The 50,308-nt window shown below is 36.1% G+C and carries 37 protein-coding genes, 2 tRNA genes and 2 pseudogenes (1 of these 41 only partly in view); 26 read left to right on the top strand and 15 right to left on the bottom strand.

Annotated elements, in window-relative coordinates; translation table 11 throughout:
* Position 1: 1 nt before the first annotated feature.
* Both ACMGDK_RS17880 and ACMGDK_RS17875 read left to right on the top strand, forming a co-directional pair.
* Positions 2–72 (top strand) — tRNA-Gln (locus ACMGDK_RS17880).
* 134 nt (positions 73–206) lie between these two features.
* Positions 207–277 (top strand) — tRNA-Gln (locus ACMGDK_RS17875).
* A 160-nt stretch (positions 278–437) separates the two neighbouring features.
* Here ACMGDK_RS17875 and ACMGDK_RS17870 read toward each other — a convergent pair.
* From ACMGDK_RS17870 to ACMGDK_RS17860, 3 genes are all read right to left on the bottom strand, one after another.
* The gene (locus ACMGDK_RS17870; RefSeq protein WP_436809175.1) at positions 438–1,238 is read right to left on the bottom strand and encodes a GLPGLI family protein; all 801 of its coding nucleotides are present in this window, start codon (positions 1,236–1,238) and stop codon (positions 438–440) included.
* Between the two features lie 291 nt (positions 1,239–1,529).
* Positions 1,530–2,957 (bottom strand): amino acid permease, encoded by a 1,428-nt coding sequence (locus tag ACMGDK_RS17865; protein WP_436809174.1) that lies wholly within the window; start codon positions 2,955–2,957, stop codon positions 1,530–1,532.
* Positions 2,958–3,070: 113 nt separating this feature from the next.
* Complete coding sequence (locus ACMGDK_RS17860; RefSeq protein WP_111955217.1) at positions 3,071–3,364, bottom strand: helix-turn-helix domain-containing protein; 294 nt, start codon at positions 3,362–3,364, stop codon at positions 3,071–3,073.
* Positions 3,365–3,547: 183 nt separating this feature from the next.
* Here ACMGDK_RS17860 and ccoN point away from each other — a divergent pair, with 183 nt between their 5' ends.
* The 5 genes from ccoN (at position 3,548) to ACMGDK_RS17835 (ending at position 15,322) form a co-directional block, all read left to right on the top strand.
* The gene (gene ccoN, locus ACMGDK_RS17855; protein WP_436809173.1) at positions 3,548–5,827 is read left to right on the top strand and encodes a cytochrome-c oxidase, cbb3-type subunit I; all 2,280 of its coding nucleotides are present in this window, start codon (positions 3,548–3,550) and stop codon (positions 5,825–5,827) included.
* Between the two features lie 18 nt (positions 5,828–5,845).
* Positions 5,846–6,733 (top strand): cbb3-type cytochrome c oxidase N-terminal domain-containing protein, encoded by an 888-nt coding sequence (locus ACMGDK_RS17850; RefSeq protein WP_436809172.1) that lies wholly within the window; start codon positions 5,846–5,848, stop codon positions 6,731–6,733.
* 279 nt (positions 6,734–7,012) lie between these two features.
* The gene (locus ACMGDK_RS17845) at positions 7,013–12,043 is read left to right on the top strand and encodes a translocation/assembly module TamB domain-containing protein (protein WP_436809171.1); all 5,031 of its coding nucleotides are present in this window, start codon (positions 7,013–7,015) and stop codon (positions 12,041–12,043) included.
* Positions 12,043–14,370 (top strand): translocation and assembly module lipoprotein TamL, encoded by a 2,328-nt coding sequence (gene tamL, locus ACMGDK_RS17840; protein ID WP_436809170.1) that lies wholly within the window; start codon positions 12,043–12,045, stop codon positions 14,368–14,370. The genes ACMGDK_RS17845 and tamL overlap by 1 nt, the downstream gene beginning before the upstream one ends.
* A 1-nt stretch (position 14,371) precedes the next feature.
* Entirely contained in the window at positions 14,372–15,322 is a 951-nt protein-coding gene (locus ACMGDK_RS17835; RefSeq protein WP_436809169.1) for a YihY/virulence factor BrkB family protein, read from the top strand.
* Between the two features lie 116 nt (positions 15,323–15,438).
* On the opposite strand, the gene argS is transcribed toward ACMGDK_RS17835, so the two are convergent.
* From argS to ACMGDK_RS17805, 6 genes and pseudogenes are all read right to left on the bottom strand, one after another.
* Complete coding sequence (argS, locus tag ACMGDK_RS17830) at positions 15,439–17,199, bottom strand: arginine--tRNA ligase (RefSeq protein ID WP_436809168.1); 1,761 nt, start codon at positions 17,197–17,199, stop codon at positions 15,439–15,441.
* Between the two features lie 118 nt (positions 17,200–17,317).
* A pseudogene (locus ACMGDK_RS17825) lies at positions 17,318–18,681 on the bottom strand (SusD/RagB family nutrient-binding outer membrane lipoprotein).
* Between the two features lie 109 nt (positions 18,682–18,790).
* Positions 18,791–19,339, bottom strand: coding sequence for a hypothetical protein (locus tag ACMGDK_RS17820; RefSeq protein ID WP_436809167.1), 549 nt, complete (start codon positions 19,337–19,339; stop codon positions 18,791–18,793).
* A 129-nt stretch (positions 19,340–19,468) separates the two neighbouring features.
* Entirely contained in the window at positions 19,469–21,496 is a 2,028-nt protein-coding gene (locus tag ACMGDK_RS17815) for a SusC/RagA family TonB-linked outer membrane protein (protein ID WP_436809220.1), read from the bottom strand.
* A gap of 446 nt (positions 21,497–21,942) precedes the next feature.
* Positions 21,943–23,511 (bottom strand): SusD/RagB family nutrient-binding outer membrane lipoprotein, encoded by a 1,569-nt coding sequence (locus ACMGDK_RS17810; RefSeq protein WP_436809166.1) that lies wholly within the window; start codon positions 23,509–23,511, stop codon positions 21,943–21,945.
* 6 nt (positions 23,512–23,517) lie between these two features.
* Positions 23,518–26,445, bottom strand: coding sequence for a SusC/RagA family TonB-linked outer membrane protein (locus ACMGDK_RS17805; RefSeq protein WP_436809165.1), 2,928 nt, complete (start codon positions 26,443–26,445; stop codon positions 23,518–23,520).
* Between the two features lie 622 nt (positions 26,446–27,067).
* Here ACMGDK_RS17805 and rnhB point away from each other — a divergent pair.
* Both rnhB and ACMGDK_RS17795 read left to right on the top strand, forming a co-directional pair.
* Entirely contained in the window at positions 27,068–27,652 is a 585-nt protein-coding gene (gene rnhB, locus ACMGDK_RS17800; protein ID WP_436809164.1) for a ribonuclease HII, read from the top strand.
* Positions 27,653–27,950: 298 nt separating this feature from the next.
* The gene (locus ACMGDK_RS17795) at positions 27,951–28,088 is read left to right on the top strand and encodes a bacteriocin (protein WP_436809163.1); all 138 of its coding nucleotides are present in this window, start codon (positions 27,951–27,953) and stop codon (positions 28,086–28,088) included.
* 59 nt (positions 28,089–28,147) lie between these two features.
* Here the strand turns inward: ACMGDK_RS17795 and yidC are convergent, their stop codons facing one another.
* The 4 genes from yidC to ACMGDK_RS17775 all read right to left on the bottom strand — a co-directional run bounded on the left by yidC (position 28,148) and on the right by ACMGDK_RS17775 (position 32,900).
* Complete coding sequence (gene yidC / locus ACMGDK_RS17790; RefSeq protein ID WP_436809162.1) at positions 28,148–29,944, bottom strand: membrane protein insertase YidC; 1,797 nt, start codon at positions 29,942–29,944, stop codon at positions 28,148–28,150.
* 178 nt (positions 29,945–30,122) lie between these two features.
* The gene (pyrG, locus tag ACMGDK_RS17785) at positions 30,123–31,730 is read right to left on the bottom strand and encodes a CTP synthase (protein WP_436809161.1); all 1,608 of its coding nucleotides are present in this window, start codon (positions 31,728–31,730) and stop codon (positions 30,123–30,125) included.
* 128 nt (positions 31,731–31,858) lie between these two features.
* Entirely contained in the window at positions 31,859–32,428 is a 570-nt protein-coding gene (locus ACMGDK_RS17780; RefSeq protein WP_436809160.1) for a YceI family protein, read from the bottom strand.
* A gap of 61 nt (positions 32,429–32,489) precedes the next feature.
* Positions 32,490–32,900, bottom strand: a complete 411-nt coding sequence (locus ACMGDK_RS17775; RefSeq protein ID WP_436809159.1) for a hypothetical protein — start codon at positions 32,898–32,900, stop codon at positions 32,490–32,492.
* Between the two features lie 54 nt (positions 32,901–32,954).
* On the opposite strand from ACMGDK_RS17775, the gene radA reads away from it, so the two are divergent.
* Together radA and ACMGDK_RS17765 are read left to right on the top strand one after the other, a co-directional pair.
* Positions 32,955–34,304 (top strand): DNA repair protein RadA, encoded by a 1,350-nt coding sequence (gene radA / locus ACMGDK_RS17770; RefSeq protein ID WP_436809158.1) that lies wholly within the window; start codon positions 32,955–32,957, stop codon positions 34,302–34,304.
* Positions 34,305–34,400: 96 nt separating this feature from the next.
* The gene (locus ACMGDK_RS17765) at positions 34,401–34,997 is read left to right on the top strand and encodes an acyl carrier protein phosphodiesterase (protein WP_436809157.1); all 597 of its coding nucleotides are present in this window, start codon (positions 34,401–34,403) and stop codon (positions 34,995–34,997) included.
* A gap of 476 nt (positions 34,998–35,473) precedes the next feature.
* On the opposite strand, the gene ACMGDK_RS17760 is transcribed toward ACMGDK_RS17765, so the two are convergent.
* Positions 35,474–35,974, bottom strand: coding sequence for a DUF6702 family protein (locus ACMGDK_RS17760; protein WP_436809156.1), 501 nt, complete (start codon positions 35,972–35,974; stop codon positions 35,474–35,476).
* A gap of 68 nt (positions 35,975–36,042) precedes the next feature.
* Between ACMGDK_RS17760 and ACMGDK_RS17755 the strand changes: the two genes are divergently transcribed.
* The 7 genes from ACMGDK_RS17755 to ACMGDK_RS17725 all read left to right on the top strand — a co-directional run bounded on the left by ACMGDK_RS17755 (position 36,043) and on the right by ACMGDK_RS17725 (position 43,976).
* Positions 36,043–36,621 carry a HupE/UreJ family protein gene (locus tag ACMGDK_RS17755; RefSeq protein WP_436809219.1) on the top strand — a complete coding sequence of 193 codons (579 nt, stop codon included), beginning with the start codon at positions 36,043–36,045 and terminating at the stop codon, positions 36,619–36,621.
* A gap of 67 nt (positions 36,622–36,688) precedes the next feature.
* Positions 36,689–39,079, top strand: a complete 2,391-nt coding sequence (locus ACMGDK_RS17750) for a M1 family metallopeptidase (protein WP_436809155.1) — start codon at positions 36,689–36,691, stop codon at positions 39,077–39,079.
* A gap of 544 nt (positions 39,080–39,623) precedes the next feature.
* Positions 39,624–39,758 carry a hypothetical protein gene (locus tag ACMGDK_RS17745; RefSeq protein ID WP_262510879.1) on the top strand — a complete coding sequence of 45 codons (135 nt, stop codon included), beginning with the start codon at positions 39,624–39,626 and terminating at the stop codon, positions 39,756–39,758.
* A gap of 175 nt (positions 39,759–39,933) precedes the next feature.
* The gene (locus tag ACMGDK_RS17740; protein ID WP_034723531.1) at positions 39,934–40,212 is read left to right on the top strand and encodes a co-chaperone GroES; all 279 of its coding nucleotides are present in this window, start codon (positions 39,934–39,936) and stop codon (positions 40,210–40,212) included.
* A 110-nt stretch (positions 40,213–40,322) separates the two neighbouring features.
* The gene (gene groL, locus ACMGDK_RS17735) at positions 40,323–41,948 is read left to right on the top strand and encodes a chaperonin GroEL (protein ID WP_111955271.1); all 1,626 of its coding nucleotides are present in this window, start codon (positions 40,323–40,325) and stop codon (positions 41,946–41,948) included.
* A 343-nt stretch (positions 41,949–42,291) separates the two neighbouring features.
* Entirely contained in the window at positions 42,292–43,350 is a 1,059-nt protein-coding gene (locus ACMGDK_RS17730) for a GmrSD restriction endonuclease domain-containing protein (protein ID WP_436809154.1), read from the top strand.
* Entirely contained in the window at positions 43,350–43,976 is a 627-nt protein-coding gene (locus ACMGDK_RS17725; RefSeq protein WP_436809153.1) for a hypothetical protein, read from the top strand. The genes ACMGDK_RS17730 and ACMGDK_RS17725 overlap by 1 nt, the downstream gene beginning before the upstream one ends.
* Before the next feature lie 118 nt (positions 43,977–44,094).
* Here the strand turns inward: ACMGDK_RS17725 and ACMGDK_RS17720 are convergent, their stop codons facing one another.
* Positions 44,095–44,337 (bottom strand): helix-turn-helix domain-containing protein, encoded by a 243-nt coding sequence (locus tag ACMGDK_RS17720; RefSeq protein WP_436809152.1) that lies wholly within the window; start codon positions 44,335–44,337, stop codon positions 44,095–44,097.
* A gap of 512 nt (positions 44,338–44,849) precedes the next feature.
* On the opposite strand from ACMGDK_RS17720, the gene ACMGDK_RS17715 reads away from it, so the two are divergent.
* The 8 genes and pseudogenes from ACMGDK_RS17715 to arr all read left to right on the top strand — a co-directional run.
* Positions 44,850–45,389 carry a hypothetical protein gene (locus ACMGDK_RS17715; protein WP_436809151.1) on the top strand — a complete coding sequence of 180 codons (540 nt, stop codon included), beginning with the start codon at positions 44,850–44,852 and terminating at the stop codon, positions 45,387–45,389.
* Positions 45,390–45,723: 334 nt separating this feature from the next.
* Positions 45,724–46,251, top strand: a complete 528-nt coding sequence (locus tag ACMGDK_RS17710) for a hypothetical protein (RefSeq protein WP_223560279.1) — start codon at positions 45,724–45,726, stop codon at positions 46,249–46,251.
* Between the two features lie 2 nt (positions 46,252–46,253).
* Positions 46,254–47,303, top strand: a complete 1,050-nt coding sequence (locus tag ACMGDK_RS17705) for a serine hydrolase domain-containing protein (protein ID WP_436809150.1) — start codon at positions 46,254–46,256, stop codon at positions 47,301–47,303.
* Between the two features lie 63 nt (positions 47,304–47,366).
* On the top strand, positions 47,367–47,888 hold the full coding sequence (locus tag ACMGDK_RS17700; RefSeq protein WP_167409406.1) for a hypothetical protein: 522 nt from the start codon (positions 47,367–47,369) through the stop codon (positions 47,886–47,888).
* Positions 47,860–48,532 (top strand): annotated as a pseudogene (locus ACMGDK_RS17695) (DUF2461 domain-containing protein). The gene ACMGDK_RS17700 and the pseudogene ACMGDK_RS17695 overlap by 29 nt, the downstream one beginning before the upstream one ends.
* Before the next feature lie 291 nt (positions 48,533–48,823).
* Positions 48,824–49,393, top strand: coding sequence for a serine O-acetyltransferase (locus tag ACMGDK_RS17690; RefSeq protein WP_436809149.1), 570 nt, complete (start codon positions 48,824–48,826; stop codon positions 49,391–49,393).
* A 112-nt stretch (positions 49,394–49,505) separates the two neighbouring features.
* Positions 49,506–50,024, top strand: a complete 519-nt coding sequence (locus ACMGDK_RS17685) for a DinB family protein (protein WP_436809148.1) — start codon at positions 49,506–49,508, stop codon at positions 50,022–50,024.
* Positions 50,025–50,069: 45 nt separating this feature from the next.
* Positions 50,070–50,308 carry the 5' portion of an NAD(+)--rifampin ADP-ribosyltransferase gene (arr, locus tag ACMGDK_RS17680; RefSeq protein ID WP_436809147.1) on the top strand. It continues 178 nt past the right edge of the window, so only the first 239 of its 417 coding nucleotides appear in the window; it begins with the start codon at positions 50,070–50,072; the stop codon falls past the right edge of the window.

Genomic DNA, 50,308 nt, shown 5'->3' with positions numbered 1-50,308 from the left:
CAGACCTATAGTGTAACGGTAGCACTCCGGTTTTTGGTACCGTCAGTCGGGGTTCGAATCCCTGTGGGTCTACAAACCATCCTTTTAAGGGTGGTTTTTGTTTTTATAACATCAGGTCTTTTTTTATTATTTTAAATTATCTTTTTTCGCAACAGTTTTTGTGTGTAAAGAAAAAAATTGTAGATTTGCACCACCAAAAATAAAGCAGACCTATAGTGTAACGGTAGCACTCCGGTTTTTGGTACCGTCAGTCGGGGTTCGAATCCCTGTGGGTCTACAAACCATCCTTTTTAAGGATGGTTTTTTTATTTAAAATAGCGATCAAAAGTATCTTTATATATTTTGGCGTTTTAAGAAAATTAATAAAGTTTGCTTTCATTGCAGATTAAATTAAACAATAACGGTTCGAAAGTGATGGTCCGTTCCGGCAGAAGTTATTATTTATAGTTGATTTTGTGATTCAACTCTAAAGGATTATTTTCTTCAAGAATATTTTTTTGCGCTTCTCTGATCATTTCATTTATATCTTTTTCATTTCCCTGAGGATCGGTAAAGGTTACTTTTTTGGCGGTTTTAGAATTCCAGGGGTCATTATAATAGGATTTTCCCAGACGATCATATTTTGCCCAATCGATGGTAATGGTTTTCTTCCTCGCATCAAACCAGTCGCCTCCTTTTTTTATTTGCACTAAATTGAATGAGTAATCATGTTCTGTATCTTCAATGGAAATGATTAAACCGGGCAATCCATTAAAAACATAAGGACCATCATTAAACGGTAGTTCAGATGTAAACCAGGCAATCCAGTTTCTGCCGCCATAATTAACTTCTGCTTTTTGTGATTTATATTTTCCTATTGTTTTTTGTTCTGATAAAATTTTCCAGTTTAAGGGTTCATCAATAGGAAGAAGATAATTCGCACGTAAATAAGTAATAACTTTCTCTACTTTATTATGATTCAAATCTTTTTTAACGTAAAATTGATTTTCAACTCCCATTTTATAGCCTCCATTTTTATTAATGAACGACAGAGAATCCGCTTTTTTAGCCATTGATTCCCGGAAAATAGAAATATTATTCTCAAAATCCAGCACCATATGATCCTTATAAATATCATCAGGTTTTTCTTTAGCTGATAAGAATTTAGTTTCATAAATAAAACTGAACCTCTGTGCAAAACAAAAGGTTGACACTAATGAAAAAAAGAAAATAAATTTCAATGGGTGTATTATTTTCATAAGTTCTAAGTTAAGTTTTGGATTTGCTGTTTGGATGTGAAACTCTAGTTTGATAAAGTCAAGCTCAAAAACTCAAGTAATTTATACAATTTTGGAGAGAAAGGCAACTGTTACATTTTGCACTTCAGTGGTGTAATGCAAAACGCATGTTTGCAAAGTTCTTAGTGCAACATAAATATATTATGGCTTTTTAATTGGACACAAAAAAGGACAAATAAAAATCCATCCTTTATGTTATTAAAACAAATCTATTTTACAGTTATCAATAAAACATCCGTAAACGCCTAGCTCCTACTTAGTTTTAGGTTTATACAGTTTAAACATCAGAAACAGAAAAATCAGCCATACCGGAATTAAAATAACTTGAATTTCCATTCCTGTAATGCTCATCAATACCAAAATAGCGACTAGAAACAGAATACAGATATAGTTCGAAACCGGATAAAATATGGAAGGAAATGAGGTCTTCACCCCCGTTATGTCTTTCTCTTTCCTGAATTTCAAATGGGTATAGCAGATCATCAGCCAGTTGATAATTAGAGTAGAAACCACCAAAGCCATTAAATACTCAAATGCTTTTTCGGGAACCAGTTTATTGATGATAATACAGATTCCGGCAAAACAGGACGAGATCAGGATCGCGTTGGTAGGAACACTGTTTTTATTCAGTTTCTTTAAAAATTTTGGAGCATTCCCCTGCTGCGCCAATCCGAAAAGCATTCTGCTGTTGCTGTAAACACTGCTATTGTACACTGATAAAGCCGCTGTCAGAACAATCAGATTAAGGATATTGGCAATTAAAACATTGAACTGGATCACCTTTCCGAAGATATTAAATTCAAATCCATTTAAATTCTGGAAAACCATGACAAAAGGGCTCGTCCCCTCGGTAATCTCTCTCCACGGGCTCAATGCAAATAAAATAACCAAAGCACCCACATAGAAAATTAAAATCCTGTAAATAACCTGATTGGTCGCTTTTGGAATCGTCTTTTCAGGATTTTTAGCTTCAGCAGCCGTGATCCCTATTAATTCCAGCCCACCAAAAGAGAACATGATCATTGCCATAGCTGCAAACAGTCCTGAAAAGCCGCCTTCCCCTTTATTAAAAAAACCTTTGGGAAAAAATCCACCGTCATTCCACAGATTTGAAATACTCGCTTTATCACCTCCGGTACCACTTAATAATAAATAAATACCAAAAACGATCATCCCAATAATGGCTACCACTTTAATGATGGAAAACCAGAATTCAGTTTCCCCATACACTTTTACAGAAGCCAGATTTAAGGCTGTAATCATGATAAAAAAGAATAAACTGGAAACCCAGAGTGGGATTTCGGGCCACCAAAAGTGAATATAATGGCCTATAGCCGTCAATTCAGCCATACTTACCAGAATATAGAGGATCCAGTAATTCCAGCCGGAAGCAAATCCGGGAAAATTCCCCCAGTATTTATAGGCAAAATGACTGAAACTTCCGGAAACAGGTTCCTGAACAACCATTTCGCCCAGCTGGCGCATAATAAAAAATGCAATAATCCCTGCTAAAGCATATCCCAGAATAACGGAAGGACCCGCTAAAACTGCTGCCGGACCGATCCCTAGAAACAGTCCCGTTCCTATGGCGCCTCCAAGGGCAATTAATTGAATATGTCTGTTGGTTAATCCTCTGACAAGAGTCCCATCATTGGACTCCGTTTTCTGTTCGCTGCTCATAAAATCAATTATGCCCTAAATATATAAAACTTTAGAGAAATTTGACTTCTATGAAGCCTACAGAATTCAATAGATTCAGTTTTAAAGAATTAAAAAATAAAATGGAGTGTTCTTTACAGATATTCCTCCGGAATTGAAATATTATTCTTTTTCATGTATTCCAAAAGCGACTGATAGCGGTCATCATTCCCGTCTGTTCCACATTTGTGAGAAATACTGCAGATGTCTGAAGGCTTAATTTCTAGGATATCGGAGATCTTCGTCAGGATTTCCAGATTGATCTTCACTTTAGAATTTTCAATGTCAGAATAGGCCTTCTGGGAAATGCCCATCTCAAAAGCCATATACTCCTGCGTAAAGTCTTTGCTTCTACGGATTTTCCTGATATTTTGACCACATACTTTCATCGTTCTTGTTTTAGTAGTTTTCGGTATAGTTTAGAAGGATACCTACTAGACTTACACAAAGTTAATAAATACCTTTGTCAAAACATTATACACGTTACATGATATTTATTTTTTCATATAAATCAAGGTCAATACCATCTGATTTCAGAGGATAAATATTTTCGGTACAATACAATTGGAATTATGGAGACGCAAAAATTCAATTATGACAATAATATTGTCAGAGCATTCTTGTATGCTACTATCGTATTCGGGCTGGTCGGCTTTCTGCTGGGACTTACAGCCGCGCTGATGCTTTTCTACCCTGAATTACCAGAGTTTTTATTCGGAACGGATGATACCACAATCCAGAGTTTGAGAAGTGGAAATATCCAGGGCCTGATCAACACGCAGGGTGCTATGGGATTCGGAAGGATAAGAATGCTCCATACCAGTGCCGTTATTTTTGCTTTTGTGTGTAATTCCTTCTTCTGCGGTGCTTACTACAGTATGCAGAGGCTTTTAAAAACAAGAATGTACAGCGACACGCTTTCATGGATCCATTTCTGGAGCTGGCAGCTGATGATCGCCGCTGTAGTGATCACTTTCTTAATGGGAATCAATACTTCTAAGGAATATGCAGAACACGAATGGCCGATTGACATCCTTATCACTTTCTCATGGGTTGTTTTTGGAATCAATATGTTCGGAACCATTGCGAAAAGAAGGGTAAGACACCTTTATGTAGCCATCTGGTTTTACATCGCAACCTGGATTGCCGTGGCCATGCTGCACATCTTTAATAATCTTGAAGTTCCCCTGTCATTCACAAGCTGGAAATCCTATTCCGTATATGCCGGTGTAAAAGATGCTCTTGTACAGTGGTGGTACGGTCACAATGCCGTAGCATTCGTACTGACAACTCCGGTGCTGGGTCTGATGTACTATTTCATGCCGAAAGCGGCACAGCGACCTGTCTTCTCCTATAAATTATCCATTATTCACTTTTGGTCGCTGATTTTCGTATACCTTTGGGCTGGCCCTCACCACCTTCAGTATACAGCGCTTCCGGCATGGGCTCAGGCCGTAGGTACGGGATTCTCTATTATGCTTATCGCTCCATCATGGGGAGGAATGCTGAACGGCCTTCTTACCTTAAGAGGTGCCTGGGATAAAGTAAGAGAAAACCCGATCCTTAAATTCTTTGTGGTAGCCATTACGTGTTATGGGATGGCCACTTTCGAAGGACCTTTATTAGCTACAAAATCTTTAAATAAAATCGGGCACTACACAGACTGGGTAATCGGGCACGTACATTTGGGTGCGCTTGGATGGAACGGATTCATGGCTTTCGGGGTAGTCTATTACCTGATCCCTATCATGTGGAGAACACCGCTATGGTCTAAAAAATTAGCCAACTGGCATTTCTGGCTGGGAACATTAGGAATTATCTTTTACGCAGTTCCGATGTATATCTCAGGATTCACACAGGGGTTGATGTGGAAACAGTTCAATCCGGATGGTACTTTAATGTATAAAAACTGGCTGGATACGGTAACAGCAATCATTCCTTACTTTAAAATGAGATTCTTAGGAGGTATCCTTTATCTTTCAGGAGCTATTTTAATGGTGATAAATGTTATTAAAACCGTAAGATCAGGATCATTTCAGAAAGAAGTTCCTGCAGAAGCTCCTGCACTGGCGGATATCGGCACTGCAAGAAAACAAGGCGAGGGCGTACACCTTTGGCTGGAAAGAACTCCAAAGCTGCTTTCTATTCTGGCTTTCATCACTGTAGCTATCGGCGGATTAATAGAAATCGTTCCAACATTATCATTAAAACAAAGCGTTCCGACGATTACCGCTGTAAAACCATACACACCACTTGAGCTGGAAGGAAGAGACTTATATGTTCGTGAAGGATGTAACTCCTGCCACTCCCAGATGATCCGCCCTTTCCGTGATGAAATCGTAAGGTTTGAAGGTAAAAACGGACAGTATTCCAAAGCCGGAGAATTTATTTACGACAGACCTTTCTTATGGGGATCCAAGAGAACAGGACCGGATCTTCACAGAGAAGGTGGCAGAAACCCGGATTCATGGCACTTTAAACATATGTACAACCCAAGAATTACATCTGCAGGTTCCATTATGCCGCGTTTTCCGTGGTTGATTACAAATAAACTGGACCGTACTCAAATGGTTGCCAAGATGAGATTAATGAAAAATGCTTTCGATGTACCTTATTCAAAGGCTGAAATAGATTCTGCAAACCAATGGGCAGACAACCAGTCTAAAGCCATTGTACAGAGAATTTATTCCGAGGCCACAGATGTGAAAGACCAGATGGAAAAAGAAAAAACAGCAAAAGGTGCATCTCATGTACCGCTTGAGCAGAGAGAAATTATAGCGATGATCGCCTATCTGCAAAGATTGGGAACCGATATTAAAACGACACAGATCCAGACCGCAAATGCTGAATAACCTTTAAAATTGACTGTAATGAAAAAGAGAACCCCAATTTCAATATATATCGCAACAACGATAGGCTTAACGATCATGGCGTTTGAAATGTTCGCCGGAGACTCAGGTTATTTTTCCTCGCCGTTTTTCTGGGCGCTTATTGTGATCGCTGTCATTCTTCTCCTGATCATGAACTCTATCGGAGATCTGGTGGAAAATGAAAGTTTCAGCAGGCTGTCCGAAGAGGAAAAGAAAGAATATTTGGCTGAAAAAAGCATTCCGTATTACCAGAAACTTTGGAATTCAGCGTTCAAAAAACAATCTGCTACCGAAGAAAAAGATATTTTGATCGACCACGGTTTTGACGGAATCACGGAGCTTGACAACTCACTGCCTAAATGGTGGATAGGTCTTTTCTGGTTCGGATGTATTTTTTGCGTGGTCTATATGACAGCCTTTGCCTTTACAGAATATGCCCATCCTGAAGCAGAATATGATAAAGAAGTAAAAACAATGCTGGCATCCATAGCAGAATATGAAAAAACAGCACCCCAGATCGATCTGGAAACCGCAAAATACAGTGCAGACCATATCGCAGAAGGTCAGGAGCTTTTCAAAACCAACTGTGTAACCTGCCACGGTGACGGAGGAAAAGGAGGTATCGGCCCGAACCTTACGGATACGCACTGGATCAATATCAAAGAAAAAAGCCTGTTTAAAAATGTTTTCTGGATGCTTGAAAACGGCTCTCCCAATAATCCTACGATGCGACCATTTATAAAAGAAGGAACTATCAGCGGAAGAGATGCTGAAAAAATTGCGGCCTATATCTATCACATCAACCAGGAAACGGCTCCTATCACTCCGGCTCAGGGCGGTGCAGCTCCTCAGGGTGAGGAAGTAAAATGGGAAAACGCAAACAATTAACAAAATTTATTATCTCCATATATCTCTGCCCCCTTTGAAACCTCTCTAACATTTGAATTTCATTTTTGCTAACCTTTTCAACATTAAAAATGATTAAAAGGGGGCTTTTAAAGAAAAAATCCAAACCTTGGTTGTCTTTATCAACTGATTCACTTGACAACTACTAAACTAAATTCCATAATAAGGCAGCCAAGGCAGGATTTTTGTATTGCTAGTAGGATACCACAACAAGGAACTTATAAAATAGTATTCTTATCTTTGTTTGAAACCTAATCGCATTTGAAACTGAAAATTAACAAAAGAAAGCTCTTAAAGCGTATTGCAATAACCTTTATTTCAATATTGGTTTTTCTTACCCTTCTGATATTTAGCTTAAGGCTTCCTGTCGTTCAGAACTTCATCAAAGACAAACTGGTTGTATATCTTGAGAAAAAAATCAAGACCAAAGTAAGCTTGGAAAGGGTGAATATAGGCTTCCCGAACAGCCTTATTATGGAAAACCTTTATCTTAAAGGACAGGATGTAGATACACTTCTTGCCGTAAAAAAACTGGATGTTGGCTTAAATATGCTGAAGCTTATCAGTTCCACTGCTGATATTACGTCGGTAGATCTTGAAGGAGCCCGCGCCAATGTAGTACGAAAACCCAACGGGACTTTCAATTTCGATTATATTATTAATGCTTTTGCGACCAGCGATAAGGAAGAAAGTCCTTCCAAACCGTTTATTATTTCCCTGGATAAGATCAATTTAAAAGATATCGGAGTGACGTTCAACGACCAGCAGTCGAGGAATGATATTCAGCTCTATTTCAAATCATTTGACACAAGGGTTAAAACTTTTGACCTCAACAAAAACACCTATGCCGTTAATGATATCAATCTGGACGGACTGAGATTAAAATTAAAGCAGGATCTTGTTGAAGAAGTCTCTAAAAAAGTAGAGAAAAAGGTAGATTCACTTAATGACAAAAAGCCGATGAGTATTGGTCTCAGAGGAATAAAGCTTACCAATTTCAATATTGATTACGGTGACGATAACACCAAAACTTTTGCTAAAGTTCTGTTCAAAGAATTAAGTACGAAGGTCAATAAGCTTGATCTTGAGAATAATTCCTATAATATTTCCAATGTTTTTCTTTCCGGGGCAGATATTAATGCCAACCTGTATCTTCCTGCACAGGACGCCAATCCTAAAGATCAGAAAAAACCTCAAGTTTCAAAAGTTTCAGACAAAGATAAAGCCATGAAGCTGCTTCTTGGAAAACTTGTCCTTAATGATGTGAAAGCCGTTTACAATAACACAGCGATTGCTCCCACCAAACAGGGAATGGATTTCAACCATATGAATTTTTCTAAAATGAACGTGGAGGTAAGACGCTTCAAAATGGAGAATAATACTTTTGCAGGAACAGTAAATTCAGCAGAAATTCAGGAAGGAAGAGGGCTGAATATCCAGAAATTCAATACAGATTTTGTATATGCAGAAAAACAGGCTTACCTGAAGGATCTTTATCTGCAAACCCCGAAGACACTGATCCGTGATGAGGTGATTTTAAATTATGATTCTATTGATCAGCTGACTTCAAACCCGGGCACTGTAAAAATTTCAGCCAATATTAAAGATTCCAAAATAGGTTTCGCTGATATTTTAAACATTGTTCCTACTTTACGAAATACGGTTCCTTTCAACAAATATCCAAACGCTATCCTCCATGTCAATGCCAATGTTCAGGGAATGGTGAACGACCTTCTGATCAAAGATCTTAAAGTCTCAGGACTGGATCAGTTGAGAATTGCTGCATCAGGAAGAATCACAAATGCGATGAAGCCTGAAAACCTTAATTATGATCTTAGGATCGGAGAATTTTCAGCAGAAGCTAAAACAGTGTACAATCTGGTTCCGAAAAATACAATTCCTTCCAATATATCCCTTCCTTCTCATTTCAGTATCAAAGGAAATGCAAAAGGAACGACTAAGGTGATCAAGACAGACCTTAACCTCTACTCTACCCTTGGAAATGCTGCCATCGTGGCAAATGTGGATATGAGCAGAAAAAACCGAGAGCTGTATGATGTAAAAGCCAATCTCCAGGCTGTCCAGGTTGGAAAGATCATTCAAAATAAGGATATTGGTCCTGTTACCGCACAAATTTCAGCAAAAGGCGAAAGCTTTGATTTTAAGAATGCCAAAGCTAACCTTAAAGGACATGTTGCATCTGCCGTCTACAAAGGATACCGTTACCAGAATATGGATTTAACGGGTAAAATAAACCGTGGAGTCTACAATATTGTTTTAAACTCGAAAGACCCGAATGCGAATCTGAATTTAATAGCTTCCGGAGTCTACAGCGAAAAAAATCCTACGGTTAAGATCAATGGTGAAGTGATTAAGCTTGATGTGAATAAGCTTGGATTCTATGAAAAGCCAATGATTATTGCCGGAAAAATTGACGGTGATTTTTCGAGCCTCAATCCGGATGCTTTAAACGGTTACCTAAACCTGAAAGATTTTGCATTCTCAGATACAAAAGAGGTTTACCCTGTACAGGAAGTGAATCTGAAAGCTTCTTCCACCCAGGATTCCACGCAGATTCTTTTCAATTCTCAGGTTGCTGATGTTTCTTTAAAAGGGAAATATAAGCTGACACAGGTTTTTGGTGCTTTAACGCAGACGGTTAATCAATATTACCAGTTCCAAAAGCCGGAAAAAGGTCAGAAAATTGATCCGGGGCAGTTTTTTACATTCAATGCAAAGATCAAAAATGATGATCTGATCAGAAAGTTTGTTCCGGATCTGAAAAGCTTTGAAACCATCAATTTAGCTGGAAATTATGATGCAGATTCCCAAAAAATAGAAATATATGGACAAATCCCGCAATTGTTATATGGTGAAAATTCTTTGGAAAACGTTGCTTTAAAAGTGACTAATGAGAACCAGGCGCTGCAGTACAGCCTCAATGCAGGTTCTTTAAAAAGCTCCAGTTTCACCCTGAAAAAAATCGCAGTAAACGGAGATGTTGCCAATAATATTATCAATTACAATATTACCACGAAAGATGACAAAGACGCCACTCAGTTCCTCATTGCAGGAAATGCAAAATCGTTGAATGATATTACAGAAATTTCTCTGAACCCAAATGGTTTAAAGCTAAATTACTCGGATTGGAATGTTGCTGAAAACAATAAAATCCAGATCAGCAGCCAGGGCATTTTAGCAGATCATTTTATCCTGTCCAATGGCGGAAGTGAGATATCGCTTCAGTCTGAAACCGACCGCCCAACCAGCCCTTTAAATGTTTCACTAAAAGATTTTAAAATTGAAACGATTACTGAACTGATTAAAAAAGATACGGTTCTGGCAAAAGGAACTATCAACGGAACAGCTCAGCTTAAGGATGTCACGAAAAACATGACCTTCACTTCCGATCTGAATATTACAGACCTGATTGTGTACGGAAGCCCTGTTGGAAATCTGGCGGTAAAAGTGAACAACACTTCACCGAATATTTTAAATGCTGATGTTGCTCTTTCCGGCAATAATAACGATGTAAAAATCCTTGGGGATTATAATACTTCTTCCAGTACATTTGATCTGAATATGGCCATCAACCAGCTCCAGCTGAAGAGTGTTCAGGGCTTTTCCATGAATGCGATAACGAATACAGAAGGCTATCTTTCAGGGAATTTAAAAATCACTGGAAATACAGATAAACCAAATATTTTAGGTAAAGTAAAATTCAATGATGCTGGTCTTGAAATTACAAAAACAGGCAGCGATTTCAGAAAATTGAATGACGAAATTGATTTTACAAACCGAGGAATCGAGCTTAATAAGTTTAGGATAAATGATAAGGATGGAAATTCTCTTGTAATCAACGGGCAGATTCTTACCCAGACTTACAGGGATTTTGCATTCAATCTTGATGTGAATGCGAAAGACTTCAAGGTGGTCAATTCAGAAAAATCCAATGATGCGATGATGTATGGAATTCTTGCGATTGATGCGGGACTTCATATCAGAGGAAATTTAGATCTTCCAAAAGTTGACGGCAGGCTGTCGGTGTCTGATGATACAGATTTCACTTTTGTCCTTCCGCAGTCCAGCCCTTCCCTGCAGGAAAGAGACGGAATTGTAGAGTTTATTGACCAGGACCAGGTAGTTTTAAATAAAACCATCAAAGCCGATTCGCTGAAAGCACAAAGTCGTTTCAAAGGAATGGATGTAAGTGTAAATATTGAAGTAAGCAAAGAAGCTAAACTGTCTATTGTTATTGATAAAGCCAACGGAGATTTTGTAAAACTTCAGGGTGAAGCGGAACTGACCGGAGGAATAGACCCGTCGGGGAAGACAACTCTTGTGGGAGTGTATGAAGTGGAAAAAGGATCTTATGAACTTTCTGTAAGTCTTCTGAAACGTAAGTTTGATATCCAGAAAGGAAGTACGATCACATGGACCGGAGAGCCTACCGCAGCAACAATGGATATTACCGCAGTCTATAAAACGGAAGCTCCGCCTATAGATCTCGTTGAGCAGCAAGTGAGCGGTGAAGATGCGTCCGTAATGAATCAGTTTAAGCAGAGAATACCTTTCAATACTTTGTTAAAAATGAAAGGTGAGCTTCTGAAACCGCAAATCACGTTTGATATTACTACGGATGAGAAAAACAATTCTGTATCCTCAACGGTAACTGATATTGTAGACCAAAAGCTTACTCAGCTCAGAACACAGGAATCGGAAATGAACAAGCAGGTTTTTGCTCTTCTGCTGCTGAACCGTTTTATTGGAGAAAATCCGTTTGAATCCGGCGCAGGAATGTCAGCTGAGATGATGGCCAGACAGAGTGTGAGTAAAATTCTGTCGCAGCAGCTGAACAATCTGGCTTCTGGCCTGATCAAAGGAGTTGATATTGACTTGGGTCTTGATTCTTCTGAAGATTATTCAAGCGGAACAAAAAATACAAGAACGGATCTGAATGTAGGAGTGAGCAAAAAATTGCTGAATGACAGGCTGAAAGTTTCAGTGGGAAGTAATTTTGCCCTGGAAGGTGAAGCGCGTCAAAACGAAAATACAACAAATATTGCAGGAAATGTCACGATAGACTACAGCCTTTCAAAAGACGGAAGGTATATGCTTCGGGCGTATCGTAAGGATGAATATCAGGTAGCTCTTCAGGGACAGATTATAGAAACGGGATTAGGATTCATCATCACTTTAGACTATGATAAATTCCGGGAGATTTTTCAAAAATCCAAGAAGGACAGACGTAAAAAAGAAAACAAAAATAACCAGGTAGTAGAATTTAAATAATGAAAATCAGATTTAATATATATTGGAAATACCTATTTGTTTCAGGATTTGCGGCTGTTACTTTCTCATGCAGCAATACAAAATTCCTGAAGGAAGGTCAGATGCTTTATGTAGGAGGGGAAGTGAAGATAGAGAATGATACTATTTCCAAAAAGGAGAAAAATGAGCTTCAGTCTGCATTAGAGGAAAATCTGGTTCCTAAACCCAATTCCACCATATTGGGACTGCGTCCGAGGCTGTATTTTTATAATATCGCCAAAGAGCCTAAAAAAGATAAAGGATTCAATTACTGGCTGAAATATAAGGCGGGTGAAAAACCTGTTCTGTTAGGAGATGTAGATCGCGAATTCAACAGAAAGATCATTGAAAACTATTCTGAAAACAAAGGCTATTTCAATGCCAGAGCTACCTATGATACGGTTTCCAAGAACAAAAAGGCAAAGGTAATTTATACTGTAAGGCCGGGCTCAAGATACTTCATCAGTAATGTTAAGTTTCAGCAGGATTCTTCGCTTGTCAATAGAGAAATTCAAAGTTTAACGGATAAAACTTTACTTAAACCCGGAAAACCTTTTGATCTTGATGTGATTAAAAATGAAAGAGAGCGTATTGATGATGGCTTAAAAGAAAGAGGGTTTTATTATTTCAATCCTGATAATATTATTGTTCAGGCAGACAGTACGGTAAGTAAAAACCACAAGGTTGAACTTAACGTAAAATTAAAAGAAAATACTCCCGATTTGGCAACGGAGCAGTTCAGTATTGACAAGGTCATTGTATTTCCGAATTATAATATCCAGGATGTAAAAAGAGGCAAATACAGTGTTCCGATGAATACGGATTCACTTTCTAAATATGCATACAATGACATTTATATAATTGATCCCCAGAACAAATTCAAACCTAAGATTTTCGACAGAGCTCTGTATTTTAAGAAAGGGGATCTTTATAACCGTTCCAATCACAATCTTACGCTTAACCGCCTGATCAGTCTGGGCGTTTTTAAATTTGTGAAAAATGAATTCATTGTTTCGGATTCCTTAAAACATCAGTTTGATGCTTATTATTTACTGACCCCGAGACAAATTCAGTCGCTGAGGCTGGAAGCTTTAGGAAGAACCAATTCCGCCAATTATGCGGGGAGTGAATTAAATCTGAACTGGACGCACAGAAATTTTTTCAGAGGAGCCGAACAGTTTAAGGCGTCCGTTTACGGAGCTTTTGATTTCCAGATGGGAGGCCAGGAAAATGCAAAGAATCTTTTCCGTGCAGGAACGAATGTTCAGCTTTCAATTCCAAGAATTGTAGCACCTTTCCGTTTTAATTCTTCAAGTGCTTTTGTTCCGAGAACGAATATCAATTTAGGATTTGAATTCCAGAACCGTACCGAATATTATACGCTTAATACGTTCAGTGCATCATTTGGTTATTTATGGAAGGAAAATGTGAGAAAGGAACATGATCTGAAACTATTGGATGTAACATTGGTTTCTCCTGCCAAGGTTACCGCTTTGTATGATTCTATATCGGCTAACAGTGATGCCATGCAAAGAGTTGTTCAAAAACAGCTTATTTTTGGACCTACCTATTCTTATACATATACCAATACAATGCTGTCTAAACCCACTACCATTTATTATAAAGGGACATTGGATTTAGCAGGAAATATTACAGGTTTGGTAACCGGTGCTAATGTTGAAAAAGGAAAAGAAAAAAAGATCTTCGGAATTCCTTTCAGTCAATATGCTAAAATGGAGAATGACTTCAGGCTTTATCATAAGTTCACAGAGAAAACATCTTTAGCTACAAGATTTATAGGCGGAGTAGCTTATCCTTACGGGAATTCAGAAAACATTCCTTTCTCCAAACAGTTCTTTTCAGGAGGGAGCAACAGCGTAAGAGCATTCCGTGCCAGAACATTAGGCCCCGGAAGTTTTGATCCGAGAACAATAAAGTCAGGTTATTATTTTGATCAGTCCGGAGATATCAAGTTAGAACTTAATGCGGAATACCGTGCTAACCTTTATAAGTTTTTAAATGTTGCTGTATTCGCAGATGCTGGAAATGTATGGTTAATTAACGAAGACGCTCAAAGACCTGGTGCTAAATTTTCGAAAGAATTTTTAAGTGAAATTGCAGTGGGGGCCGGAGTTGGCCTAAGACTTGATTTTTCTATCTTAATTTTAAGACTGGATCTTGCTATGCCATTGCGTGTTCCTTATTATGAAAAAGGAGACCGATGGGCATTTAACCGAATCAACTTCGGAGATTCACAATGGAGAAAAGATAATTTAATTTTAAATATAGCCATCGGATATCCTTTCTAATATGATCAATACCATCAAGTTTTTCTGGGAGGTACTGAAAGATACCTTTACTGAGTGGAATGATTCTTCCGCATCAAAAGATTCGGCAAGCCTTGCCTATTATGCGATATTTTCTATCCCCGGACTATTGATTATCATTATATGGATTGCAGGAAATTTTTTCGGTGAAGAAGCTATCCGTGGCGAGATCAGTAACCAAATCGGCGGATTGATGGGAAAAGACGTTGCTAAAAGTATTGAAGGGATGATTGCGGGAGCACTTATTGACAAGCAGAATATTTTTATGAAAATTGTAGGAATCGGATCGTTAGTTTTTGGTTCCACTACTTTATTTTTCCAGCTGCAGCATACTTTAAATGCGCTTTGGGACGTTGAAGCAGCTCCTAAAAAGGCATTGGTGAAATTTCTTTTGGACAGAGCCAACTCATTAGGAATGATTCTTATTCTAGGTTTTTTACTGATGATCACCATGATTTTATCTTCACTGATCAGTTTGTTTAACAACTGGATCACCAGCTATTTTGGTCTTGAAACCTATATGCTTGTAGAGTTTGTGAATTTTGCCATTGGTTTTGGATTGGTAATGCTCTTATTTGCGTTAATGTTCAAAGTACTTCCTGATATAAAAATCAGCTGGAAACCTGTATGGAAAGGTGCTTTACTGACCACCATTTTATTTACACTGGGTAAATTTTTGTTGAGTCTGTATTTTGGTAACTTTAAACCTACTTCTACCTTTGGAGCGGCAGGAACCGTTATTTTAATTATGATGTGGATTAATTATTCCTGTATGCTTATATTTTTCGGAGCGGTGTTTACAAAAGTGTATAACTACAAAAAAGGTTATAAAGTTGTTCTTTCCAAGCATGCAAAATGGAGCGCCGCGAAGCTTTATAAAGACAGTAAAAGGGAAAGTGAGTTGAGAGCGCGTGGAGAGGTTCGGGATGCGTGATGCGCGTTGATACAATTCCCGAATACAAGTTCCAATTGTACTAATAGTTTTTGATTATTAATACATTTTTACATCAAAAAAACAGCCTCCCAAAATTTTAGGAGGCTTTATTTTTTTTACATTCTGTCTACGGTTCCGATACCGAGCAATGCTAATGATTTTTTGATCGTTTTAGCTGTCAGGTCAGATAAATTTAAACGGAATTGTTTTAATTTTTCATCTTCCAGTTTCAGAATGATATTACTCTGATAGAATGAATTATAAGATTTAACCAGATCATAAACATAGTTCGCTACTAAAGCAGGACTTAATGCTTCTGCTGATTTTGCAACCACAGTTTTGTAGTTTGTCAATAACATGATCAGTTCTTTCTCGTATTGATTTAAGGTTACATCAGAAACTTCATTGTAATCTACATCAGCCTTTGACAGCAACGATTGAATACGTGCATAGGTATAAAGAATAAACGGACCTGTATTTCCTGAAAATTCCACACTTTCAGCAGGATTAAACATCATTTTTTTCTTTGGATCTACTTTTAGCATAAAATACTTCAAAGCAGCTAATCCTATTACCTCGTAAGAAAATTCTTTTTCTTTTTCAGAAAGCCCTTCCAGTTTTCCTAGTTCTGTAGTGATGGATTTTGCTGTTCCATACATTTCCTGCATGAGATCATCTGCATCTACCACGGTTCCTTCTCGGGATTTCATCTTACCTTCAGGAAGCTCTACCATTCCGTAAGAAAGATGGAACAATTGATCTGCCCATGGATATCCTAACTTTTTCATGATTTTAAATAAAACCTGGAAGTGATAATCCTGCTCGTTTCCTACCGTATAGATCAGCTTTTGGATATTATTCTCCTTAAAACGCTCTACAGCTGTTCCTAAATCCTGAGTCATATAAACCGAAGTTCCGTCTGAACGAAGCAAAAGCTTCTGATCAAGCCCCTCATCGGTAAGATCACACCATACGGAACCATCTTCTTTTTGATAAAGAATACCTTTGTCCAATCCTTCCTGGATGAGATCTTTTCCTAAAATATAGGTGTTGCTTTCGTATTGAACCTGGTCAAAATCTACTCCTAGTCTTTGATATGTCTCATTGAATCCTTTATAAACCCATGAATTCATTTCGTTCCAAAGGTCTCTTACCTGCTGATCTCCGTTTTCCCAGTCTACAAGCATTTTCTGAGCTTCTTTGATCAGCGGAGCATCTTTTTTAGCCTGTTCTTCTTCTATTCCCTGGTCTACAAGTTCTGCAATTTCTTTTTTGTAATTCTTATCAAATTCCACGTAGTAGTTTCCGACAAATTTATCTCCTTTTGTATTCGTTGTTTCTGGAGTCTCTCCATGTCCGAACTTCTCCCAGGCCAGCATAGATTTGCAGATATGAATCCCTCTGTCGTTGATGATCTGAGCTTTAATCACATCATAGCCAGCTTCTTTCAAGATCTGAGCTACAGAAAACCCTAAGAGGTTATTTCTGACATGTCCTAAGTGAAGCGGTTTATTGGTATTTGGAGAAGAATATTCCACCATTACAGTAGAATTTTTCTTTTCAATTGTATCAAAATCATTACTCACAGATCTGAAGTTATCCACAAACAGCTGGTTCTGTACCTTAACATTAAGAAATCCTTTCACCACATTAAAGCTTTCGAACAGATCAGACTGCTCAGTTAAAGCTTCTCCCAGTTCAACACCGATTCTTTCCGGATTTTTCTTAAGCTGTTTTACCAATGGAAATGTAACAATGGTAAAGTCGCCTTCAAATTCAGTTTTATTTTCCTGAACTTCCAGATTGATTTCTTTTAACTGATATACATTTAAAATAACCTCTGCAAGTTTCTTTTCTATACTATCTTTAATATTCATGTGTATATATTACTTTTTTAAGGGGCCACATGGAATAGCCTGCTTGTATCAAAATTTTGAAATACAAATATACGGAAATAAAAAAACCGCCCGAAGGCGGTTAAAAATTTAAATGGTCTTAGTTATCCCACCAAACTGGTATATTCACATCACTTACAACTACAGCATTGCTATTTAATGTTCTTTCAGCTTTAGGAGTTATTAATCTCAAAGGTATTTTTTTAGATTGACTATTCTGATTAGGTGTTAATACAGGAAAGCCTGTACGTCTCCAATCATTATAGGGTTCCATTGTAGTAAACAGGGCAGAATATTTTTGAGTGATGATATTCTGTAATGATACTGTTGCCGAAGCCGTAGTAGCAAAATCAGGGTGATCTGCACCTGTAACATCTACTAAAGATGAACTTACAGCAGCTTTAAGAGCGGTTTGAGCATCTGCAGTATTTCCTAATCTGAATTGTGCTTCAGCTTCTATGAATTTTATTTCACTATAACTAAATATTATATTCGATGTACTTGCACTTCCTGCAAAATAATTTCCAAATGGTGAAGCATCTACATCACTATCTTCTGGAGCTGACCCAGAATAACCACCGGATGTATTTAATTCAGCATAGTAAGGTAGTCTTGGGTCATTATAATTCTGTAAAAGATCTACAAAATATTTCCCCATAGACATATAACCTGATCTTTGATTATTAAACCCGAACCAAAGATTTTGATTATTTCCCCCATCAAACTTAGCTATTAAATTATCATTCTTAGAACTAAAAGAATTTTTTAAATAATTTAAGGCTTTCTCTGCAGCAACAGTACTACCTTCTCTCTGAGTAAGTCTTAGGGCATATCTTGCTTTAATTGCATAGCTAATTTTTTCCATTTATCTGTATCTCCTCCGTAAAAGATATCATCACCTCCGGGTAAACCTAAATTAGCACTTTCCGGCTTTGCTAAATCCACAATTGCACTATCCAAATAGCTTTGAATTTGCGCAATAACATTTTGCTGAGAATCATATTTAGGAGAGAAATTCTTCACTCCCTGAAACGCTTCTGAAAAAGGCACATCACCCCATGCATCAGTTGCATATCCGATATTTAAAGCTAATAAAATCTTAGCCATACCTGAATAGTAAGGATATTTAGCTCCAAACTGATTGATTATCTGATGAAGGTTTATCCCAGTCTGATAGATATTAGACCAATCTGTTTCATTATCCATTTCTGTTAAAAAATAATTGGTATAATCTAATGACTGAAACTGATTACCATTGGTATGCTGAGTAAACAAACTTATTTGTCTTGTAAGATTACCTGCTGAATTACTAATTGTTCCTATTGCAGCACCTGTAAATAGAGTTTTAGGAGAAGTAACTTCTGTAGGATTATTGGGATCATTATTAAACGTATCTAGCTCATGCTGGCAAGAATTGAGAAATAATCCAGCAATAATTATAGGTATGTATATTATTTTTTTCATAATTAAAAAGTGAATTTAAATGACATTGTATAACTCTTTGTCCCTGGATTATTGAAGTAATCAAATCCATTGGTATTAGAACCTGCACCGGCAATAGATGTTTCGGGATCTACACCTTATAGTTAGTAATTAAAAATAAGTTTCTAGCGGAAAAAGAAACCTGAGCATCTCTTATAAAAGATAGAGTTTTAGTATTGGACAAAATTTTACCAAAATTATATGATAAACTTACATCTCTTAGCCTAAGCCAATTTATATCTCTTTCCATCTGTTGTTCATTCACGCTACCTGACCCATCTCCTAAAAAGCTTGAATAGTACTGTTTGTTATTAATTGCTATCGTATTAGGAGCTCCAGTTTCAGTAACACCTGGTATTGTATACATAGCTGATCTGTCATCAGCAGAAGCTTGTGTCATTCCTAATCTATGTAATCTCGCTAATGTTCCGTTCCAAATATCTCCACCTTTACGTACATCTAATAAGAAGCTTAAAGACCAGTTTTTATAACTGAAATTATTTCTGATTCCTCCTAACCAGTCTGGATTAGGATTTCCAATAATTTGAGATTGTGCAGAAACTAATGGTAAACCATCAGATCCTATAATTAAATTACCAGCCGGATCTCTTTCCCAAGCTGTTCCATAAAATACTCCCAAAGGTTCACCTTTAATAACGGCAGGAACAACATTTCCTGAAAAGACATCAACTCCCTCGGTAGAGTAATTTAAATTGTCTTGTATTTCAACTACCTTATTTACGTTTTTAGCCCAGTTAAGGTTTACACTCTAGCTAAAGTTTTGATTTTTAAGAATATCATATCCTAATTCTACTTCTATACCTTTATTTTCGACTGTAGGACCATTGGTGAAATAATTCTGGTAACCGGAAGATGGCGCAACCGGAGCCTGGATGAGTAGATCGTAGTTGGTTGATTTATAAGCACTCGCATTTAGGCGCAATCTCTTAAATAATTCCAATTCTAAACCAACTTCAAATTCGTCGTTTCGCTCAGGCTTTAAATTTGGATTTTTCGCAATGGTAGTTAGTCCATAAGCTCCAACCCCCATATATGGAGAAGTTAATTGCGGACCAAATGTATCAAAATAGGTGGGAGTTCCATAAGTGTTAACAATATTGTATGGATTAGCAGATGCAAAAGTTTTCGCATAAGCTACTCTTACTTTTCCTAAATTAACCCACATTGGTAAATTTAATGTCTTGTTAAACAACCAAGATCCTGAAACAGAAGGATAAAAATAGGAACTATTTTGTTTTGGCAATGTACTGCTCCAATCATTTCTACCTGTTAATGTTAAATAAAACTGGTCATAAAATCCTAATTCTGCTGAAGCAAATATTCCTCTTTTAATTTGTTTGGAATCTGCATTATTAGAAAGAAAGGTAGTAAAGTTAGAAAGATTGAATTGGTTAGGTTCCAACATTGTAGATCCCTGAGTGTATTGATCATTTCCAAATTTAGAAAGTATCTGACCTCCCAGATTATAATTCAAATTAATATGATCAGTAAAGTTGATTAACCCGCTAAAGATTAAATCTAAATTGTACTGACTTTGTGTGTAAGTATCTACAACTATCTGACCCGTACCGTCTGCCGTTGAATTACCATTACTTGAATATGAATAATTCTGCTGAGCATGAGTTGTATAGGTATCAACTCCCGCTCTTAACAAGATATTCAGAGCTTTATTATAATTGTAAGTTAAATGACCACTAATGATAGATCTGTTTGTCTCGTCCTTATATGGATTATTATATACTGTATAATATGGATTATCATAGGCTGCAAAATAATTTTTATTATATCCTTGTACAGTCTGATAATCTCTAAGATCGTATGTTGCAGGTGTTCTGAGCAAAGATAGCATTACTCCAGCAGCATTGCTTCCTTTCTGAGCTCTTAAACCAGTTGTGTTTGAATACTTTACATCAGCTCCAGCTTTTAATTTATCGCTTAACTTAAATTCAGCATTAACACCAAAATTTGTCTTTTTAAGTGAGGTATTTGGAATAATCCCCGTTTGATCAATATGTCCAAATGATGCTCTGAAATTACCATAATCACCACTGCCTGAAAATGCCAGGTTATAATTTTGTGTAGTCCCTGTTTCAAAGAAGTTTTTAGCATTATCATAAGCTTTTAAGCCGGATACACTTGAAATTAATGGTCCCCAACTTTGGTTAGTTCCTCCTGTGATAGCATGGCCATCAGACCCATACTGAGCTGGTTCAATATAAGTGACTCCATTAGTTCCGGCAGCATAGGTTTTTTGAAGTTTTGGCAAGCGGGTAATCATATCAAAAGATACAGCTGTAGAGAAATCAATTCCAATCCCTTTTCTCATTCTCCCTTTCTTACTTGTATAAATAATCACACCATTTCTAGCATTCTCGCCATATAAGGCTGCGGCCGCACCACCTTTTAAAATTGATACACTTTCAATATCATCCGGATTGATATCAATAGCTCTGTTGGAATCATCTACTCCAGCCAAATTACTACCTTGCCCTGCATTATTGTTAACAGAGTTATCAATAACCTGACCATCTAAAACTATAATAGGCTGGCTTGACAGATTAATTGACTTTTGACCTCTAATCAAAATCTTACTTGATGCTCCTGGAGTACCAGAAGACCCTGTAACTTGAATCCCAGCAGCTTTTCCCGCCAGTCCCTGGATGATATTTGTCTCTCCTGATTTTTTTAAATCATCTCCATTTACCTGTGAGGTTGCATATCCAATTGTTTTTTTCTCTCTTTTAATACCTAGTGCAGTTACCACTACACCTTCAATCTCCTTTGTCTAGCTAGCGGAATCTTTTTTCTTCTGCTGGGCATTTACAATAGCAACAGAGGAAGACAATACCAAAACAAGCAGACTCGTTGTTAGTTTTTTCATTCAAATTAATTTTTACCCAGCAAAATTGTATTTTTATTAACAATTTAACAAGTAAAACTAAATAAAATAATAAATAAACCAATAACTAACACAAAAACACCAAAAACAATTAATAAAATAAACTAAAAACAGAAAATTTAATAAAAAAAAATAGCATCAATTAAAATATTAATGCTTTTTATATTCCTATATCAACCATTCACACATAACACATTGAATAATTGCTATATGAATTAAAAAAACAAATTTTGTTTATAATTTTCTAAACAAACACGTTTGAAAATAAAAAAAACCGCCCGAAGACGGTTTTTGATATGAATGTTAAATATATTAAAACTACATTAGTTAGTATCCCAGATTAGTTTTGTATTCATTTTATCACCTCCAATAGCAGCAGAAGCAGCTTCATAATTCGCTGTATTTAATGTCTGAACAGTTGTTGGATAGAAAACTCTGGTTGGCAAATCGGTTAGCCCTGCAATAAGTGAAGTAAATGTATAAGTTGTTTGTCCACTTGCTGACGGTACATTTAAATTTGCAGTTTGTCCGGGCAATAGTAAATGATTTGGATAGCCCGTTCTTCTGTATTCTGCCCAAGCCTCATTAGGCTGCATAAACAACGATACATACTTTTGAGTCAATACATTAGCTTTATTAGCAGCTGGAAGAGCTGCAACAAATGCAGTAATTTTATCAGCCGGAATCTGCCATCTCTCCATAGATGCTTTTACTCCTGCTTCATAGTGACTTTGTGACCAACCATTTGCTTCAGCTAATAAAAATTCAACTTCAGCATATTCCATAAATACCTCTGTATAAGCAGGTTTCAATACACTTGCTCCGAAGAAACTTGCTGACGCTGCCTGACTAGCTGCTAATGTGCTAGGTACACCATATGGCATACCGGCAATTTGACTTGCACTGGTAGCTTCAACCATATTCTGGTTTCTGATATTTCCAATTTTTACAGATGTAGGAGATGCATACTTGAAAATTCTCGGGTCTTCACCAAAATTCCCAGCCTGACCTTTCAACAATTGTACAAAAGTTTTAGAAATTGCAAAGTCTGATCTTGTCTGATAGGTTAAGAAGAAAGGAGAAGGATTAATCAGGTTATTTTCATAGGTTAATCCAACTGTATCATCATTAGAGGTCATTACTCCAGCAGCTATGGCATCTGTGATATGAGCCTCAGCTCCAGCAACCACACCTTTTACTCTCGTTGCAGTTCTTAATCTCAATGAATTAGCAAACTTTTTAAGTTTCTCAGGATCATTACCAAACAGTTGATCTCCACTTGTTAAAATATCCTTAGTTACATCAATCATTTGAGCCGCTTCTTTAAGCTCTTTCATAATATCAGCGTAAACCTTTTGTTGACTGGCAAATTTAGGCTGCAGATATAGTTTTACGTTTAATGCCTGAAAATCAGCATCTTTATTCCCATAAGAATAATAAGGAATATCACCAAAAGCATCAGCTAAATTCAAAAATACATAAGATAACATGATTCTTGCAGCTGCAATCTGGTTTACATTGGCTCCATAGTTTGACATTTGTGCTGCTGTAGCAGGATCTGTATTAAGATCTATAATCTTTTTGTAATCCTGAGCCACATAATAAGATCTAGTCCATAGCTGAGTACCGGTAGTTAGTCTATATTGATACCTGTCTTCTTCTGTATATTGTCTTTGGGCAGAATACTGTACCCAAGGCAACATCATTCTTCCAGATACCCATCCATCTCTGGTAAAATCCATATACTCTTTGTTGGCACTATTAAATAAACCTGTCGGTAGTGGATTCTCAGTAGAGTTTGGATTTGTGTCGATTTCGTCAAATTTATCTGCGCAACTATTAAGTGCAAGAGACAAACCTGCCAATGTTAATATTGAAAATATCTTTTTCATTATGATTTAAAATTTAAAGTTTACATTAATTCCGTACATTCTCGTAGAAGGCAATGAACCTCCTTCTAACCCTTGAATGTTACCAGATCCATACGCTGTATTTTCAGGATCAACACCTTTGAAAGCAAGATTCCAAGCAAACAGGTTTCTACCAAATGCAGATATTCTTATTCCTTGAAGTGAATTACCAATGATTGATTTTGGTAAATCATAAGATATTGTAAGGTCTCTTAATTTAATATAGCTTGCATCAAAAACATTTTGTGCATCTACTGTACTATAATAAGTTCCCCCCCATGTTGGAGCATCCAATAATATATCATTTGCTGTACCATCTTCCTTAACTCCCGGAAGAATAACTCCCGCCTCTCTGTTTCCTCCAAGTGCTGTTTCCTCTAGCATTCCAGAATACATTCCCCACATATGGGTAGTTGAGAAGTATTTACCTCCTTTCTGAACATCAATAAGGAATGATAATCCAAAGCTTTTATATTTAAATGAGTTTCTGAATCCCATATTGTAATCAGGAAGTACAGACCCTAAAGGTTTAATTTCAGACGCTTTATAAAAACCATTCTCATCAACAACTTTATTACCACCGGCATCATATACAAAATCAGTTCCTAAGATTACACCATATGAATATCCTACCTGTGCGGCAAGCTGTACTCTAAATGGCGCATTTGTCAAGATATAATTTTCTAGATTACCTTGTAATTCTACAAGCTTGTTTTTATTTTTTGTAAAGTTCCAGGTAATATCCCATGAGAAGTCACTGCTTTTGATCGGAGTAACATTTACTGTTGCTTCAATCCCTTTATTCGTCATCTCACCGGCATTGATCCTCTTGAACCCATATCCTGTGGAAGGGTCAATAGGCAATGGAATAATAAGATCTGTTGTTTTTACATCATAATATGTAATATCAAATCCAAATCTATTTTTAAAGAAGCTTGCCTCTAAACCAATTTCCTTAGTTGTTTTCATTTCTGGAAGAATAGCAGGCTCTCCATTGATTGTAGGCATCGAATATACTGGGCTTCCACCAAATGGTGTTCCAATAGTTGCAAAAGTTCCTCTTACGTAAGGGTCTGCTCCCCCAGCAATTTTTGACCAACCTGCTCTCAATTTACCGAAAGATAACCAATCTGCTTTCAAAACTTTCGAGAAAACAAAACTTCCCGTAACTGACGGATAGAACTGGTCATCGTTTATCATAGAGAACCAGTCGTTTCTACCGGTTGCTTCTAAAAATAAAAAGTCTTTATACCCCAGTGAAGCTGAAGCAAATATACTTCGTACACTAAAATGGTAAGATGCATTTGAAGATTGTGCAGGTTCAACACTGTTAGATAGATTATATAATCCCGGTATAATTAAACCTCCAACAGAATTTCCATTCAAGATATCCCATTTACGATCCATAATGTTAAATCCAGCAAATGTATTTAAGCTAAGATCTCCAAAATTATCATTATAATGAATTCTACCTTCATAATTGAATTCGGAATTACTTCTTTTTTGAACATTGTATTCAGGCAAAGCTGCAGAGCCAATGGCAACTCTGGAGGTAATGGATTGAGAATATGTATCTCCATATACTTTTCCTGAAACAAATACTTTTTTAGATAAATCATAGGTTAATCCTGCATTTCCAAAGAATCTATGTCTGTTATCATCAGAAGTATTCTCATAAATAGTCCAGTACGGGTTATCTGAGAAGTTTGGAGTTCCGTTATCCCATGCTGTTCTGTTCCATGATCTCTGCATACCATTAGGTAACTTATAATTTTTCAATTCTGCAAAATCAAGCTGTCTTTGTCCCCACTGGTAGAATTTTTGTGCAACAGAGTTATCTCCATATCCTTGTTCCGGTCTGTTAAAACCAGCAGTATGCACATAGTTTAAAACTGTTTCTGCTTTTAATCTATCTGATAATTTGGAATTAACATTCAAACTAAAATTATCTTTCTTGATCTCCGAATTTGGAACAATACCGGTGATTTTAGTATTGGTATAAGATAATCTTACGTTAGTGTTTTCAAAGGATTTGGAAACGGAGAAATTGTTTGTATAAGTAGTCCCTATTCTGAAGAAATCATCAACATCCTTTGTAGGAGCCACCCATTTCTTTAGTTTCATATACTCATCTGGAAACTCAGGATCGAAGGAATTCCAACCTAAATAGTATAAGTTGGGATCATACTTTGGTCCCCAGCTTTCGTCAGTTCCGAAGTCAGTAATATTATAAACTTGTCCATTGATTGTTGCAGTAGGTAAAGTAGACTCTAGACCTCCACCATATTGGTTCTGTAATTTTGGTCTAATATAGATAGATTCAAAAGAGACACCTGTGTTAAATTGTATTTCAGTTCTGCCTTTTTTTGCTGATTTTGTCGTATAGATAATAGCACCGTTACTTGCTCTATATCCATATAAAGCTGCTGCAGGTCCTCCCTTCAAAACAGTTACACTTTCAATATCATCTGGGTTGATATCAAAAGTTGCATCTCCATAATCTCTACCTCCAGCTCCTCTCTGCGTGTCTATACTATTCACATTCGAGTTATCCAAAGGAATACCATCTACGACTATTAAAGGACGGTTTTCACCAGTAACAGAGCTAATCCCCCTCATAGTAATTCTTGTAGACCCTCCCATTGAGGAAGGAGCCGTCACCTGAACCCCTGCTACATTTCCAGATAATGCACTTACCGCATTAGTTTGCCCGGCATCAGAGATCATTTCTCCTTTGATTTCCTGGGAAGCGTAACCAAGAGCTTTCTTCTCTCTCTTGATTCCAAGTGCAGTTACTACTACTCCTTCGATTTCTTGTGTCTGTTGTACTGTATCATTCTTCTTTTGCTGAGCACTCACCACAGCTATAGAGGAAGATAATACTAGTGCAAGTACACCAGCTGTTAATTTCTTCATATCAAATTATTTTTTGCATGCTACAAATTTGTAAAACTTTCTTAAAAATACAAAACAAAATCTTAAAAAAATATCAAATATTCACTTATTTCTAAAATAAATACTATAAAAATTATTAAATTAAGTTAAAAGTAAAATAATTAACAAAGACAACTCATATAAGCAATATGTTTTTTCAGAAAAGTACAAATCATTTTAATTGATAATTTCTATATAAAATATTAACAGTTTAACCTAATAACAGACTGATTATCAAAGGAGTTAATTATAATTGAATGATTAGTAAAGATTTAATAAAAACAAAATACAATGTAATGCATATTATATTTTTCTTCTTTCAAAGATAGCTATAAGCCTATTACAGTAAAAAAAATTACACAGAAAAATAAAATTTATTAAAAAAAAATCTTCAAGGATTTAACTAAAAAGGGAAATATTCACTATTATATATACAACACAATGCTGAATTTGGGACAATATCTTTGTTATATTATATAGATTAATTTTTTTCTAATAGCAGATCATTATATTTATGATCAACTAAGTACTAGATATTATAAAAATACATTCATTTAAAATGCATTTACTAATTTTGCATAACGTATGATAGGGTATAAAACTTATGGACTTATTACAAAAATGGACGGATCTTTACATCGAGGCTGGATGTGATGAAGTAGGAAGAGGATGCCTCAGCGGGCCTGTGGTGGCGGCAGCTGTTATTTTAGATGAGAGTTTTAAGCCAAATTTGGTTAATGATTCCAAAAAGTTAACCTTCAAGACAAGAATGGAGCTGGATAGTTATATAAAAGATAATGTGAAAAATTATGCTATTGCAGAACTGCCTCCTTCTTTTATTGACAAGCATAATATTCTTAACGCAAGTATCCATGCTATGCATTGTGCATTAGACCAATTAACAATAATTCCGGAGCTGATTTTAGTAGACGGAAATAAATTCCATCCTTATAATTATATTCCTCACCAGTGTATCATACAAGGAGATGCAAAGGTTTTGTCTATTGCAGCTGCTTCTATTCTAGCTAAAAACTACAGGGATCGATTGATGATTGAGCTCCACGAAGAATATCCGGAATATAACTGGAACACCAATTTTGGATATGCCACAAAAGCCCATCAACAGGCTTTAATAAAATATGGACCAACAAAACATCATCGAAGATCATTCAGGTTGAAATATGATTAAAATAAATCCTTATTTGGGATTAATGATAAATTAGAGAAGCAACTTTGCTTCTCTTTTGTTATATGAAATATTGCTTGACTTCTTTAGTTGCTCTGTTTCTTACCAATGATAAATGTATATTCACACTTTTACACCTGACATTTCTTCCTTCTGAAGATTATACATTTCATTCATGTAATTTTGATAAGATTCAAATAAAAATAGTTGGAATAGATATTTTATTTATATTTGAATTACAAATCTTACACAGCCCTTTTGAATTTTCAAGAGATCTGAAAACAGTGCTAAATATTAAACTATGAAAAACATTACAAAAATCACCAATGCTAAGTTAATTAGCAAAAATCAGTTAAAACAAATTATGGGTGGACAGATCTGTCCTTGTGGTACACCATGTCCAGATATGAATCAACCCGTTCCAAAACCTTGCGATTAAAAACACAAAAAAGAGAAGCAAAACTTGCTTCTCTTTTAATTTATATAGATTTTTAAACCTTATTTCTTTTTTTTCTGCTGCTCCTGCACTTTTTGCTGTTCCTGAGCTTTCTCCATCATCTCTCTCATTCTCTTCTGGAATTTGCCTTCAGCTTTTGGTTTTTCTTTATTCGCCTGAATCTGAGCGTGGATTTTCTTTTCATCCAGTATCAGGTATTTGATAACAAGAATAATCAGAATGTTAATCGCATTGGATACAAAATAGTACCATGAAAGACCAGATGCAGATGTATTTAGGAAGAACAGGAATGTGATCGGGAAAATATACATTAATACTTTCATGTTTGGCATTCCTTCCTGTTGAGGCTGTTGCATATTTCCTGAAGTCATTACTGTATAGATCAGGATCACAATCGTACAGGCTAAAGCAAAAACACTCAAATGATCTCCCAGGAAAGGAATTTTAAATGGAAGCTTGATCAGATCGTCATAAGCCGTTAAATCTTTTGCAAACCAGAATCCCTGACCTCTCAAATCAATAAAGTTCGGGAAGAAACGGAATAAGGCATAGAAAATAGGAATCTGTACCAATGCCGGAAGGCATCCCGCCATCTGATTCACACCCGCCTTTCGGTAGATTTCCATGGTAGCCTGCTGCTTCTTCATTGGGTCTGCATCTTTCAGCTTGGCATTTACCTCATCAATTTCAGGACGAATCACCTTCATCATTGCACTTAACTTATGCTGTTTATACATAATTGGTGATAAGATCAGCTTTACAATAATCGTCATTAAGAAAATTACCCAGCCTGCTGTAAGTCCCCAATCTGCGATGATATTATACATCGGCATAAAGAACCCACGGTTCATCCATCCAATGAAAGACCATCCTAATGGTAAAATTTCGTCAAAGTTCTTGTCGTAAGATTTTAACAGAGGTAAATCAAGCGGCATAAAATACCAGGTAAAGTCCTGGTTAAGCTCGCTTCCTGTCATCTGTACAAACCCTTCAAAATTAAGTTTTTTCAGATATTCACCTTCTTCAATAGTTTCCTGATTTCCTTTGCTTTGTGTGAAACCGCTTTTAGCTTCAATCACAGAAGAGAAGAACTGCTGTTTTACACCAATCCAGTTAAGGGTTTCTTTTTCCTCTTCCATTGTTGTTCTCCCGTCATAATCATAATCTTTATAATTATTGAAAGCATAAGAGAATTCCGAATGTGACTGCTCCTGTGCTCTACCCTTTTCTAAGTTTCTTACACTGTAGTCCCAGATAAAATCCGCTTTGTTATCAGCAGTAATAGCAGCAAGTCCCTTTGTTCTTACTTTAAAATCAAGTGTATATTTTGGAAGCAACGTATAAATAAACTGAATAACAGCACTGTTATAGTTAGCTGTCATCGTTACAGCATTTCCATTAACAGCTGGTGTAAAAACCAAGTCTTTAGTATTGATTACTTTTCCTGTTTTATCTTTAAACTGAAAACCATAGTTTGAGTTCTTTTTGTCGATCAGGTAAAGGGGAAGATCTGCCTTATCTGTTTTATGATCATACGCCTTATATTGTGAAAGCTGTACTTTAGAAACCTGCCCTCCTAAGCTTGAGAATTCTACATTCAGTTCTTTGTTGCTTAAACTGGCTGTCTGAATAGCACCAGGAGTTACATTTGGATTGATATTGCTTGCCTGAGTCTGTTTTACAGCATTTTTCACCTGCTCAACTTTCTGTTCCTGAGCTTTTAACTGCTCTTCTTTCGACTGCTTGTTCTGAAAATAGAACATGAATCCGAAAAGAACCAAACATAAAACCGCAAAACTGATCATTTGACTTTTATCGATTCCCTTGTTTTGTTGCATTTTATTTTATATTAAAATTTTAAATTTAACCAAGCATCACAGTATGCTGCTTTTTGAGCTGACAAAAATACTGTTTTTTTATCAAAACTCTATGCATTACCATGTTACTATATAATAAACTCAAGCTGAGAATAATCAGCCTGAGTTTATTTTAAGACGTTTATAGTAAATAATTACCTTATTTCTTTTCGCAAGCCTTGATAAAAGCTCTGAACAGAGGATGCGGTGTTGCTACTGTACTCTTATATTCAGGGTGGTACTGCACTCCTACGTAGAACGGATGATCAGGAAGCTCAAGAGCCTCTACCAGACCTGTTTCCGGATTGGTACCTGTTGCCAGCAACCCGTTCTTTTCAAATTCCTGAAGATAGTCGCTGTTAAATTCATAACGGTGACGGTGTCTTTCTGTAATATTTTTAGTGCCATAGACATCATATAGTTTGGACCCATTCTTCAATGCACATTTCCAAGCTCCAAGACGCATTGTACCTCCTTTGTCTACAATATTTTTCTGTTCTTCCATGATAGAAATTACAGGATCCGGCGTTGATGTATCAAATTCCATTGAATTTGATTTGGTATGGCCAAGAACATTTCTTGCAAATTCAATCGTCATGATCTGCATTCCTAGACAAATTCCCAGCATCGGAACTTTATTTTCTCTTGCATATTGAGCTGTAAGCACTTTTCCTTCGATTCCTCTATCGCCAAAACCTGGAGCAATAAGGATTCCATCCACACCATTTAAAGTCTCTTTAATATTTTCAGCGGTGATATCTCCACTGTACACCCATCTTACTTTCACTTCAGTTTCAAGACTTGCACCTGCATGTTTGAAAGCTTCAGCAATAGAAATATAAGAATCCTGCAGAGAAATATATTTTCCTACCAAGGCAATTTCTACAGTTCTTTTAGGGTTTTTGAATTTTTTAAGGAAAGTTTTCCAATCTTTCAGATCAGCTTCTTTATCATTTTTCAGATCCAGTTCTTTTAAAACTACATCATCAAAATTTTGTTTCTGAAGATACATTGGAACTTCATAGATCGTTTCAAGATCTTTACATTCAATAACGTTATCCAGAGACACATTACAGAATTGAGCCAGTTTCGCTCTTTGATCTTTTGGAATATTGTGTTCTGTTCTGCAAACCAAAACGTCTGCCATGATTCCGCTTTCCATCAACTGGCGAACGGAATGCTGAGAAGGTTTTGTCTTCAATTCACCGCTTGAAGCCAGATAAGGCAGCAGGGTAAGGTGGATCACCATAGAATTTTTCTCACCAAGCTCCCATTTCAGCTGACGTACTGTTTCAATGTATGGAAGAGATTCAATATCTCCTACAGTTCCTCCGATCTCAGTAATGATGATGTCGTAGTTCTGCTTGGAAAGCATTTTGATTCTGCGCTTAATCTCGTTAGTGATATGAGGAATTACCTGAACCGTTTTTCCCAAGAAGTCTCCTTTTCTTTCTTTTTCAATAACTGTTTGGTAGATTTTCCCTGTAGTAACGTTGTTGTTTTGGGAAGTAGGAGCATCCAAATAACGCTCGTAGTGACCTAAATCCAGATCTGTTTCTGCACCATCTTCGGTTACATAGCATTCTCCGTGTTCATATGGATTCAGAGTTCCCGGGTCGATGTTGATATAAGGATCCAGTTTTTGGATCGTTACGCTAAAACCGCGTGATTTTAACAAAAGCCCCAGAGAAGCAGACACGATTCCTTTTCCCAAAGATGAAGTTACACCTCCTGTCACAAAGATGTACTTTGTATTCTTTTTACTCATTAGATTAGGTTTGTGCAAAGTTATGGGAAAAAGAGATACAAAGCAATTTTTTAAATTTTGAAAACCGAAAAATCAAAAAAGGCTTCCCAATCACTTGAAAAACCTTTTGAATTTAATTATTTATAAAATTATTGTTTTATCAACTCAAAATATAGACTTACTTCTACATCTTTAGCTACGCCTGCACCGGTTGGATCATACTTAATCCCATAGTCTAAACGGTTAACTGTGAATTTTGTCTGGAAGCCCATTACTTCTTTTCCCTGCTGATTTTTAGTGACTCCTCCAAATGTTACCGGAACACTTATTTCTTTTACAGTCTCCTTAATTTTCAAATTTCCTTTCAGGATGTATGAATTATTTTTGTCCTTGGTAATAGAAGTGCTGTGAAAGCTTATCGCCGGATATTTATCTGCGTCAAAAAAATCAGCACTTTTAAGGTGCTTGTCTCTCATCTCTACTCCCGTATTAATAGAGTTTACTTCTACCCCAAAATCGAAAACGGCGTTATCTAAATTGGCGCCTTCAGTTGTTACTCCTCCTTTAAATGTATCAAAACGCCCCTGTACAAAGCTAATCCCCATATGCTTGATATTAAAGTTCACTGAAGAGTGCATAGGATCTGCGGACCATTCTGTTTGTGCGAAGCCCAGAACGCTTAACAGCGTGAAAACGAAAGATAAAAATACTTTTTTCATAATAACTTAATTTTAGTTGAGTAAAGATAATACATATTGATTATCCTGTTCTTGATGTAAGTTAGTTTTTAATTTTAGATGAAATTATTTTAGAATACAGCAAGTCGAAGACAAATATGATCAGAAATACAAAGAGTGAATTAACATACAGTAATAAAGCAAGAAGTCCGGCATCTGTTTTATTTGAAAAATAGGCAAAGGGATTCGTTCCAGAAATAATTAATGCTATTAAATAAATGATTTCAAATAAAACCGCAATTTTTAAAACTGAACCATAATTCTTTCTGAAGATTAATATCGTAATGAAACTGACAATTGTTACAATAACACATTCCACTAAAACCCCAATTGGCACCAGAGCTATTCCGTCTGATTTTTCTTTTAAAAAACGTAATGTCCATTCACTGAATTGGGCATTAAGAAGACTCATCACAATAAATATGACCAAGCTTCTCATTAAAATATTTTTCATGTTTGGAATTAATTAAAATTCTGAAAGGATATTCATTTTTTTTAACTTCGCAGTATGGCAAAACTGAAAACAGCATATTTCTGTCAAAATTGCGGAACTCAATATTCCCAATGGATGGGACAGTGTAAAAACTGTGGTGAATGGAATACCCTTGTGGAGGAAGTTGTAGAGAAAACCTCATCCAAAACTCTACCATTTTCAAAATCTAAACAGCACGTCATCAACATTATTGAAGTTGAGACCAGCGAAGAACCGAGAATAAAAACACCTTCCGAGGAGCTGAACCGTGTTCTGGGCGGAGGCATTGTGCTGGGTTCTGTCACGCTAATCGGAGGTGAGCCCGGAATTGGGAAATCTACTCTTCTGCTTCAGCTGGCCTTAAAGATGAAGAAGAAGATCTTCTATGTTTCAGGGGAAGAAAGTGCTTCGCAGATTAAGATGAGAGCAGACAGACTTACAGATGTCCAGAATCCGAACTGTTTTCTTTTTACGGAAACTTCACTGGAAAAGATTCTCCACGAAGCCAAAAAGCTGGAACCGGATTTCATAATTATCGATTCTATCCAGACTTTACAGTCTCAGTTAATTGAAAGTTCACCCGGAACTGTTTCCCAGATCAGGGAGTGTTCAAATGAAATTATAAAATTTGCAAAAGAGAACAATACCCCTGTATTCCTGGTAGGCCATATCACAAAAGACGGCCAGATTGCCGGACCAAAAGTATTGGAACATATGGTAGATGTGGTTTTAAATTTCGATGGCGACAGAAATCATCTTTTCAGATTGCTCCGAGCCAATAAAAACCGTTTCGGATCTACTTCTGAAATCGGCATCTATGAAATGGTTTCCCAAGGTTTAAAAGAAATCAGGAATCCGTCTGAGATCCTTATAACTAAGAAATTTGAGGAGCTTTCCGGCAATTCCGTGGCAGTAACTCTGGAAGGAAACCGCCCGATGCTTCTGGAGATTCAGGCATTGGTAAGCACAGCTGTTTACGGTACTCCACAGAGAAGCTCTACCGGATTTGATGCGAAAAGACTGAATATGCTCCTGGCTGTTCTGGAAAAGCGTGCAGGATTTCAGCTTGGTGCTAAAGATGTCTTTTTAAATATTACCGGAGGTATAAAAACGGATGATCCGGCATTGGATCTTGCCGTGGTAGCTTCCATCCTGTCGTCCAACGAAGATATTGCTATTTCCGAGCATTTCTGTTTTGCAGGCGAGATCGGATTAAGTGGTGAGATCCGGCCAATAGCACAGGTTGAACAAAGAATTACAGAAGCCGAAAAATTAGGCTACGAAAAAATATTTGTATCGAATCTTAATAAAATACCGAAAAGAAAGTTTGGAATCAAAATTGAGGAAGTAAGCAAAATTGAGGACTTCCACGAAAGGATCTTTTAAAATAACGTTCTCACGATTAATAAATCTATTAAGAAAATTGATAAGGCGAAGCGGATTGATTATTCATCATTCACATTTAATCTCTATCTTTAATCTATGAATTATCTCGCTCATTCCTTTCTTACTTTTTCGGACGGACAGATCGTAGGACAATTTCTTGAAGATTTTATCCGGAACAAAGACCGCCATTCTTTTCCGAAAGATATTCAGGATGGCATTACGCTACACAGAGCCGTAGATACATTTACAGATTCCCATCCCGCCATTCATGAAGCTAAAAAGGCTTTTTCTCCTTTAGTCAGGCTCTATGCAGGTGCTTTTGTGGATGTTGCTATGGATTATTTCGTGGCCACTGATCTTTCCTTGCATTCCTTAGCTGAATGGAAAGCTCATTCTTTACGTGTATACAGAGTTCTTAACGAACATGAAGAATGGCTACCCGAAAACTTCAAAGTAATGTTAGCTAAAATGGAAAAAGATGACTGGCTGTATAATTACCGTGAAGACTGGGGCATTAAATTCAGCATGCGCAATGTTCTGAATAAAGCAAAATATCTGACCCCTGACATTCCCGTTTTCGAAGCTTTCCTGAAAAACAAGCCTTTCCTTCAGGAGTGTTATAACAATTTTTTTCCTGATCTTCTTGATCATGCCAAAGGGATCAATGCAATGATTCAAATGGATCATAAATAAAAAACACTTACAGGGAACGTAAGTGCTTTTTTAACAATTTGTGTTGTTAGAATCTGCTGCCTTAAGGTGATAATGGGATTTCACGTTACATAAGATAATATAAACTGCTTTAATCCGTCTTCACCCTCAATTTCATTAATCCCTAGCTGATCAATAAATTTTATAGAGAACTCTTTTATTTCCTTTGCAAATTATAATTTTGATAAAAATTTTCCTTTAACAAATCATTAATTAAAAATTAACAATAACAAAATAGCTCTACACAAATATAATTCTTTTTAATTAAAAAACAAATACAATAAGCATTAATTAATAAATAACACTTACATATAAATTATCAATAACAAATTTTAAAATTTATTGAAAAATAATTATTGATAATAATTAAAAAAAAAGATACAATTTAAAAATATTAATCAACAATTAGTGATTTACTATTTATTTAAACTTATAATGGATTGCGTGAAAATATCAATCTAAAACTGTCGAAATAAATACCGGTTAGGATAGGTAAGCTTTTCACTTTTTCTTTCACCATTCACAATTATATGAACAATATTGATCTGATCATCGAAAAGATTGTACAGAAAGCTGACCGCCGCTTCTACTTTTTTAGGAGAACTAACCGTTTCCGATTCAAGAAAAACATTAACCGATTCGCTGTCTTCCTCATATCCTACATAATTTATTTTTAAAAATTTCCCGTCGGCCTTCAATTTAAAATATTCCACACAGTATTTTTCCAGGGCTTCATTGAGTTTGGTTTTGTATTTTTCGTCATTAAAATGGAAAGAACTGCCATACTTTTTACTTAAACCATTTTCCAGATCATCAAGAAAAAATCTGCCTGTGATCTCAAAAGATTTGGACTTGGAATTATAATTAATTTCTACAGAGCCCACATGATAAGGATGCTTCGCCTTTGAAAAAGAGAATAAAAAAAATACCGGTAATAAAAACAGCCATAAATTCTTCATATGTCCTGACCTTTAAAATTTGTTCGAAATTAATCATTATTTTCGTACGCATTATATTTTACGTTATGATGCAGGACTTTCTCTTCTATTTAAACCTTGGCTGGGAACATATTATTTCCCTGGATGCACTGGACCATCAATTATTTGTCCTGGCTCTGATCGCCGTATATTCTTACAGTGACTGGAAAAAAATACTGATCCTTGTCACCGCATTCACAATCGGACATTCTATTACACTGGCGCTGAGTATTCTCGATATTTTCAGAGTTCCTTCTGCCTGGGTAGAGTTTTTAATTCCATTAACGATTGTATTTACATCTCTGGATAATATCCTCATGAGAAATAAAAAGCAGACCCTGATGCGGGCCAATTATTATCTGGCAGCAATCTTTGGACTTATCCACGGAATGGGTTTCGCGAATACAGCAAGAGTGATGATCGCCAAAAGCCAGAGTATTGCCATTCCATTATTAGGCTTTAATATCGGGCTGGAATTGGGACAGATCGTTATTGTGTGCATTATTCTTATCCTTTTATTCATTTTGCTGAGCATTTTTAAGGTTAACAAAAAAGATTGGGTACTGTTCGTTTCTTCCGGTGTTTTTGCATTGGCTTTAAAAATGACTTTGGAGAGAATTCCTTTTTAATTTTGTAACATTTTTAATAATTTGTCTACTTATTATTATCTTTGATAACTATTAAATCAATTCTGTAATGAAATTAAAAGCAGCCCTACTTTCATTTTCTGTATTTGCATATACAGGCTTCACCGCACAAAACATTCAGAATAACCCGGGAAGCAACCACGGAAACAGATTCGAGCAGCTTGGGACCATTCTTCCGACTCCCAATATTTACAGAACGGCTTCGGGGGCTCCAGGCCAGGGATATTGGCAGAACAGGGCTGATTATGATATTACAGCTTATCTGGATGAAGATAAAAGAAACCTGAGAGGTTCAGAAACCATTACTTATTATAACAACTCTCCGGATGACCTGGATTATATCTGGCTTCAGCTGGATGAAAATGAACAATCCAATGTAAAGAATGCCGATTTTGCGTTTCCTTCTACTCTTCCGTCTTCTTCTAACGATCAGCAGCTGAAAGTCACCGAACTGCCTGAAAAAGACAATGGCTACGGGGTGAATCTGGAGAAGGTGACGGATGCTTCAGGAAATCCACTGAAATATACGGTGAACAAAACGATGATGCGTATTGATCTGCCAAAAGTATTAAAGAAAGGAGAAAAGCTGGTCTTTAAAGTAGACTGGAACTACAATATCCCGAACAGAATCCAAATGGGCGGCCGCGGAGGCTATGAAAATTTTGCCGAAGACGGAAATGATTTGTACACCATGACACAATGGTACCCGAGAATGTGTGTATACAGTGATTTTCACGGATGGCAGAACCACCAGTTTACTGGACGTGGTGAGTTTGCATTGGTATTCGGAAATTTTAAAGTTTCAATGAATGTACCTGCAGATCATATTGTAGGCGGAACCGGCGAATGTAAAAATTATGAGCAGGTTTTAACCTCAGATCAGATGGCAAGATACCGAAAGGCTGAAAGTGCTGCTGAACCCATAGAGATTGTAACGCTGGACGAGGCAAAAAAAGCTGAAAAAAATCATTCAAAACAGAGAAAGACATGGAGTTTTGAAGCCAATGATGTAAGAGATTTCGCCTGGACCTCATCCAGAAAATTTGTCTGGGACGGGATGCGTGTTACCATTCCCGAAAACAACAATAAAGTAATGGCTATGAGTTTCTATCCAAAAGAAGCCTACGGTCTTTACAGAAAATATTCTACAAAAGCGGTTGCCCACACCATAAAAACCTATTCTGAATTCACAATTCCTTATCCGTATCCTGTAGCGCAGTCCGTAGAGGCAGCCAACGGAATGGAATATCCGATGATCTGTTTCAATTTCGGAAGAACAGAAAAGGATGGAACTTATTCAGAAGGAACCAAGAACGGAATGATCGGGGTAGTGATTCACGAGGTTGGCCACAATTTCTTCCCGATGATCATCAATTCCGATGAGAGACAATGGAGCTGGATGGATGAGGGATTGAATACCTTTACCGAATATCTTACAGAGGAAAAATGGGATAATAAATTCCCTTCAAAAAGAGGCCCGGCTTGGACAATCACAGATTATATGAAGCTTCCTAAAGATCAGCTGGAACCGATTATGAGTAATTCTGAAAATATTATTCATTTCGGCCCTAATGCGTACTCAAAACCGGCTACGGGATTAAATATTCTTCGTGAAACGATCATGGGAAGGGAGCTTTTCGACAAAGCGTTTAAAACTTATGCTAAAAGATGGGCTTTCAAACATCCTGAACCTGCAGACTTCTTCCGTACTATGGAAGATGCCAGCGGTGAAGATCTCGACTGGTTCTGGAGAGGATGGTTTTACGGAACGGATCCTGTAGATATTGCTATTGATAAAGTAACTGTAGCAGTTCCGGATCTCAATACTCCCCCAAAGACAGCCAGAGAAATAAAATATAAAGTGGAAGAACCGCTTCAGAATTCATTTGAAGATATTTCAAAGATCAGAAACAAACAGGATAAGAACATCACATTCTATGTAGATAAGGATAAGGGTCTGCAGGATTTTTATTACAGATATGACAGAGGTCAGGAGAAAGTGGATGCAAACAAAGAATATACTATAAAAACGGAAGCCGGTGTTGCCCTGGAAGCCAAGGATAAAGAGAAATTCAAAAATCTTACAGGCTACCAGATCGATTTTGTCAATAAAGGAGGGCTGGTGATGCCTATCATTCTTGAATTCACTTTTGAAGACGGAACAAAGCTGCATGACAAGTCATCTGCACAGATCTGGAGACAGAATGAAAAGAAGGTTTCCAAGACGTATTATTTTGATAAAAAAATCAAGTCAATACAGCTTGACCCGATGAGGGAAACTGCGGATATCGACACTTCCAATAATTTATGGAGCAGTAACGGTGCAGATACTCAGACTTCAAAATTTCAATTATTTAAGCAGAAACAGGGAGGAGGCCCGGTAAGAGGAGGAGCCAACGGAAAAGTAAACCCGATGCAGGCTGCCGGAAAGAAATCATAAAAACTGAAAGGTTGTTTCACATTTGAAGCAACCTTTTTTATTTTGATGATTTGGCTAAAGCCAATTTTTGATGTTCCTTAAACATTAGGCGGGCAAAGCTCACCCCTATTGAATTTTTAAAATGCTATATAAAAAATCTGCGTAATCCGTTTGATCTGATTTTCCCCGAATCCCTGTACCCATGCCCATTACCCAGAAATATTTATCAGCATTGTGATTTTCTGGGCTATGATCTCAAAATAGAACAGAATCAGAAAAATAAATTTGTTCTGCCTGACCTGGCAAGTAAACGGATGATGACTCTGAAAATTCGGAAAAAAAATAACTGATGGCAGCAAAAGAAAAAATGACAATTCCTACTTCTGATATTTAAACCATTTATAAAATACTGATTTTCAAAATACAAAAGCCATAAATAAATCTACCAACAGTGTATAATCTGATTATAAAATTTTTTATCTTTGATGTACACATATCACATCAACGTCAAAAATCCTGATTGACATTAAATGTTCAGGAATGTAAAACTAATACAATATTATTTATGAAAAATGCTAAATCATTAAGCAGAGACGCCCAAAAATCTATTATCGGAGGTGCAGCGAGAGCTGTTTGCTGCGAATGGGACGAACAGGGAAGATGTACTTTATGGATCGGACCGGGACAGCACTGTCCTTAATCCACCTAATTATTAGAGTTAAATACAAAAGCCGGAAGTTTCCGGCTTTATTTTTTTCTATTTTTCTGCCAAATTTTCACACTTGGAAATAAAATTCTGCCATTTCATCCACAGGACTCTCATGGCATACATTTAGAGAATTATAATGGAGAATTAATTAAAAAATAAATATATTATGTCAGTAAACTTTAAACCATTAGCAGACAGAGTTTTGATCGAGCCGATCGCTGCAGAAACTAAAACAGCTTCAGGTATTATTATTCCGGACACCGCAAAAGAAAAACCACAGGAGGGTACAGTAGTAGCAGTAGGTCCAGGGAAAAAAGATGAGCCTACAACTGTTCAGGTAGGTGACAAAGTTCTTTATGGAAAATACTCAGGTTCTGAATTGAAATTAGACGGGAAAGATTTCTTAATCGTTAAGGAAGGAGATTTACTTGGAGTAATTGGATAAGACTCCAGATACAAGACATCAGATTTCAGACTTAAAAACTGAATAAAAATAATTTTTAAATAATGATTGACGTCTAACATCTGACGTCTAACATCTAATATCTAAATAAAATGGCAAAAGAAATAAAATTCGATATTGAATCAAGAGACGCTTTAAAAAGAGGAGTTGATGCATTGGCTAATGCAGTAAAAGTAACTTTAGGACCAAAAGGTAGAAACGTAGTGATTGAAAAATCTTTCGGTGCACCTCACGTAACTAAGGACGGTGTTTCTGTAGCGAAAGAAATCGAACTTGAAGACAGAGTAGAAAATATGGGAGCGCAGATGGTAAAAGAAGTAGCTTCCAAAACTAATGATATCGCAGGAGACGGTACTACTACCGCTACTGTATTGGCACAGGCTATCGTAAGAGAAGGTCTTAAGAACGTAGCTGCAGGGGCTAACCCAATGGATCTGAAAAGAGGGATCGACAAGGCAGTAACTGCAGTTGTTGAAAACCTTAAATCTCAGTCTAAAACAGTTGGAGATTCTACAGAAATGGTGAAGCAGGTAGCTTCAGTTTCTGCAAACAACGACGAAACTATCGGATCTCTGATCGCTGAGGCTTTCGGAAAAGTAGGTAAAGAAGGTGTAATCACTGTAGAAGAAGCTAAAGGTATCGATACAACAGTAGACGTTGTAGAAGGTATGCAGTTCGACAGAGGATACCAGTCTCCTTACTTCGTAACTAACCCTGAAAAAATGGTAGCTGAAGTAGAAAATCCATATATCCTTTTGGTAGAGAAGAAAATCTCTTCCATGAAAGAATTGCTTCCGGTTCTTGAGCCGATTGCACAAGGCGGAAAATCTCTATTGATTATTTCTGAAGAAGTGGAAGGTGAAGCTTTAGCTACTTTGGTGGTAAACAAATTAAGAGGTTCTCTTAAAATTGCTGCTGTAAAAGCTCCTGGATTCGGAGACAGAAGAAAAGCAATGTTAGAAGATATCGCGATCTTAACTGGCGGACAGGTGATTTCTGAAGAGCAAGGTTTCACTATGGAAAATATCTCTCTGGATATGCTTGGAACTGCTGAGAAAGTAACGATCGATAAAGATAATACGACTATCGTAAACGGTGGTGGTGACGAAGCTAAAATCAAAGGAAGAGTAGCTCAGATCAAAGCTCAGATGGAAACGACTACTTCTGACTACGACAGAGAAAAACTACAGGAAAGACTGGCTAAATTAGCTGGTGGTGTTGCCGTACTTTATGTAGGTGCAGCTTCTGAAGTGGAAATGAAGGAGAAAAAAGACAGAGTAGATGATGCGCTTCACGCTACAAGAGCAGCCGTTGAAGAAGGTATCGTTGCAGGAGGTGGTGTTGCTTTAGTAAGAGCAATCTCTGCTTTGGAAAACCTTACAGGGATCAATGCTGACGAAACTACAGGGATCAGAATCGTGAAAAGAGCTATCGAGGAGCCATTAAGACAAATCGTTGCCAACGCAGGTGGTGAAGGTTCTGTAATCGTTGCTAAAGTAGCAGAAGGTACAGGAGACTTCGGATACAATGCTAAAACTGACGAGTATGTGAACATGCTTGAAGCAGGAATCATTGACCCTACGAAAGTAACAAGAGTTGCCCTTGAAAATGCAGCTTCTGTTTCCGGAATGCTTCTTACAACAGAATGTGTGATCACTGAAGTGAAAAAAGACGAACCAGCTATGCCAATGGGTGGCGGAATGCCGGGAATGATGTAGTCATCACCGATGCTTTAAATATATAAACCGTTCTGCTTTTGCAGGGCGGTTTTTTGTTTTAATTATGGTTTTCCGTAAGGGACCAATTTTGAAATAGTATAATTTTATCTAATAATATAGTTTAATAAATGATATTAATTGCTATTTTTATTGATATTTTACTGAACTAACACTTAAAAAATTCATAACCAAGGAAAACAAACATGGATATTACAAAGTACAAGATTTTTTTTTGAAAAGCAACAACAATATTTTAATCTGACTTGCGAATTTTTCCAATTCTTTTTCAATTTACAAATACCTTTTCTTTAACAAAAACTACAATAAACGAAAATTACAATAAATGAAAAACTTTGACAGTAGGACTTATAGTATTAACGATTTTTTAGAATGGAATGACAAAAAGCAACTCCAATTATCACCAAAATTCCAAAGAAAATCAGTATGGACAGATGATGCTAGGTCATATCTATTGGACACAATAATCAGAGGCAAACCAATTCCAAAAGTTTTTATTAGACAAACTTTAAATGTTGAGACAAGACAATCAATTAGAGAGGTTGTAGATGGACAACAAAGACTTAGAACAATATTATCATATATTAATGATGGATTTGTAATAAACAAAAAGCATAACGAAAAATATGGTGGTTATTATTTTAGTCAATTAGGTAATATAGATCCTGACATACAAGCCCAAATTTTAAATTACGAATTAGCAGTAGATTTATTGGTAAATTTACCTGATAAAGAAATTCTTGATATCTTTAGTCGATTAAATTCTTATTCTGTAACATTAAATGAGCAAGAAAAAATTCATGCAAACCATTTTAGTGAATTCAAAATACTTGTGGATAAATTAGCACATAAATATAATGACTTCTGGACTGATAGTAAACTTCTAACAAATCAAAAAATTCTGAGAATGGAAGATGCAACTTTAGTTGCAGATTTAGTAGTTGCCATGTTAGAAGGCATCCAATCGAAGAAACAAATCAAAAATTTTTATAGTAAATATGAAAAATCTTTTGAATTTAATGTTTTTGAAATTGAACAAAAATTTGATACAACTATAGAGTTAATTAAAAGTGTTTTTGATGAAGGATTAAAGTCCACTGAATTTAGGCGTATTCATTTATTTTACTCTCTTTTTACTACTTTTTATTATTCTTTGTTTGGATTAAAAGATATCGCAATTGCTATGAATTCTATAAATCCAAATAAATATGAAAGAATAAAAATTTCATTAACAAATCTTAATGATTTGTTCAGTAAAAAAACTCTTACAGGTTTACCTGAAAATGAAATACAATTTTTAAATGATAGTAGAAGAGCTACTACAGATACAGTTGTTAGAATGAGAAGAACTGAATTTCTAATCAATAAAATAAATGGGGTATAATGGCTTTAAATCAAAATTTGACAGAATTTAGGGCTACTATAACAGAATTGAATCAACATATTCAATTTGCACATCAAAAATATGCTAGTGGCTCTTATAAAGTAGCAGTTAGTCTGAGAGAATTTATTTCAGAATCTGCTTTCCTAAAAATTTTTGTTGCCTGGGAAACATTTGTTGAAAAATGTTTTATTGATTATTTAATCAATGAGGAATCTATACTAAATCGTAGACCGGCAAAATGGGCTACTCCCATTGATTTTAATCATGCAAATCAAATAATAATTGGTAATCAAAAGCATATGGATTGGTCGAATCCAGAAACAATTAGAAAAATAAGTAAAATATTTTTTCATCAAGGCTATGTATTTGATACTGCACTCTCTGCCATAAATGCAGATTTAATGGATATGAAAGCAATAAGAAATTCTGCTGCTCATTTGTCTTCAACCACTACAACTAAATTAGATGGTGTAGCCACGAGAATATTAGGAACTCCATCCGTAAATTTTACCGCTTATAAATTACTCTTTCATAATGATCCCAGAAGTACAACTACCTTAGAGACTGTTCTAGAAAGATATTTAAACCTTTTAGATATAGCTGCAGAAGAAATAGCAAATGGATAATCAATATATAAATCATAAAAAATTACCCCGCAAAATCCACTAACTTTGCATACTAAATAAAATAAGCTCCGAAGTCTTCATACTCCGGAGCTTATTTATACTTTAGTTAAGGACAAATCTAGGACTTCTCATCAATTTTAAAGTCCAATAAATCTTTAGGTAATACATTTAGACCTCTAGCCAAATCAATTAATGTAGTAAATGCAAAATTTCTTTTTCCATTTTCTATATCGCTTATTGTACCTTTAGTAATTTTGGAACTATTTAGGACAACATCATCTTGGGTAAGTCCAGATTTAAGCCTTAAATCTTTGACGTGTTCTCCAAATTTTTTTAGTATTTCATCTTGTAAAACATCCATTTATTAGCACTTTATACAAAGTGCGTAATTTTTGTTACAAGTTTTGTTACAAGAACTTGTAACAAACTAAAAATTTCTTATATTTGGAAAAGATTACTCATTAGAGTAATTTTGCGATACTTCAAGAAATATAGAAGCTATTGCTTAGAATCTTGTAATAGAAAACTGGTACTTTTTAAAGCAACAAGATGATAAGTATGAAGCTCACGACCTAGGCGTGGGCTCTCTTATCTGTTGCAAGGTATACCAGTACCCCTATTACAGATATTGTAGAGTCCCATGCCGTTTTTATTTTCATGCAGTTCTGTTTTCTACAATCATCCTTTTCTAAGCCTGCTTTACAACATAAAGTATCATGATACGGTACAATGGGTTGTACAATCCATTGCGGCTTTAGGGCTTTTAGAAAAACACAAATTCTATCATATGCATTGGGCCTGTATGAGCAGGAAGTTCAGGCGCACTTCCTCCTTTACGGCCAGTAAAATCGTACAGTAAAAAAATACACAATCATGAAAAAAACCAGAACAGACCTTCAACCCCGGCTTGGTAAAGACCGGAAGAAATATTGCGGCATACAGCTAATGGAAACCTATTTTAAGCTCAATGACTTGACGGCATCCAAAGAGCTGCTAAACGACATTATAAGTTATGCGGTAAAAAGAAATAGCTGGATAAAAGAACATCCGTCCGTCATCTTTCATTTTCAGCAGGCGATGCGGTCATTCATCCGTGCAGGCTACCTCATAGCGCTACAGGAAAAGAAAAGAACCGCAACTATCCAGCTGGAAGGTGCTTCTCCGTTGGTTCTTGGCTTGCTTTCCGAGAAGGAATACCAAAATCCGCTGTTGGTGTTTAAAAAAGCATTCAAAGAATACAGCATCAAGGAATTTGATTATTTTATTTCCGGGATGGTCTATTTCTCACTGGGAATCTATCACAATCTACCAGAAAGGAACATAATAAGCCCATACATTCACCTCACCAAAATGCTGGATGCAGCGTACCTTATTATTGAAAGAAAAAATAAAGATAACCCCACCTTAAGTTAACTGTTTCGCCATCAGTAGGGGCCTAATGGATAGCATTTCATTACAAACACTATTGCGGGAAACAAAACACAGTTGTATTTTGTTTCCCGCAAGTTGCGTAAGACCTTCAACAAAATATTTTTAACAAAAACAAGGTTGTTTGTAACCAATGTAAAAAGTATTTGATTACAAACAACCCTGTTTTAAACCAAATACAAATTACTTTAGTGAAAAACATATATGTTTGAACTTTCGCAGATTTTGTGCAGTGGAAACCAACGTTCACAAGGATGCTGCAATTTCTAAAGATTAAAAACTTAAATTAGCAATCATTATTATTGCAAATAATTTCAGAATGAAGTATAAACTAGCCGTGATTATATTTTTTATCAGTTTTTTATCTTATTCGCAAACCATAGAATGGAGACCTGATTTTAAATTACAACAAAGTGACTTTCAGGGAAAAATCCCTGACAATAATACAATTGATCATGCAGGAACGGCCTTTAATATCGGCTATGAAATTGTCTCGAATTCTATATGGACAGGAAGAATGAAGATCAGGACTTATGCCATATTCGATCAATCAAAATCCTGGTTAAATGAATCCTTTTATTCTGATAATTTATTGAATCACGAACAAAAGCATTTTGACATCGCTCAGGTTTTCGCATACAAATTGCAGAATCTGATTAATAAGGAAATAAAAAAATCAGAAGATTTCAGTTCAAAATTTTTGAGCTTAAGCAAGCTAATTGAAGATGAATGCTTAAGTTTTCAAGAAAAATATGATGCAGAAACTGATCACGGGACTATACCGGAAGTACAAAAAGAATATGATAAAATTATTGAACAAATGCTAAAAGAAAATAACAAAAACTAATCATGCCAAATTATAAACAACTATTCCTATTTTTCATTCTTCTTCTACTTCCCATAAATAATTCATTTGCCCAGACAAACAAAATCAGTCAGATAGATTCCCTGATGAAATGGTCAAACCAGATCGGAGTGTTTAATGGAAACGTTTTAGTATCAAAAAATAATAAAATCATTTACAACGCTTCTTTTGGCTTTACAGATGCCACAAAAACGAAAAAACTAACGCCTGATTACAGGTTTCATATTGGTTCCATTACCAAAGAATTCAGTGCCGTGGCATTGATGCAATTACAGGAGCAGGGCAAATTGAACATAGAAGACCCTGTTTCCAAATACATTCCGGAGTTACCAAAATGGGCCAATGAAGTCACCATAAAAAACCTGTTACAGTACACAAGCGGTATCCCCGGTGTAAACTGGAAAAAGATTAAAAATGACAAGGATCTTTTTGATGGCTTAAAACTCGTGGATTCACTGGATTTCAAACCGGGTACCCATTACGATTACACCATCAATAATCTATTTTTACGCCAGTTCATTATTGAGCGGTTAGCCGTAATGAACTTTAAAACGTATGTGGAAAAATTCATTTTCAAGCCTTGCAAAATGACATCTTCCGTTATGACTCTTTTTGAAAATGAAAAAAACATAGCTAAAGCATTTGATAATAATTTAGTAGCAGACAAAGAAGAATTGCCTATAACTGGCGGAACCTATTTAACCACTAAAGATTTGTTGAAATGGGAAGATTGCCTTCATTCCAATAAAATAATCAGTGCCAACTCAGTGTTTGAGCTGGGGCAGCATTTTGATCTGCCGGATACCCAATCAGCTTTGGGACAGGCAAAATACAGAAATAGAAAATTAATTGAGCATGTACACGATGGAAGAGCCGGAAGATATGAAGCCCTTTTAGTTTCTGATCTGGATCAAAAATTTACCATTATTCTATTGGGAAACAACTACAACGGAAGATTATTTGAAATTTCCGATGCCATTACAGCCATTCTGAAAAACGAGAAATATAGTCTTCCTCAAAAAAACAATCCATAAAACAAAAAGACCTTTGAATTCCTTAAACTACTTTGCTTTTAACGATGATAATTAAGTTGAATTTTGAAAAAAATAATTGCGATAAGCTGTATCATTTTAGCATTGATTTTTCTCAACTATCCTGTTTTTGACAGCGAAGGAATATCTTATCTTATTATTTTTACCTGCTTTGTTGCTATTTGTTTTTCAGGAGCAAAAATATATTCTCCCAGGGCTGAAAATTATGACTCTGTTGAAAAAGAAGCCGATCAATTAGAGAAATATGATGGTGATTTCCAATATACAAATGAAGGATTTTACAATAAACAGAAAAAACCGGTAGAGCTTATAAAGTGGGATGAAATTATTTCAGTATATTCATTTAGTATTCCAGTTTCAAAACATAAAAGAGAAACAGGCCTGGAAGTAATTACCTACAAAAATAGTTATGAATTCAGTAGGTCTACACCCGGAATCAAAAAGTTAACCAATGAAATGTATAATCATCTCCCAGATTGGCAATTAAATTCTCCAACTATTAGAATCAATAATCACGGACTGGAAAAAACAAAACTGTATGAAAGACACCATGAAAAAAACCTTTGAATTCCTAAAACACTTAGAAAAAAACAACAACCGTGAATGGTTTACTCAGCACAAAGCGGAATATGATTCAGTGGTAAAAGAAAACAAAGTTTTTTTTAATCAGGTCTATACTGAACTTCAGGAATACGATAGTTTAAAGGGAATCCATATTTTCAGGATTTACAGAGACGTCCGCTTTTCCAAGGACCCTACTCCGTATAAAACCAATTTCGGGGTTGGCTATTCCCGTTCAAAGGCAATGCTGAGAGGAGGATATTATATTCAGCTGGAGCCCGGTAACAGTTTTGTAGGTGGCGGATTCTGGGGACCTGAGGCGAAAGACCTACTCCGTATCCGTAAAGAATTCGAGCTCAATACCACAGAAATTGAAAAGATCACTTCTGATGAAGTTTTCAAACAATACTTTGGAGAAATTAAAGGAGATGCTGTAAAAACAGCTCCGAGAGGTTTTGATAAAAATCACCCAGCCATAGATCTAATCAGGAAAAAACAAATTTGTCGTGATGCGAAAATTTACGGACAAGGAAGTTTTATCGGACAGCTTTCAGAAAGAAGCAGTTCTCACCTTATTAGCCATGCGCCCTTTCTTTGATTATATGAGTGAGGTGCTCACTACGGACCTAAATGGAGAGTCATTATATTAAAAATAAGACTATATATTCTAACCGTTCTATTTTTTAAAGTGGTTTGTACGGAATAGATCAAAAGACAATTATAGAATATTCACCTGTTATTCCAGTAGTAATTTCATTAAGCCTTGTTTAATAGTAATAAAGATAAAGAATATAATAATATTTAAATGTAGGTTTAGTTACCTATAAAAATTATTTTTGTATATACCTTTTTAACTTAATAAAAAATAAACTACCATTTATCATCTAAATTGAACTTTTAACTGATGTAGTGGTACTAATCAAGCAGATAAAATATTAATAATGGATACAAAAGAAAAAAATAGTAGAACTATTAAAGCGGATCTTTTCCGCTACGGGGGATTATGCGGTACTAAAGGATTTATAAAAGGACTTCTGCTAATTCCTGGTTTTAGATACATGTATTTGATACGAAAGATTTCAAAATATAATAAATATTCAATAAAACATTCAATATTAACAATTCTTATAAGAAGATATTCCTATAAATATGGATTTCAAATACCATCAACTACAGAAATTGGAGAAGGGTTCTATATAGGACATTGGGGAACAATTGTAATTAATGAAAAAGCAAAAATTGGTAAGAACTGTAATATCACTCATAATGTTACAATTGGTCAGGCTAATAGAGGTAAACTAAAAGGCTATCCGGTTATTGGAGATCATGTTTGGATTGGAGCAGGTGCAATAATTGTTGGTAATATTAATATTGGATCAAATGTATTAATTGCGCCAAATTCTTTCGTAAATATTGATGTTCCAAATAATTCTTTAGTATTAGGGAACCCTTGTAAAGTCATCAGTAAAGAAAATCCTTGTGATGGTTATATCAATAATATATATCAATAATATGAAATATATGATCAATATTTAATATATATGACAATCCTTAAAGATTGCTAAGGTTAATATTTTACTTATTTTTATATCCACCAAAATCATTAACAAAATATTAATCATCATGAATTTAAAAACATTAATCACACACAGTGTTCAGTACAACAATTGGGTAGTCAATAAATATATCGACTGGCTTTCCACAAAGTCTGATGAGCAGCTTAACCAGGAGGTTATTTCAAGTTTTCCGACGATCTTATCAACCTTGCATCACATATGGCAGACCCAGCAGTACTGGTGGGCCTATATTGCCGAAAATGGCGATTTTGATTTTGCTGAAATTTCTGCTGCAGTGACTAAAGAAGAGATTTTTTCCGGCATAAAAAACAACTCTCAGAAGTTAATGGATTACGTGGAAACCTTATCCGAAGAAGACCTGGCAAAAAACGTAAAAATTGAATCCCAATGGTTCCAGTGTGACTTCTCCAAATACGAGTACATCCAGCATGTAATTGTCCATGGAACATACCACCGAGGACAGATCGTAACCATGGGAAGGAATGTCGGGATAACAGATGCTCCAATGACGGATTACAACTTCTGGAATGTCTATAAAAATTCTGAAGCAACATCTGAAGCATAATCAGTTACCGAATATTTTATATTTTTCACAAAAAAAATCAGGACAATGACTTCAAACCTTTCTGACGAATCCGTCATTTATTACCACGGTACCAAAGCCGATCTTAAACCCGGAGACCTCATCGAAATTGGTTTCATTTCAAATTACGGCACCAAGAGAAAAGCAAAATATATTTATCTTTCCGCCACTTTGGAAGCGGCAACCTGGGGTGCAGAATTGGCTTTCGGAGAGGGAAAAGAAAGAATTTATATTGTAGAACCAACTGGTCCTATTGAAGACGATCC

This window comes from Chryseobacterium hilariae, from assembly GCF_051400735.1.
Lineage (GTDB): Bacteria > Bacteroidota > Bacteroidia > Flavobacteriales > Weeksellaceae > Chryseobacterium.
The sequence above is the reverse complement of the archived record's forward strand: the minus strand, read 5'-3'. Positions and strand labels throughout refer to the sequence as shown.

Excerpts from the sequence above, each read along its gene's own strand:
- ACMGDK_RS17870 (WP_436809175.1), bottom strand. The coding sequence starts at position 1,238 with ATGAAAATAATACACCCATTGAAATTTATTTTCTTTTTTTCATTAGTG.
- ACMGDK_RS17865 (WP_436809174.1), bottom strand. The coding sequence starts at position 2,957 with ATGAGCAGCGAACAGAAAACGGAGTCCAATGATGGGACTCTTGTCAGA.
- ACMGDK_RS17860 (WP_111955217.1), bottom strand. The coding sequence starts at position 3,364 with ATGAAAGTATGTGGTCAAAATATCAGGAAAATCCGTAGAAGCAAAGAC.
- ccoN (WP_436809173.1), top strand. The coding sequence starts at position 3,548 with ATGGAGACGCAAAAATTCAATTATGACAATAATATTGTCAGAGCATTC.
- ACMGDK_RS17850 (WP_436809172.1), top strand. The coding sequence starts at position 5,846 with ATGAAAAAGAGAACCCCAATTTCAATATATATCGCAACAACGATAGGC.
- tamL (WP_436809170.1), top strand. The coding sequence starts at position 12,043 with ATGAAAATCAGATTTAATATATATTGGAAATACCTATTTGTTTCAGGA.
- ACMGDK_RS17835 (WP_436809169.1), top strand. The coding sequence starts at position 14,372 with ATGATCAATACCATCAAGTTTTTCTGGGAGGTACTGAAAGATACCTTT.
- argS (WP_436809168.1), bottom strand. The coding sequence starts at position 17,199 with ATGAATATTAAAGATAGTATAGAAAAGAAACTTGCAGAGGTTATTTTA.
- ACMGDK_RS17810 (WP_436809166.1), bottom strand. The coding sequence starts at position 23,511 with ATGAAAAAGATATTTTCAATATTAACATTGGCAGGTTTGTCTCTTGCA.
- ACMGDK_RS17805 (WP_436809165.1), bottom strand. The coding sequence starts at position 26,445 with ATGAAGAAATTAACAGCTGGTGTACTTGCACTAGTATTATCTTCCTCT.
- rnhB (WP_436809164.1), top strand. The coding sequence starts at position 27,068 with ATGGACTTATTACAAAAATGGACGGATCTTTACATCGAGGCTGGATGT.
- ACMGDK_RS17795 (WP_436809163.1), top strand. The coding sequence starts at position 27,951 with ATGAAAAACATTACAAAAATCACCAATGCTAAGTTAATTAGCAAAAAT.
- yidC (WP_436809162.1), bottom strand. The coding sequence starts at position 29,944 with ATGCAACAAAACAAGGGAATCGATAAAAGTCAAATGATCAGTTTTGCG.
- pyrG (WP_436809161.1), bottom strand. The coding sequence starts at position 31,730 with ATGAGTAAAAAGAATACAAAGTACATCTTTGTGACAGGAGGTGTAACT.
- ACMGDK_RS17780 (WP_436809160.1), bottom strand. The coding sequence starts at position 32,428 with ATGAAAAAAGTATTTTTATCTTTCGTTTTCACGCTGTTAAGCGTTCTG.
- ACMGDK_RS17775 (WP_436809159.1), bottom strand. The coding sequence starts at position 32,900 with ATGAAAAATATTTTAATGAGAAGCTTGGTCATATTTATTGTGATGAGT.
- radA (WP_436809158.1), top strand. The coding sequence starts at position 32,955 with ATGGCAAAACTGAAAACAGCATATTTCTGTCAAAATTGCGGAACTCAA.
- ACMGDK_RS17765 (WP_436809157.1), top strand. The coding sequence starts at position 34,401 with ATGAATTATCTCGCTCATTCCTTTCTTACTTTTTCGGACGGACAGATC.
- ACMGDK_RS17760 (WP_436809156.1), bottom strand. The coding sequence starts at position 35,974 with ATGAAGAATTTATGGCTGTTTTTATTACCGGTATTTTTTTTATTCTCT.
- ACMGDK_RS17755 (WP_436809219.1), top strand. The coding sequence starts at position 36,043 with ATGCAGGACTTTCTCTTCTATTTAAACCTTGGCTGGGAACATATTATT.
- ACMGDK_RS17750 (WP_436809155.1), top strand. The coding sequence starts at position 36,689 with ATGAAATTAAAAGCAGCCCTACTTTCATTTTCTGTATTTGCATATACA.
- ACMGDK_RS17745 (WP_262510879.1), top strand. The coding sequence starts at position 39,624 with ATGAAAAATGCTAAATCATTAAGCAGAGACGCCCAAAAATCTATTATC.
- ACMGDK_RS17740 (WP_034723531.1), top strand. The coding sequence starts at position 39,934 with ATGTCAGTAAACTTTAAACCATTAGCAGACAGAGTTTTGATCGAGCCG.
- groL (WP_111955271.1), top strand. The coding sequence starts at position 40,323 with ATGGCAAAAGAAATAAAATTCGATATTGAATCAAGAGACGCTTTAAAA.
- ACMGDK_RS17730 (WP_436809154.1), top strand. The coding sequence starts at position 42,292 with ATGAAAAACTTTGACAGTAGGACTTATAGTATTAACGATTTTTTAGAA.
- ACMGDK_RS17725 (WP_436809153.1), top strand. The coding sequence starts at position 43,350 with ATGGCTTTAAATCAAAATTTGACAGAATTTAGGGCTACTATAACAGAA.
- ACMGDK_RS17720 (WP_436809152.1), bottom strand. The coding sequence starts at position 44,337 with ATGGATGTTTTACAAGATGAAATACTAAAAAAATTTGGAGAACACGTC.
- ACMGDK_RS17715 (WP_436809151.1), top strand. The coding sequence starts at position 44,850 with ATGAAAAAAACCAGAACAGACCTTCAACCCCGGCTTGGTAAAGACCGG.
- ACMGDK_RS17710 (WP_223560279.1), top strand. The coding sequence starts at position 45,724 with ATGAAGTATAAACTAGCCGTGATTATATTTTTTATCAGTTTTTTATCT.
- ACMGDK_RS17705 (WP_436809150.1), top strand. The coding sequence starts at position 46,254 with ATGCCAAATTATAAACAACTATTCCTATTTTTCATTCTTCTTCTACTT.
- ACMGDK_RS17690 (WP_436809149.1), top strand. The coding sequence starts at position 48,824 with ATGGATACAAAAGAAAAAAATAGTAGAACTATTAAAGCGGATCTTTTC.
- ACMGDK_RS17685 (WP_436809148.1), top strand. The coding sequence starts at position 49,506 with ATGAATTTAAAAACATTAATCACACACAGTGTTCAGTACAACAATTGG.